The 57671-nt window shown below is 45.9% G+C and carries 42 protein-coding genes and 1 pseudogene (1 of these 43 running past the window's edge); all 43 read left to right on the top strand.

Annotated elements, in window-relative coordinates:
- Positions 1-510, top strand: partial view of a uracil phosphoribosyltransferase gene (gene upp, locus Q9R46_RS17425; protein WP_090922856.1) — the 3' portion only. It extends 120 nt beyond the left edge of the window; 510 of the gene's 630 nt are visible here — the last part of the coding sequence; its start codon lies off the left edge, out of view; its stop codon occupies positions 508-510.
- A 39-nt stretch (positions 511-549) separates the two neighbouring features.
- Positions 550-1707 carry a non-hydrolyzing UDP-N-acetylglucosamine 2-epimerase gene (gene wecB, locus Q9R46_RS17420; RefSeq protein WP_221791292.1) on the top strand — a complete coding sequence of 386 codons (1158 nt, stop codon included), beginning with the start codon at positions 550-552 and terminating at the stop codon, positions 1705-1707.
- Positions 1708-1893: 186 nt separating this feature from the next.
- Entirely contained in the window at positions 1894-2148 is a 255-nt protein-coding gene (locus tag Q9R46_RS17415) for an AtpZ/AtpI family protein (RefSeq protein WP_090922860.1), read from the top strand.
- Positions 2141-2518: an ATP synthase subunit I gene (locus Q9R46_RS17410; RefSeq protein WP_145334442.1), complete on the top strand. Its 378-nt coding sequence runs from the start codon at positions 2141-2143 to the stop codon at positions 2516-2518. The genes Q9R46_RS17415 and Q9R46_RS17410 overlap by 8 nt, the downstream gene beginning before the upstream one ends.
- A 47-nt stretch (positions 2519-2565) precedes the next feature.
- On the top strand, positions 2566-3384 hold the full coding sequence (gene atpB / locus Q9R46_RS17405) for a F0F1 ATP synthase subunit A (protein WP_090922864.1): 819 nt from the start codon (positions 2566-2568) through the stop codon (positions 3382-3384).
- A 74-nt stretch (positions 3385-3458) separates the two neighbouring features.
- Positions 3459-3683 (top strand): F0F1 ATP synthase subunit C, encoded by a 225-nt coding sequence (gene atpE / locus Q9R46_RS17400; RefSeq protein WP_090922866.1) that lies wholly within the window; start codon positions 3459-3461, stop codon positions 3681-3683.
- Between the two features lie 113 nt (positions 3684-3796).
- Positions 3797-4285, top strand: coding sequence for a F0F1 ATP synthase subunit B (atpF, locus tag Q9R46_RS17395; RefSeq protein WP_090922868.1), 489 nt, complete (start codon positions 3797-3799; stop codon positions 4283-4285).
- Complete coding sequence (locus Q9R46_RS17390; protein ID WP_311281082.1) at positions 4282-4830, top strand: F0F1 ATP synthase subunit delta; 549 nt, start codon at positions 4282-4284, stop codon at positions 4828-4830. The genes atpF and Q9R46_RS17390 overlap by 4 nt, the downstream gene beginning before the upstream one ends.
- Before the next feature lie 16 nt (positions 4831-4846).
- On the top strand, positions 4847-6361 hold the full coding sequence (gene atpA, locus Q9R46_RS17385) for a F0F1 ATP synthase subunit alpha (protein ID WP_123065307.1): 1515 nt from the start codon (positions 4847-4849) through the stop codon (positions 6359-6361).
- A gap of 195 nt (positions 6362-6556) precedes the next feature.
- A complete protein-coding gene (gene atpG, locus Q9R46_RS17380; RefSeq protein ID WP_145334448.1) occupies positions 6557-7429 on the top strand; it encodes an ATP synthase F1 subunit gamma in 873 nt (290 codons plus the stop codon).
- Positions 7430-7524: 95 nt separating this feature from the next.
- Positions 7525-8928, top strand: a complete 1404-nt coding sequence (atpD, locus tag Q9R46_RS17375) for a F0F1 ATP synthase subunit beta (protein ID WP_145334450.1) — start codon at positions 7525-7527, stop codon at positions 8926-8928.
- 63 nt (positions 8929-8991) lie between these two features.
- On the top strand, positions 8992-9396 hold the full coding sequence (locus Q9R46_RS17370; RefSeq protein ID WP_311281081.1) for a F0F1 ATP synthase subunit epsilon: 405 nt from the start codon (positions 8992-8994) through the stop codon (positions 9394-9396).
- A gap of 633 nt (positions 9397-10029) precedes the next feature.
- Complete coding sequence (locus tag Q9R46_RS17365; RefSeq protein WP_145334455.1) at positions 10030-10287, top strand: DUF1146 family protein; 258 nt, start codon at positions 10030-10032, stop codon at positions 10285-10287.
- 521 nt (positions 10288-10808) lie between these two features.
- Complete coding sequence (gene murA, locus Q9R46_RS17360) at positions 10809-12155, top strand: UDP-N-acetylglucosamine 1-carboxyvinyltransferase (RefSeq protein ID WP_145334457.1); 1347 nt, start codon at positions 10809-10811, stop codon at positions 12153-12155.
- Positions 12156-12619: 464 nt separating this feature from the next.
- Entirely contained in the window at positions 12620-14005 is a 1386-nt protein-coding gene (gene spoIID / locus Q9R46_RS17355) for a stage II sporulation protein D (protein ID WP_311281080.1), read from the top strand.
- A gap of 393 nt (positions 14006-14398) precedes the next feature.
- Positions 14399-15136: a stage II sporulation protein SpoIIQ gene (spoIIQ, locus tag Q9R46_RS17350; protein ID WP_311281079.1), complete on the top strand. Its 738-nt coding sequence runs from the start codon at positions 14399-14401 to the stop codon at positions 15134-15136.
- Between the two features lie 171 nt (positions 15137-15307).
- Positions 15308-15595, top strand: a complete 288-nt coding sequence (gene spoIIID / locus Q9R46_RS17345) for a sporulation transcriptional regulator SpoIIID (RefSeq protein ID WP_024632710.1) — start codon at positions 15308-15310, stop codon at positions 15593-15595.
- 220 nt (positions 15596-15815) lie between these two features.
- Positions 15816-16814, top strand: a complete 999-nt coding sequence (mreB, locus tag Q9R46_RS17340; protein WP_145334462.1) for a rod shape-determining protein — start codon at positions 15816-15818, stop codon at positions 16812-16814.
- A 102-nt stretch (positions 16815-16916) separates the two neighbouring features.
- Positions 16917-17801 (top strand): flagellar hook-basal body protein, encoded by an 885-nt coding sequence (locus Q9R46_RS17335; RefSeq protein ID WP_311281078.1) that lies wholly within the window; start codon positions 16917-16919, stop codon positions 17799-17801.
- A gap of 79 nt (positions 17802-17880) precedes the next feature.
- Positions 17881-18717 carry a flagellar hook-basal body protein gene (locus Q9R46_RS17330; RefSeq protein ID WP_311281077.1) on the top strand — a complete coding sequence of 279 codons (837 nt, stop codon included), beginning with the start codon at positions 17881-17883 and terminating at the stop codon, positions 18715-18717.
- An 11-nt stretch (positions 18718-18728) separates the two neighbouring features.
- Positions 18729-18956 carry a DNA-directed RNA polymerase subunit beta gene (locus tag Q9R46_RS17325; protein WP_221791282.1) on the top strand — a complete coding sequence of 76 codons (228 nt, stop codon included), beginning with the start codon at positions 18729-18731 and terminating at the stop codon, positions 18954-18956.
- 481 nt (positions 18957-19437) lie between these two features.
- A complete protein-coding gene (gene fabZ / locus Q9R46_RS17320; RefSeq protein WP_311281076.1) occupies positions 19438-19869 on the top strand; it encodes a 3-hydroxyacyl-ACP dehydratase FabZ in 432 nt (143 codons plus the stop codon).
- Between the two features lie 316 nt (positions 19870-20185).
- On the top strand, positions 20186-21907 hold the full coding sequence (locus tag Q9R46_RS17315; protein WP_311281075.1) for a phospho-sugar mutase: 1722 nt from the start codon (positions 20186-20188) through the stop codon (positions 21905-21907).
- A gap of 191 nt (positions 21908-22098) precedes the next feature.
- Positions 22099-24120: a DUF5693 family protein gene (locus Q9R46_RS17310; protein ID WP_145414101.1), complete on the top strand. Its 2022-nt coding sequence runs from the start codon at positions 22099-22101 to the stop codon at positions 24118-24120.
- Positions 24096-25253: a polysaccharide pyruvyl transferase CsaB gene (gene csaB, locus Q9R46_RS17305; RefSeq protein WP_311281074.1), complete on the top strand. Its 1158-nt coding sequence runs from the start codon at positions 24096-24098 to the stop codon at positions 25251-25253. Before Q9R46_RS17310 ends, csaB begins: the two co-directional genes overlap by 25 nt.
- A gap of 7 nt (positions 25254-25260) precedes the next feature.
- Positions 25261-26019 (top strand): WecB/TagA/CpsF family glycosyltransferase, encoded by a 759-nt coding sequence (locus Q9R46_RS17300; RefSeq protein ID WP_311281073.1) that lies wholly within the window; start codon positions 25261-25263, stop codon positions 26017-26019.
- 380 nt (positions 26020-26399) lie between these two features.
- On the top strand, positions 26400-27527 hold the full coding sequence (locus tag Q9R46_RS17295; protein ID WP_090922903.1) for a glycosyltransferase family 4 protein: 1128 nt from the start codon (positions 26400-26402) through the stop codon (positions 27525-27527).
- A 164-nt stretch (positions 27528-27691) separates the two neighbouring features.
- A complete protein-coding gene (locus tag Q9R46_RS17290; RefSeq protein WP_311281072.1) occupies positions 27692-31597 on the top strand; it encodes an S-layer homology domain-containing protein in 3906 nt (1301 codons plus the stop codon).
- 204 nt (positions 31598-31801) lie between these two features.
- Positions 31802-32143: a hypothetical protein gene (locus Q9R46_RS17285; RefSeq protein WP_311281071.1), complete on the top strand. Its 342-nt coding sequence runs from the start codon at positions 31802-31804 to the stop codon at positions 32141-32143.
- 513 nt (positions 32144-32656) lie between these two features.
- Positions 32657-35668, top strand: a complete 3012-nt coding sequence (locus tag Q9R46_RS17280; protein ID WP_311281070.1) for an S-layer homology domain-containing protein — start codon at positions 32657-32659, stop codon at positions 35666-35668.
- Positions 35669-35826: 158 nt separating this feature from the next.
- Positions 35827-38427: a hypothetical protein gene (locus Q9R46_RS17275; protein ID WP_311281069.1), complete on the top strand. Its 2601-nt coding sequence runs from the start codon at positions 35827-35829 to the stop codon at positions 38425-38427.
- 198 nt (positions 38428-38625) lie between these two features.
- A complete protein-coding gene (locus tag Q9R46_RS17270) occupies positions 38626-39189 on the top strand; it encodes a hypothetical protein (RefSeq protein WP_251509508.1) in 564 nt (187 codons plus the stop codon).
- A gap of 147 nt (positions 39190-39336) precedes the next feature.
- Entirely contained in the window at positions 39337-39612 is a 276-nt protein-coding gene (locus Q9R46_RS17265; protein ID WP_145334487.1) for an alpha/beta-type small acid-soluble spore protein, read from the top strand.
- A 251-nt stretch (positions 39613-39863) separates the two neighbouring features.
- Positions 39864-41066 carry a methionine adenosyltransferase gene (gene metK, locus Q9R46_RS17260; RefSeq protein WP_311281068.1) on the top strand — a complete coding sequence of 401 codons (1203 nt, stop codon included), beginning with the start codon at positions 39864-39866 and terminating at the stop codon, positions 41064-41066.
- A 214-nt stretch (positions 41067-41280) separates the two neighbouring features.
- Positions 41281-41976, top strand: a complete 696-nt coding sequence (locus Q9R46_RS17255; protein ID WP_311281067.1) for a putative immunity/bacteriocin fusion bifunctional protein — start codon at positions 41281-41283, stop codon at positions 41974-41976.
- A gap of 519 nt (positions 41977-42495) precedes the next feature.
- Positions 42496-46218 (top strand): SwmB domain-containing protein, encoded by a 3723-nt coding sequence (locus Q9R46_RS17250; protein ID WP_311281066.1) that lies wholly within the window; start codon positions 42496-42498, stop codon positions 46216-46218.
- Positions 46219-46482: 264 nt separating this feature from the next.
- Positions 46483-49206, top strand: coding sequence for a stalk domain-containing protein (locus tag Q9R46_RS17245; protein WP_311281065.1), 2724 nt, complete (start codon positions 46483-46485; stop codon positions 49204-49206).
- 47 nt (positions 49207-49253) lie between these two features.
- Positions 49254-50414, top strand: coding sequence for a sensor histidine kinase (locus Q9R46_RS17240; protein WP_090922925.1), 1161 nt, complete (start codon positions 49254-49256; stop codon positions 50412-50414).
- Positions 50415-50418: 4 nt separating this feature from the next.
- Positions 50419-51141: a response regulator transcription factor gene (locus Q9R46_RS17235; protein ID WP_063567747.1), complete on the top strand. Its 723-nt coding sequence runs from the start codon at positions 50419-50421 to the stop codon at positions 51139-51141.
- 234 nt (positions 51142-51375) lie between these two features.
- Positions 51376-51768 carry a hypothetical protein gene (locus Q9R46_RS17230; protein ID WP_145334497.1) on the top strand — a complete coding sequence of 131 codons (393 nt, stop codon included), beginning with the start codon at positions 51376-51378 and terminating at the stop codon, positions 51766-51768.
- A 1183-nt stretch (positions 51769-52951) separates the two neighbouring features.
- Positions 52952-54442: pseudogene (locus Q9R46_RS28605) on the top strand (helicase-related protein); the annotation flags it as partial.
- Between the two features lie 526 nt (positions 54443-54968).
- A complete protein-coding gene (locus Q9R46_RS17220; RefSeq protein WP_311281063.1) occupies positions 54969-55484 on the top strand; it encodes a ComF family protein in 516 nt (171 codons plus the stop codon).
- Positions 55485-55745: 261 nt separating this feature from the next.
- The coding region (locus Q9R46_RS17215; RefSeq protein ID WP_311281062.1) for a fibronectin type III domain-containing protein at positions 55746-57671 on the top strand (1926 nt) is incomplete at its 3' end.

Genomic DNA, 57671 nt, shown 5'->3' with positions numbered 1-57671 from the left:
GCTTACGAGATTACAAGAGACGTTGAGCTGGAATCCATTGACGTACAAACGCCTGTAGCGGCGACACAAGGAAAAGTAATTTCTGGACGTATGCTTGGACTGGTACCGATTCTGCGCGCAGGACTGGGGATGCTGGATGGCGTGGTGAAGTTGCTGCCAGCGGCAAAAGTAGGACATGTTGGCTTGTTCCGTGATCCGGAAACATTGCAACCGGTAGAATACTACACCAAGTTGCCTACAGATGTAACTGAACGCCAGCTGATTGTGATTGACCCGATGCTTGCAACAGGCGGTTCGGCAATAGCAGCGATTGACGTGCTCAAAAAGCGCGGTTGCACTCAGATCAAAATGATGAACCTGGTTGCAGCACCAGAGGGCGTAAAAGCAGTACAAGATGCACATCCAGATGTAGACATCTATGTAGCTGCGCTTGACGACCGTCTGGATGATCACGGATATATCGTGCCAGGACTTGGCGATGCGGGAGACCGTCTGTACGGAACGAAATAAGCATATTTTCATGCGGATTAGAAAAGGGGCTTTGCTCGAATGTCCAAAAAAATTAAAGTGATGACGATTTTCGGGGTGCGTCCAGAAGCGATCAAGATGGCTCCGCTTATTCTGGAATTGCAAAAACATCCCGAGTCTATTGAGTCGATTGTTTGCGTAACCGCGCAACATCGCCAGATGCTTGATCAGGTTCTTGAAGTTTTCGACATTCATCCCGATTATGATCTGGATGTCATGAAGGATCGTCAGACCCTGAACGAAATTACCATTCGTGTTCTTGGCGGTCTGGAGCCGGTTTTGCGTGAAGCCAAGCCTGATATCGTGCTCGTTCACGGTGATACGTTGACTACATTTGTAGCCAGCTATGCAGCCTTCCTGCAACAGATTCAGGTTGGGCATGTGGAAGCCGGTCTGCGGACGTGGAACAAGCTGTCGCCTTACCCGGAAGAGATGAATCGCCAGCTGACGGGTGTTTTGGCCGATCTGCATTTTGCGCCAACGGATTGGTCTTCTTCCAATCTTGCAAAAGAAAATAAACCGGAGTCTAGTACCTACGTCACAGGCAACACGGTAACAGATGTGTTTCAATATACAGTACGGGAGGATTACAAACACCCGGTACTTGATTGGGCCCAAGGCAAACGCCTGGTGCTGATGACTGCTCATCGCCGCGAATCTCAAGGCGAGCCTCACCGCAACATTTTCCAGGCCGTCAAACGTATTGCCGACGAATTCGAAGATATTGCCATCGTGTACCCGGTGCACCCTAGTCCTGCTGTGAAGGAGCCGGCTCACGCGATTTTGGGGAATCATCCCCGTATTCAGTTAATTGATCCGCTAGACGTAGTGGATTTGCATAACTTTTACCCGCACACTCACTTGATCCTGACTGATTCAGGCGGTTTGCAGGAAGAAGCGCCTTCGTTTGGTGTGCCTGTTCTTGTATTGCGCGATACAACAGAGCGCCCGGAAGGCATCGAAGCGGGCACGCTCGAATTGGTAGGGACAGAAGAGGAACGTGTATATGAACGGACCAAGGCTCTGCTTACAGACGAAGCACTGTATGCAAGCATGAGTCAAGCTGCTAATCCATACGGTGATGGACATGCATCGGAAAGAATTGTCAATGCGATTTTGCACCATTTCGGCGTAAAAAGTGAGCGCCCGGAGTCATTTCACAGAAAGTTCAAAAAATAATTCACATTTTCTGTTGGATTTACAGAGGGGATAGCATACAGTTAAACTGTACGGTTTACGCGGGTTTACGGGCTGTAATAAGCTGTAGACCCGTCGTTTCTCCCTTTAAAACGCTAAAATCAATCAATTGACAAAGGCTCTCATCATTCAGTAAAATTAACTGGGATTGCAAGGGTGGCGTGGAAAATGGCCGATTCGAACAAACCAAATTCATCCCGTAACCATGATGATAAGGTCTGGAAAGCAATGGGGCTCGTGACAGCTTTTGGAATCGAGATTGCCTTGCTCGCTGTTGCCGGATATTACGCTGGCTCGTGGTTGGACAGGACCATTGGAGGCAACGGAATATGGATCGCCGTAAGCGTTCTCTTTTTTCTTGCGGCAGGCGGGGTAAGCATTTACTTTATTGCTAAAAAATTCATGGGGGAAAGTGATGAGTGAACTAGCCAGATATCGCAGATGGATGACCGTTTCCGTCATGTATATTCTCATGATTTGTTTTCTAACGGCTGCATTTGTACCTCGTTTGGAAACGATTGCTTTGGGACTGGCCCTGGGTGTTAGCATAAGTTTGATTAATGCATTTTACCTGGGCTACAAGGTGAGGAAGATGTCCGATGATGCGGCAGAAGGTAATCTGAAGCGTGTGAACCTGGGATTTTTGACAAGAGCGGCGCTCGCAGTGCTTGGTATTTACATATCGATGCGCTTTCCGCAGTACTTCAATACATATGCGGTTGCAGGCGGTCTGGCCATTGCGCAATTTTCCCTATTAATTATAGGGATCATCATGTCCCGCAAAGCAGAGTGATTTTGAGTGTGGCAACTTTCAGGTAGAGAAAGGGGTGAGAAAAAAATATGCATGAGGCTCCAGTGATTATGCTTGGTGGATTTCATCTGGACTTGTCCGTACTATTGATGTTGATTGTAACCAGCGCCATTGTCTTCATTTTTGCCATCATCGCTACGCGGAACCTGTCGGTGGATAATCCGGGAAAGCTGCAAAACTTTATGGAGTGGGCTGTTGAGTTCGTTCGTAATCTGATATCCAGTACGATGGACATGAAGAAAGGCAAACACTTTATTTCTCTCGCACTTACGATGATTTTGTTCATCTTCGTAGGAAATATGCTTGGGCTTCCATTCCAGGCTGTTACCGATGTTAAGGATGTTAATGCAGCTACCGTTTTCGGGAAACCAATCGTTACAGCGGTTGAGGCTTATGAAAAGGCTCACGCGAAGGATCCAGAAGCGCATCCACATATCGAGCTGGCCTGGTTCAAATCACCAACAGCTGACTTGTCCGTAACGATGGGACTAGCTCTCGTAGCCTTCCTCGTAGCACATGGACTTGGACTGTTCAAGAACACTAGAGGTTATCTGAAGCACTATGTGCAGCCGTACGCGTTGTTCCTTCCGATTAATATTATCGAGACCGCGTCCAAGCTGCTCACGCACGGCATGCGTTTGTTCGCGAATATTTTTGCGGGTGAGGTGCTGATTGCAACCATCCTCAAACTGACCAGCTTTAAAGTGCTGGGCGCCATTTTCGCAATACCGCTACTTGCAGTGTGGCAAGGTTTCAGTATCTTTATCGGCGGGATTCAAGCTTTCGTTTTCGTCATTCTAATGATGGTGTACATTTCACAGACCATCGAAACGCACGAAGAACATTAAGTTTTAGACCTGCGGGGATCTCTCCATCAGGCTGAACAATAAAATTGATTTATAATTTTAAGGAGGATATACAAATGGGAGCAATGGCATTAATCGCAGCAGCAATTGTTGCAGGATTGGGCGCTTTCGGCGCAGGTATCGGTAACGGTATGGTAATCAGCAAAACAGTGGAAGGGATTGCGCGTCAACCAGAAGCGAAATCCACACTGCAAACAACAATGTTCATCGGGGTAGGTTTGATCGAGGTATTGCCGATCATCGGTGTGGTACTCGCATTCATGTTCTACGGTGCTGCTTAAGACATAACACAGTACGGCGGGGAAGGCTGTAGCCCTCCGCGCCTTCTTTTTAGCTAGGAACTTATCCTGTAAGGGATAACGGTTTAGGATACCTCCAGGAAGGAGTGAACAGATTGAGTTTCTTATGGGAAAATACGCTTCTTGCGATTATCGCATTTTTGGTTTTATACTGGCTGCTTAGCCGTTATGCTTTCGGTCCGTTGTTCTCCATCATGGAAAAGCGTCGTGAACTCGTAATGAGCCAGATGAATGAGGCTGCTCAGACTCGGGAACAGGCGATTGCTTATGTGGAGGAGCAAAAACAGGCTCTCGAACAAGCGCGCAAAGAAGCTCACGACATTATTGAACAGTCCAGACAAACGGGTGGCAAGCAGGCTGAATCCATTCTGGCTGATGCCAAAGCTGAAGCAACTCGTCTCAAAGACGATGCTGTACGTGAAATTGAGAGCGAGAAGAACAAAGCGGTTGCCGCACTTCGCAGCGAACTGGGTACTGCTTCCGTTCAGATTGCTTCCAGATTGATCAAAAAAGAAGTTGAGAACGGTCCAGCACAAGAGGAACTTGTGAACCAATACCTCAATGAGGTAGGGGGCCGACAATGAGCCGCGATACGATTGTTGCCAAGCGTTATGCAAAAGCATTGTTCGAAGTTGCTCTTCAGCAGCAGCAAGTGCTTGAAGTTGAACAGGAACTGCGTGCCGTTGTCAGTGGATTAACCGGAGATCCAGAGATTATTAAATTTATTGTTTCTCCTAACATCTCTGATGAAGCCAAGCAAAATGTGCTTCATGCAAGCCTTGATGGCAAAGTGTCCGAACCTGTCCTTCGCACGGTTTTGCTTCTGATTGAGCGTGGCCGCGTGGAATTGTTGCAAGACCTCTTGAATGATTATGTGAGAATTGAAGGGGATTCCCTTGGAATCGCCGATGCTCGCGTATACTCGACCTATGCATTGAAGGAAGAAGAGAAAGAAGCGGTAGCCCGTGAGTTCGGTGGCCGTGTGAATAAAAAGATCCGTATCGAGAACATTGTTGATCCTGCACTGCTGGGCGGATTGAAAGTCGCCATTGGCGATACGATCTATGACGGCAGCTTGGCTGGCAAGCTCGAACGTCTTGAGCAGTCTTTTAACAGACGAGTACAGTAGATTGGGGTGAGGACACTTGAGTATCAAACCAGAAGAAATCAGTACATTAATTAAAAGTCAGATTGAACAATATAAGACTGATATCGATGTAGTCGAAGTTGGTACAGTTATTGAGGTTGGTGACGGGATCGCCCGTGTATACGGACTCGAGAATGTCATGTCCAACGAGTTGGTTGAGTTCCCAAGCGGTGTAATGGGCCTCGCCATGAACGTAGAAGAAAGCAATGTGGGTGTCGTTATCTTGGGACCTTACTCGGATATCCGTGAAGGAGACCAAGTAAAACGTACAGGTCAGATCATGCAAGTGCCCGTTGGCGAAGCATTGATCGGACGCGTTGTGAACCCGCTCGGTATTCCGGTGGATGGCAAAGGGCCAATCGCTACAACGGAATTCCGTCCGGTAGAAGGTAAAGCACCAGGCGTTATGGATCGTAAATCGGTTCATGAGCCGATGCAAACAGGGATCAAGGCGATTGATGCGATGGTTCCAATCGGCCGCGGACAACGTGAGTTGATCATCGGTGACCGTCAAACGGGTAAAACATCGATTGCGATCGATGCGATCCTGAACCAAAAAGGTAGCGGCATGAAATGTATCTATGTGGCTATCGGTCAGAAGCAGTCCACTGTTGCTCAGGTCGTAGAAACGTTGCGTCGTAGAGGTGCAATGGAATATACCATCGTAGTAACGGCATCCGCTTCCGATCCATCGCCATTGCTTTATATTGCTCCTTACTCCGGCTGTTCCATGGGTGAGTACTTCATGTACAAAGGCGAGCACGTGCTGGTAGTATATGATGACTTGACTAAACAGGCTGCGGCATACCGTGAGTTGTCCTTGTTGCTTCGTCGTCCACCAGGCCGTGAAGCTTATCCAGGTGACGTATTCTACTTGCACTCCCGTTTGCTCGAGCGTGCTGCGAAGCTGAATGATGAACTTGGTGGTGGTTCTTTAACCGCTCTGCCATTCATTGAAACACAAGCTTCGGACGTATCTGCATACATTCCGACTAACGTAATCTCGATTACGGACGGTCAAATCTTCTTGGAGTCCGATCTCTTTAACGCCGGACAACGTCCAGCGATCAACGTAGGTATCTCGGTATCTCGTGTCGGTGGTTCTGCACAGATCAAAGCGATGAAAAAAGTTGCAGGTTCCCTGCGTCTTGATCTCGCTCAATATCGTGAGTTGCAGGCGTTCTCTCAATTCGGATCTGACTTGGATAAATCCACTCAGGCTCGTCTGAATCGTGGTGCGCGAATGATGGAAATCCTGAAGCAAGGTGTAAATCAGCCACTTCCTGTAGAACAACAGGTTGTCAGCTTGTACACTGCAGTTAAAGGGTACTTGGATGAAATTCCGACAGGTGATGTAACTCGTTTTGAGCGTGAGTTCCTTGCGTTTATGGAGAGCAACCATGAGGAAATCCTTGGGTCCATTCGTGATACAAAAGAATTGACAGCAGACAATGAGAATGCACTTAAAGATGCAATTGAGAAGTTCAGAAAGAGCTTCGCTGTCTCTGTCTAAATAGATTCATGTAGCTGCGGAGTTGTTTAACCGATTCCGCATGTCTGCATGTGTAACTTGTAACGAAGCTTACGAAGTAACTTTGGCTCTGCCAAAGTAGGATTATGCTTACGATGTAGTTTTGACTTTGTCAAAACCGAAGTGGGTGCTTACGAAGTAACTTTGGCTCTGCCAAAGTTTTGAGGTGGTGAAATCATGGCAAAAGGCATGCGCGAAATTAAGCGGCAAATTAAAAGCGTACAAAGCACAAAGCAGATCACCAAAGCAATGGAGATGGTAGCTGCTGCAAAACTGCGTAAAGCGCAGGAAAAAGCAGAGGCTGCCCGTCCTTATTCAGAGAAGTTGAAAGAGGTAGTGGCGAGTATTGCATCAAGCACGCAAGGCATCCAGCATCCAATGCTGGATAGCCGTCCGGTGAAAAAGACAGCTTATCTGATCATTACATCGGACCGTGGTCTTGCAGGTGGATACAATGCGAACATTTTGCGTCAGGTTAATCTGACGCTGAAAGAACGTCACAACTCTCAGGACGACTATGAATTGTTCGTTATCGGACGTAAAGGGCGCGACTATTTCAGACGTCGTGAAATGGCTATGTCTTCCACGATAACGGATTTGTCGGATTCACCTGCATTTGCCGATATCAAATCCATCGCTCATGAAGCGGTTCACGGATTTGAACTGGCTAAATTTGATGAATTGTACATTTGTTATAACCGTTTTGTAAATGCGTTGACCCAGATTCCAACGGTAGAAAAACTTCTTCCTATGGAAACACCTGAGTTATCTGCTGCGGATGGACCGACTGCAAGCTACGAGTATGAACCGTCAGCTGAAGCTGTGCTGGAAGTATTGCTTCCGCGTTATGCGGAGACATTGATTTACGGCGCATTGCTGAATGGTAAAGCGAGTGAGCTGGGTGCGAAAATGACGGCAATGGGCAATGCAACCAAAAATGCATCGAAGCTCATTAATGATCTGTCATTGACATATAACCGTGCCCGTCAAGCGGCGATTACGCAGGAGATTACGGAAATTGTGGCAGGTGCCAACGCAGCACAAGGCTAACCGTTTTTTATTTAATGAAGGCTTGCACTGCAAAAATGAATGAACGGAACTTTATTTTTGTCAAAGTAGCAGGCTTGTAGGAGGGGAACGTTAAGATGAACAAAGGACGCGTTGTGAGCATCATGGGTCCGGTTGTTGACGTCGAGTTTGATCGCGGCGGTCTGCCGGAAATCCTCAATGCCATTACGATCACTACAGTAAGCGAAAGCGGTGTTAGTGTAAATCTTACACTCGAAGCTTCGAAACATCTGGGTGACAACCGGGTACGTTGTATCGCGATGTCCTCCACGGACGGTCTCGTACGTGGCATGGAAGCCGTAGATACTGGAGCTCCAATCTCTGTACCTGTCGGTGAAGCGACACTGGGTCGTGTATTTAACGTACTCGGCGAAGCGATCGATACTGGCGGTACAGTAGCAGCTGAACACAAAAATCCGATTCACCGCTCTGCTCCTGCATTTGATGAACTGACTACCCAAGCGGAAATGCTTGAAACAGGTATTAAAGTTATCGACTTGCTGGCTCCTTACGCAAAAGGCGGTAAAATCGGTCTGTTCGGTGGTGCCGGTGTAGGTAAAACGGTAACCATTCAGGAACTGATCAACAACATTGCGCAAGAGCACGGCGGTATCTCCGTATTTGCCGGTGTTGGTGAGCGTACACGTGAAGGTAACGACTTGTATCACGAGATGAGTGATTCCGGCGTTATCAACAAAACTGCAATGGTCTTCGGACAAATGAATGAGCCACCAGGCGCACGTCTTCGTGTAGCCCTCACGGGTCTGACGATGGCGGAATATTTCCGTGATGAAGAAGGCCGTGACGTGTTGCTCTTTATCGATAACATCTTCCGTTTCACCCAAGCGGGTTCAGAAGTATCTGCCTTGCTTGGACGTATGCCTTCCGCGGTAGGTTATCAGCCTACGCTGGCTACCGAAATGGGTCAACTGCAAGAGCGTATCACATCTACAAAAAAAGGATCGGTTACATCCATCCAGGCGATTTACGTACCTGCGGATGACTATACTGACCCGGCTCCTGCAACAACGTTTGCCCACTTGGATGCAACAACGAATCTGGAGCGTAAAATCTCCGAGATGGGTATCTATCCAGCGGTAGATCCACTCGCATCCAGTTCCCGGATCTTGTCTCCTGAAGTTGTTGGCGAGGAGCACTATAGTGTTGCACAAGGTGTCAAACGTATCTTGGCACGTTATAACGAACTTCAAGATATCATTGCGATCCTGGGTATGGACGAGCTTAGCGAAGAAGACAGAGCGCTCGTATATCGTGCGCGTAAAATTCAACGTTTCTTGTCCCAGCCTTTCCACGTTGCTGAAGCATTTAACGGTATTCCGGGTAAATACGTTCCGGTTAAAGAAACGGTGCGCAGCTTTAAAGAGATTCTCGAAGGCAAGCATGACGATCTGCCGGAAGCAGCATTCCTCTTCGTGGGTACGATTGAAGAGGCAGTGGAGAAAGCTAAAACACTGGTATAATCTGAGTCCAGGATTGTCCTTATGAAGCGAGCTATCCTTCGGATAGTTTCAGGAGGGATGGAATTGAGCACCTTTTTGTTGGAAATTGTAACACCTGAGCGTCTTGTTTATACACAACAAGTGGACAGCATTATCGCTCGTGGTATTGAAGGGGAACTGGGGATTCTCCCAGGTCATATCCCGATGGTCACACCTTTACAGATTGCACCAATCATTATTAAAAACGGAAAAGAGAACAAGCAGGTTGCCATTGGCGGCGGCTTTATCGAAGTACGAAAAGATAAGGTTGTTGTACTCGCGGAGAGTGCCGAATTCCCGGAAAGTATTGATGTGGATCGTGCGCGTGCGGCTAAAGAGCGGGCAGAACGTCGGCTTGCCAGTCAGAGCAATCAGGACCACTTTGATCACCGCCGTGCAGAGATTGCTTTGCAAAAAGCGGTTAACCGGATTAACGTGTACGGCAAATAAAGTGATTTAAGGAACCCGGTGGCCTAGTCTACCGGGTTCTTTTAATCATTTTTGAGGGAATTAAACTAGTGGAGTACAACGATGGTATACCACTACAGTATTCATGGATTGGAATGTTAGAGAGTGTTCTCTTTATATAGTATGAATGGCTTTACATGATTAGATTCACCTTTCAATGATCAGGTGAATAATATGTAGGACTTAAGTAGTATGGGCATATCCCCCTAATAGAACTAATTTTACGAGATTCAGTAGAATTATTTCCGAGGAAATGACAGAATCGATATCGTTATAACGCTCTTTTATGTCGTTTTAGTCACACAATACTGGCGGATACAAATTAAAATGTTTTTTGAAGTGGAAATCAATGTAGTTGACAAGTAATAGTGAAACAGCCTATATTCCTTAGAGTCAGCAGATGCAGGAAGTAGGACGCTAGATGTTCATCATCTTGCAGAGTTGAATAGTTGTTGCTTGGTCATGTAGGCATCAGAGATCTTGTCAATTCGAGGGGGACCTGACCGTAGAACAGAGATGTTTTCTGCTTCACACATTCCTGTGTACTAACAAGTTATGGGGGCTAGGCATATGATATGCCGATCGTTGCAACAATCAAGGTGGAGGTAAGAAGATATGGGTAATGATCTGGCGAATCAGGTGAACCAGACATTGAGCACAAACAGCCTGATCTCAATTTTCGTTTCTCTTATATGTATAGCGATTACATGGTGGTCATTGCAAAATCTGAAATTGGATTTAGTGATCAGACAGCCGAAAGGTCCTCAGGGGAGACTGTTACATTTGCTGCTGGCCATTATTCTAGGGCATGCCGTTGCTGGCTTTGTTATTGATTATTTGTCCTGGACTCAAATGTTAAGAAATTTGTTTTAATGTCGAGATGGTTGGTTAATCATCTGTTAGGTTCTTCAAGCGGCTCATTGTCGAATAACATCGATTAATTGTGTTAACAATTAGAGTATGAGCTGTCGGCCAAAATATAAGAAAGAAATGTGAACGTTTAACTGACCGAATTTGAAATGTTTATGTAAAAAATGCTTGTATCAAACAATTCAACAATGTTATGATGGAAGTTAGGGGATTCACAATTTTTCACTAATTATGTATGTTATAAAGGGGATATCCGGTAGTTACCGGCTAAAAATCATCCCAATTGGTCTGTTCTGATGCTAAGATGGCCTTTTTAATGAGTTTTCGAGCCATGAAGCAGGATGTACAGTACACATGGTATCATCGATATGAATTATACAAACCAATTCTTTTCTGACCAGACATCTGTGCGTACATGCCAGAATTTGTCGAAATTCCACACACAGCAACAGTCCTTTCTGTCACAGTGGGGCTTACGTATTCCGGAATGAGGAAAAGGGAATAAAAGCGCGGAGGGAACCATGATGAGCAAATTTATCGTCCGCGGTGGCAAAAGGTTGACCGGAAGTGTCAAAGTTAGCGGCGCTAAAAATTCTGTTCTTCCGATCATCGCTGCCTCTCTCTTAGGGGAAGAAGGACAAAGCGTTATTATTGACGCACCTCCTCTAGACGATGTGATGACGATTAACAAAGTGTTGGAATCGCTAGGAGCGGGAGTTACATACCGGGACGAAGTGATTACCGTAAATGCGGAGAACCTTACTTCCTGTGAAGCCCCGTATGAATGGGTTAGTAAAATGCGGGCGTCTTTTCTGGTCATGGGGCCTTTGCTGACGCGTTTGGGTCAAACAAGAATCTCACTGCCTGGGGGATGTGCCATCGGTACGCGACCGATTGATCAGCATCTCAAAGGGTTTGAAGCCATGGGAGCCGAGATTAGCTTGGGCCAAGGTTATATCGAAGCACGTAGCCAAGGACGGTTGCGCGGGGCGAAAATTTATCTGGATGTGGCTTCCGTTGGAGCTACTCAAAATATTATGATGGCTGCAACTCTGGCCGAAGGTGTAACGGTTCTGGAGAATGCGGCGAAAGAACCTGAGATTGTGGATCTGGCTAACTTCCTGAACGGGATGGGAGCGAAAGTTCGCGGAGCCGGTACAGGCGTCATCCGTATCGAAGGCGTAGAGAAGCTGTCTGGCGTCAAGCATACCGTAATCCCGGATCGTGTTGAAGCAGGTACGTATATGGCTGCCGCAGCAATCTCTGGTGGTGACGTATATGTTGAAGGTGCCATCTCTGATCACTTGGGTTCCGTTATTGCCAAGCTTGAAGAAATGGGCGTAACTGTACAGCCTGACGAGAATGGTGTGCGTGTCATTGCAGACCGTCCACTCAAAGCAGTGGATGTCAAAACGTTACCATACCCAGGTTTCCCGACAGATATGCAATCCCAAATGATGGCTTTGTTATTGGCATCCGAAGGAACTAGCGTTGTCACGGAAACGGTTTTCGAAAACCGCTTCATGCATGTTGATGAGTTCCAACTGATGAACGCAGAAATCAAAGTTGAAGGAAGATCCTCCATCATTACCGGCAATGCTAAGCTGAAAGGTGCTAAAGTGACAGCTACAGACCTGCGTGCAGGGGCTGCTCTGATCATTGCTGGCTTGGTCGCTGAAGGCACAACTGAGGTAGGTGGTGTACATCACATCGACCGTGGTTATGTACATTTGGCAGAAAAGTTGAATGGCCTCGGGGCAGATATCTACCGAATTTCGGTGGAAGAGCCTAAGCTGGATGCAGTTAAGGCGCCTAGCGAAAAGGTTGAGGAAGAAGTTCCTATGTTTAAAGTACAACCAACTTGGGTGTAAACCGTCGTTTATTTCAATAGCGTTATTTCTGCATAGCTACCCTTCTTTAGAAAATGCAGGAACAAGATCAAATGGATCATATCTGTTTGATTATGAAGCTGAGCCTCCGGGCTTGGCTTTTTTTGTGTTCTTTTTACAAGTTCAAACGACATAGAGGATGGTCTGTTAAGGACCTGATTCTATTAATACCTGATCCTAACTTTGTATAACATAATATCTAGGCTTATATCTATTTGGACCATATGAAAGAGCAGGTGCATTGATTAAGATGCACTGTGTAACCCGCGTAGTAGCAATATTTTCAGCCATCTGCTTCTACAAAGGAAGAGGTGCTTATTAGATAGCAACGTTTCGCGTTTCTCTTAAATCCGGTTCTATCAGATCGAGTGAACTCATATCTTAAACTATGGATTTGAGAAAAAACCAGCCATGACCTGGTCATCGACAACGGAGGGTTATCACGGATGAAGGAAGCTCGTGTACAGGTGAAAGTACCTCTTGCCCCGCGGCCCGGAATGCAGGGATCAGAGGAGAGTTCAACTCAGGATGCAGAGAAAAACAGGATGGCTTCTGAGAAGAAGAGAGGTAACTCGTTACAGATGGCGAAGATGCAAATAGTAATGGGGAGCAAGCAAGAAACGGTACATGCTAAACGTGGGGAATCTGTAGCGAAGGAACCGAGACAGGAAGCCACAGAGCATAATAATGTCCCGCTTATTGAGTTGGATGCGTTTCGTAAGGTGAAACGTCGACGTATGCGTTCATTCGGTCGCAGTCACCGTTGGGGGCGCCACCCAGGGCGTTGGCAGCCCGCAGTAGCGGTATCAGCACTGCTTGTTCTGGCGATATGCATTCCGGTCATTCTGGTGTGGCCGCGGGCAGGCGAACAGGTAAAATCAACGCCTGCTTCTACAGGTATGAACTCTGTTACCGGTCTACAGTCTCCTAATCCTGTACCTGCAGCGCCTGTAAACTATCCTGAGCCGAAGGTGCGTATTTACTTGTCTGCTACCGGGACAACGTTGGAATTACCGCTTGAGACATATGTGACGGGAGTGGTTGCTGCGGAGATGCCAGCAGACTTCAAGTTAGAAGCGTTAAAAGCGCAAGCGATAGCTGCTCGTACATTTATCGTGCGAAGACTTGCTGCAAATGATACAAGTGGCGTGCCTTCAGGCATAGCAGATGTCACGGATACAATTAGTCATCAGGTCTTCATTCCACCAGATCAGGTAAAGGTAGATTGGACAAGGCTAGGTAAAACGAAGGATTGGCAAAAACTTCAGCAGGCCGTTCGTGAAAGCCGCGACGCAGTTATGACGTATCAGGGTCGTGCGATCACAGCATCATTTTTCTCAACCAGCAATGGATATACGGAAAATGCAGAGGATGTGTGGGGCAACGTTGTTCCCTATTTGAAAAGTGTAGCTAGCCCATGGGATAAAGAGCTTGCACCAGGTTTTGAAGAAACAATTACGATGAATCGCAGTGAAATTTTGCGGAAGATGAACCTGGATGCAATTCCCGTCTCAGCAGATAAGAACGGTTCCTGGATCAAAGTGTTATCTACGACCAAAGGGCATCGTATTAAAGAAATGCAGATTGCAGGTGAAACGTTCAGTGGCCCGGAAGTCCGCAAACGCCTCGGACTCAGATCCAGCCAGTTCAGCTGGAGAACAGTAGGCGATGAAGTGCAGATTACAACGTATGGTTATGGTCATGGAGTGGGTATGAGTCAATGGGGAGCAAATGGTATGGCGCAGGAGGGGCACACGGCTACAGAGATTCTGAAACATTATTACACGGGAATCTCTTTCGGACAGGCATCCAAGATGCTAGCCTCAAAATAAGAGAAGAGATGATTGATTGATAACTATGAAGGATGTTTCTCTACTACCCTCCCACTACGGAGCTTTTAAGATTTGGCTATATATGATGAGTAAAGTGAAATTGTACGGAGAGCGCAGGGGACAGAAAAGGCCTGTAGAAACGAAGTTGAAAGCTTTCTGAAAGAAAGCTACATCGGAAGCATAAACTTGCCTTTACTACCGAATTTCACCTTTGAATAAGGAGATCGAAGAAATTCGGGTAGTAACCAGCGGTCGAAAGGTTTTCTGGCCCCGGAGCGGTGCACGCACTAACCACCCATATATAGCACTCTTTGAAAGCTGCGTGAAAATTTTTAGAGTCGCGCGTGTATAAAAGAGTTGCACCCGGTAACACTTGTTACTGAGGTGATCAAGATGAATGAAAACAACAAAAAATCAATCCAAGAAGAAACTCCTAAAACAACTCAAGGAGTACCGGCGGCTCAGCCCTCTTCATGGAGAAAAGCAATGTCCAAACGTTGGGTTTTCCCGGCAGTCTACATCGCAGCAGCAGGCATTATACTAACTCTAGTGTGGGTCTACCAGGGAACAGGCGGCAAAGCGCTGAACCCGGACTCTCCTAAAGAATCAGTAGAAACCGGTGCATTGAGCAATGAGGGGGCCGTTACAGGTGCGGATCAGGAAAGTATGGAAGTTGTTGCAAAGTCGGAAAATTTTGTTTGGCCAGTAGCATCTCCTTCCGAGATCTCGGTTGTGAAACCATTCTATGACAACGAGGCTTCAAGTGAAGAGCATGAAGCAGCGATGGTGCAGTACAATGACACATTTATTCCCAATACGGGTGTCGACCTGGCACGCGGCGATAACAAATCATTTGAAGTCAAGGCAGCACTCAGCGGTAAAGTTACACGTGTTGAGCAAAATCCGCTTACAGGTCAAGTTGTGGAGATTACTCACAGCGATAACCTGAAAACCGTATACCAAAGCCTTGCGGACGTCAAAGTAAAACAGGACGATGAAGTGAAGCAAGGAGATGCGATTGCATCTGCCGGTGTGAGCGAGCTTGGCAAAAACCTGGGGAACCACCTTCACTTTGAAGTTTATGAAGATGGTCAGCCTGTAAACCCGCAAGGATATCTTCCGGAAAAATAAATGATTTTTACCGCACTAACATGATGGGCAGGGGTGAATAACCTCTGCTTTTTTTATGCTTTTCAGAAAATAATGGGACCTTCGAAGCTTGTCACACCTCTAAACCGCGAATATATAGGCATGCTCCTCATATAATGTACCAAACTATCCACACAGTAGGGAGGCGGGAGCGTGCACGATTACATCAAGGAACGGACCATCAAAATTGGTCGCTGCATTGTTGAGACAAGAAATACGGTCCGTACCATTGCCAAAGAATTCGGCGTGTCAAAGAGTACTGTGCATAAGGATCTGACGGAGCGTCTGCCGGAAATCAACCCTGATCTTGCTGACCAGGTCAAACACATTTTGGAATATCATAAGTCGATCCGTCATTTGCGGGGCGGTGAAGCGACCAAAATCAAGTACAAAAAAACGAGTGGAAAAAAACGTGAGGTGCTGGCTTCCGCCAAATCATAAGCAAGTTCTTCGAGAACTAGGCCAAAAAGCTCACAGCATGGATTGAATCCCTCCCCTGAAGTATGATATGTTAAAAGCTGGTACAGGATCGAATTATGACATCTTATCAGCCCGATTTTTACATATATATGTTGCACTTTGTCGAACGAGCGGTGACGTGATAAGAGACACTTTTTCACAGGATACGCTGACCAAATAATATCACTTTGGGGGCTCTTTTATGTTTAGCAAGGATATCGGTATTGATCTTGGCACGGCTAACGTGCTTATTCACGTGAAAGGAAGCGGAGTTGTGCTCAATGAACCTTCCGTCGTGACCATTGAAAGCGATACGAAGCGGGTCCTTGCTGTCGGGGAAGAGGCGCGCCGTATGGTGGGGCGTACGCCGGGTAACATTGTTGCCATTAGACCGCTGCGCGATGGGGTTATTGCGGACTTCGAAATTACGGAAGCCATGCTTAGACATTTCATTAGTCGTGTAGGGGCAAGAAGCTGGTACAGCCACCCGCGAATTTTGATCTGTGCACCAACGAATATCACTTCCGTAGAGCAGAAGGCCATCCGTGAAGCGGCGGAGCGCAGCGGTGCCAAAGAAGTATTTCTGGAAGAAGAGCCGAAAGCGGCAGCTATCGGAGCAGGTATGGATATTTTCCAGCCGAGCGGCAATATGGTCGTGGATATCGGCGGCGGAACGACTGACGTTGCAGTCCTGTCTATGGGCGACGTAGTCACCGCCTCTTCTATTAAAGTTGCGGGGGACAAGTTCGACGAAGCGATTATCAAGTATATTAAAGCCAAATACAAACTCATGATCGGAGAACGTACAGCCGAAGATATCAAAATCGCGATTGGTACCGTTAACCCGGCGGGTCTTCAAGCCGAGATGGATGTTCGCGGCCGCGATATGGTAACCGGTCTGCCGGTTACAGTCACTGTGTCAGGTAGTGAAGTGCAGGAAGCGCTATGGGATTCCGTGCAATCTATTATCGTTGCGGCCAAGTCGGTACTGGAGCGCACACCACCTGAACTGTCTGCGGACATTATTGACCGTGGTGTCGTTTTGACTGGTGGAGGTGCATTGCTGAACGGATTGGACGAACTGTTGTCCAATGAATTGCATGTTCCGGTATGGGTTGCAGAGGATCCGATGCACTGCGTGGTAAAAGGAACTGGCATTATGCTAAATAATTTGGATCAAGTGGTTAAGAAAAAGTTCTAGTCTGCCGATATAAAAAGCAACAGGTTCACCGCTGAGGTGAACAGAACGGACAAACATCTACCTGCTATGCAGGGACAAGCGTTTGAGGAGAGGGGTTCATTCATGTTAAGAGGTCTGTACACCGCTGCTGCGGGAATGATTACAGAGCAACGCCGCCACGACACTGCTACACAGAATATCGTAAATATGAACACAACGGGATACAAACAGGTGAATAGTGTAAACCGCTCTTTCCCGGAAATGCTCATTACTTTAACGGGCGGGGATGCCAATCTTCCAACAAAGCGGCTGGGCAAACTCAACTCGGGCGTATTCGCTGAGGAAAGCTTATCGATGAATGTTCAAGGCGCTCTTATGGAAACGAAGCGAAATAGTGATTTTGCAGTCTCTTCCAATATAAATGTGGATGATCCACAAACATTGGAGCCTATTCCGTTTGATGCTTCCGGCAAATTTGTAGGGGCAGATGGAACGGTAACATACCAGCCACAAGCCTATTTTACGGTTCGTGATGCAGGTGGTAATACGCGTTATACACGTGATGGTCATTTTGAAGTGAGCGCAACCGGACAGCTTCTTACTTCCACCGGTTCCCAGGTAATGGATATGGACGGGCAACCCATTGCATTGACAGGTTCTGTGGAGCAATTTAAAGTGGATGAGATAGGCCGCCTTGTTAATGCGGTTACAGGTGCACCAACCAACGTTAGGCTTGGAATCAGCATTATTGACCAGCCGAATCAGCTAGTTCGTCAAGGAGACGGTAATTATAGTCTGAATGAAGAGGATGGAGCAACTGCACGTATGATGGGTGCTGCGGATGTTGTCCAGATCCATCAAGGTTATCTGGAAGGATCGAATGTGGACGCCTCACAGGCTACCGTTGACATGAATGCTGCATTTCGTGCCTATGAAGCGAATCAGAAGGTCATTCAGTTCTATGATCGTAGTTTGGACAAAGCCGTTAATGAAGTTGGTCGTGTCTAGCGCTAACTGTCACCATATAACCGCGTAGTAATGGGCAATAGGCCCTTTGCAAAGAGAAGCAGGGAGGTAAAGCCACCGCATGAATAATTCCATGATTAGTGCCAAGGTCTCTATGACAGCGATCCAGCAACGGCTGGATGTCATTTCCGATAATATTGCCAACGTGAATACGGCAGGCTATAAAAGTAAACAGGCAAGTTTTGAAGATGTATTGACCCGTACACAGCAACAAGATGATAAGTACAAGCAGGATGGACGTTCAACACCGATGGGGTACAACCTTGGTTTTGGAGCACGTCTGGTCAATCTCACCAGAGATATGTCCCAAGGCAGCATGATGGAGACAGGCAACCCTACAGACCTCGCTATTGAGGGTAATGCGTTGTTTGCTGTTCAGGAAAGGGGTCAGAAAGTGTGGACACGACAAGGGGCATTTCATTTTGTACCGGATATGCGACCGAAGGCAAATCCCAATGATCCTGACCTGATGGTGCTCGTCAATGACGATGGCCATTTTGCTCTGAATCGTCAGGGAGAGCCCGTTACTGCTCCGAAAGACAGCACAGTTGCTTTTGATGAGAAAGGTAATTTGTTGGTGCGTCAGGGCAATGGTAATGCCGTAATTAGGGGACAACTGCAGATGGTGGATATCGAACGTCCTGAAGGACTGGTTCAGTTAGGCGAAAATTTGTTTGGGCTGGGTGCCGGGGTAACCGAGGACGATGTATTCGGGGCTAATGCAGCAACACGTGTACCTCAGGCATCGATCCGCACCGGTTTCCTTGAGCAATCCAATGTGGATTTGACACAGGAGATGGCGTTGCTCATGCAGGGTCAGCGGACGTATCAACTGGCGGCACGGGCGCTCACGTCCAGTGATTCCATGGCGGGTCTTGCCAATAATATGAGAGCATAAAGGTGAATGGGATGACAGAAACACAGCAGCAGAACAGCAAGCCGGAGCAGAAGGAAGTCAAGAAGAAAAAGAAGAGTTGGTGGCGCATCGCAAGATGGTTTCTGATTCCGATTTTGCTTGTTCTTGCCCTCGCTGGCGGAATGGTCGCTGGGTATGTGGTACTGGGCAAACAGGATATCGGTTCCGTATGGCAATGGAGTACCTGGAAGCATGTCTATGATCTGGTATTTGCTCCCTAAGATAACGAGTTCAGCGAAAACTCCTGCGCAGGCAGGAGTTTTCTTTTTGGTGTTGAAAACAGTATAATGATGGATGACGTTGAACGTCAGAAGAGGCCTCCCCTGCGAAAGACATTGCTTGTCATCGCGAAGAGAGACCCCTTATCTCAACCTTCACTACTGCAGTCATGAAGGATATAACTAGTGTTAACCCTAAATCAACATTTCATACAACATTAAAAATGAAACTCATTTATATGAGGATCGACTTAATCATGCTCGTTTAATGGTTTCCGCACTACAGTAAGTGGAGGGAAGAGAATCGTTCAAAAGAAGCAAAGCGCTCGCGTTTGTCACAGAATTATACCCATTATAATGGAATCAAAAAAATTCAGGGACAATGGCGATCATAGAACGATCTCTTTCAGAAACGACGCTATTGCGCCGCCATTATTGCATGATGGGGAGCCCTCGTATAAACACCCCGAGAGGAGATTAAATTGTGTTAGATATCAAACAAATTCAATCGATTATCCCGCATCGCCCGCCGTTCCTGTTGGTGGACCGAATTTTAGAGATGGAGGACGGCAAACGTGCGGTTGGTTTGAAAAATGTAACGATTAATGAACCGTTCTTCATTGGACATTTTCCAGAGTATCCGGTAATGCCAGGCGTATTGATCACAGAAGCATTGGCTCAGGTTGGCGCAGCAGCTATGCTGAATTTAGAAGCGAACAAAGGCAAAATTGGTTTCTTGGCGGGACTCGACAATTTCCGATTCCGCGGACAAGTGGTGCCTGGGGATACGTTAATTCTCGAAGTAGAAATTACACGTCTGAAAGGTTCGATTGGTAAAGGTCAAGCTACTGCTCGCGTGGATGACAAAATTGTCGCTGAAGGCGAAATCATGTTTGCACTGTCAGACCCAACCTGATTACATAGGCATGTATATATCATGCAAATAAGTTGACTAATTCTTTACACTTAGACGGAGAGGACAGAGAAAACCTGAAAAAGCGAAGCGTTCGCCTGAAAGCTTTCTAAAAGAAAGCTACATCGGAAGCATATGCTTATCACCGGATTTTTCCCTTTTAGAAAAGGGAATACAAAAAATCTGGGGATAACAGCGATTGGAAGGTTGCTCTGTCATTGGAGTGCAGGTGTAAATATCTTTAGTGCAACCTATGACTACGCTGAACAGCTACGTGCATAAATAGAATTTTTATATAGACGGAAGGGGCTTATTGGATATGGAACAGTTAAGCGCAGCAGCAGCCGAGACGTTGCAACAATGGTTGGAGGATGCTTCTATTGATGAAGCAACGAAACAGGAGCTTCGTGATCTGAAGGATCAACCCAAAGAGCTGGAGGAGCGTTTCTACAGAAACCTGGAGTTTGGTACAGGTGGATTGCGCGGTGTTATTGGTGCGGGTAGCAACCGGATGAACAAATATACGGTCGGTCGTGCAACACAAGGCTTTGCCCGTTATTTGCTGGAGCAACATGGAGACAAGGAAGGCAAACCTTCTGTTGTCATCGCACATGACTCCCGACATTTCTCACCTGAATTCTCGCTGGATGCGGCACTGGTACTGGCGGCCAATGGTATCGTAGCCAAGTTGTATCCTTCCCTGCGCTCAACACCACAGTTGTCCTTCAGTGTGCGTCATCTGCAAGCGACAGGTGGTATCGTTGTAACAGCAAGTCATAACCCGCCGGAGTACAATGGATACAAAGTGTACAATCACGAAGGCGGGCAACTGGTACCACATGAAGCGGAGCAAGTGATTCAGTACATTCAAGAGGTGCCTTCTCTCGCAGATGTGAAAAAAATGACGCGCGAAGAAGCTGAAGCACAAGGTTTGCTGGTTTGGCTTGGTGAAGAAGACGATCAGGCATTCGTAGACACCGTGGCAAGCCGCAGTCTAAGCCGTGAGCTGATTCAATCCGGCATCGGCCGTGATTTCAAAATCGTATATACACCGCTACACGGTACAGGCAACCTTCCGGTTCGCCGCGTACTGGAGCAGATCGGATTCGAGCAATTATATATCGTTGCGGAGCAAGAGCAGCCGGATGCTGAATTTTCCACAGTGAAGTCCCCTAACCCGGAAGAGCGTGAAGCGTTCACGCTGGCAATGAAGCTGGGCGAATCCGTAGGCGCAGACATTCTGATCGGTACAGATCCGGATGCAGACCGTATGGGTGCTGTCGTAAAAGACAAGGATGGAAAATATTTCGTCTTGTCTGGTAACCAATCGGGTGCCATTATGGTACACTATCTGCTCAGTCGTCTCCAAGAGACAGGCGCTCTTCCAAGTAACGGTGCAGTAATCAAAACGATTGTAACGAGTGAGATGGGTGCAGTTATCGCTCAGCATTACGGTGCAGAAGTGATGAACACCCTGACGGGCTTTAAATATATCGGTGAAAAAATGAACCAGTTCGTAGCAACCGGAAGTCACACCTTCCTCTTCGGATATGAAGAGAGTTATGGCTACCTCTCCGGCAACTATGCCCGTGACAAGGACGCTGTCCTTGCCTCGATGTTAATTGCCGAAGCGGCTGCTTACTATAAGAGTCAAGGCAAAACACTCTACGATGTGTTGCAGGAGCTGTACAACCAATTCGGATTCTTCCTGGAGAAACTGGAGTCTCGTACCCTGAAAGGCAAAGACGGAGTCGCACAGATTCAAGCGAAAATGACCGATTGGCGTTCTAACCCGCCGAAGGAAGTTGCTGGCATTGCTGTACAGGATGTGCTGGATTACTCCTTGGGCCTGGACGGTCTGCCGAAGGAGAACGTACTGAAATTTATTTTGGCGGACGGATCATGGTTCTGCCTGCGCCCTTCTGGTACAGAGCCCAAGATCAAGGTATACTTTGCTGTGCGCGGTGAGAGTTTGCAAGATGCAGAGAGCCGGATTGAACGTCTGGTTTCGGAAGTCATGTCGCGTGTAGACGCGCAATAAAACAAATGGTACTGTAAGAAAAAGATGCAGAAGGCCTCTCCGCACCGTAAGGTTGGTTGGCGGAGGGGTTTTTCTTTGAAATAAAATGGATCGTGTGCTGGCATATTAGAGGGCATGTTAACACATGCTGAACGTAACAATTTTAAGAGCAGAACGGGCATTTGGTTCCAACAACTGAGGAGGTACACGTAGTGCGTCAAAAATGGCTTTATTGGAATAACGCTTCCCGGAAGTGGTTGTGGCTCATCGTTATTATTGGTTTGGTGGCATCCATTCCGGTTATCCGTGATCGGGTGCAAACAGAATCTTCTGCGAACAAAGTAGAACTGGTCTTCAACTATCGAGGGCTACTGGATATTTCCGCGTATCAGGCTCACCCGCAAGATTTTATGGATCAACAAATGACACGTCTGAAAGACGCTGGTGTGACAACGATGGCTGTGTTTGAGAGTACACTGGATGAACTCAAAAAAACGCGCCGCTTGATGGTTTACTCAGGTCAGGATCTTGCGAATATGACCAAAGAAGTGATTCCTTCCAACGCGAACTATACTTATGTATTGTTCACATCTGAAGAGAATGCACAGACCTATACCCCTATTATTGAACAAACGTTCGCTGAGCGTCAGATCCCGGTTCAACCATGGGAGTATGAAGGTCGCAGCGGCTTAATATTGCAGACACCGCCGGAGAATGCCAACATGCAGCCGATGCAGCCTGATCCGGTTGCGGTGAAAATGCTGCGTGATAAAGGTTTTCATATTTTACCCCGTATCTCCGACACGGTACCTTACAACCAACAATCGATGGAACGTTTGCTAACCTTCTTCGAAGAGAATGGCGTAACACGTATCCTGTTTGATGGGGATGCAGTGAAAGGGTACAATGATAATGCAGAGATGAAAAGTCTGGATCAGTTTGCTCAGCTCCTGAACAAACATCATATTGGTCTGGCGGCGATTGAAAATCTGAAGAAGCCGCAGGCAGGATTCCAGACGCTGGCTTACAAAATTGATTACAACGTCACTCGTCTTTACTCACTAAGCGATTCCGATGCGAATCTGAAAGAAGATACCATTGCCGACCGTTTTGTATTGGCAACCAAGGACCGTAATATTCGAATGATTTATATGAACGCTTCACCGAGCCGGAACACGGCCAAAGCTGAGATTACAGACCCGATCGAAAATCTGATCAAAAGTTTGGGTGAGCCAGGACATGCGGTTGAACGTATGGCCAAACACGGCTTTGAGCTTGGACAAGCTGAAGCATTCACTGTGAAAGATTCGTCTATTCAACGGTATGCGAAGCTGATTGCTCTCATCGGAGCAATCGCTTTGATCACGCTAATGGTTTCATATTTTGCACCTGTATTCACCATTGCAGTGTTCCTTCTTGGACTAGTAGGAAGCGCGGGTCTGTTCCTGTTGAAACCTACATTGCTGGAGCAAGGAATCGCCTTGCTGGCGGCCATTTCCGCACCAACCATTGCGATGGTATTGGCTGTTCGTACAGTGAATGCAACACAACTGCGTCAACCGGATGCCCCTGCGGGTCGTCGTTTGGCACAGACCCTTGTTTTATATGTAAGAACATCGATCATCTCGTTCGTAGCTGTACCTTTTGTGATCGCATTATTGAATAGCATTACGTACAGCCTGGTTATTAACCAGTTCCGTGGGGTCAGCTTGTTGCACTTCGCTCCGATTGGTCTGGTTGCGATCTATATTATATTCTATCGCGGTTCCGGTTCAATCTCTGTGAAACAAGTGAAAGACATGCTTCGTATGCCAATCAATATTTTGATGGTTGTACTGGCGCTTGTTGCCGCTGCTGTTGGATATTATTATTTGAGCCGTACAGGTAACGCTGGTTCTGTTACACCATTTGAGATGTTCCTGCGTACCACGCTGGAAGATACGTTTGGCGTACGGCCTAGATTCAAAGAATTTGTACTGGGACACCCGCTGTTTATCGTTGGCGTGTTCGCCGCTCTAAAATACCGTAAAGTGATTTTTGCGCTAATCATCGCCACGATGGGTCAATTGTCTATGGTAGATACGTTTGCGCATATTCATACACCAGCCGTACTGTCACTGATTCGTGGGGTGATGGGACTCGGACTTGGCTTGATCTTTGGTATCATTGCTGTGGGTGTGTGGCAAGTCGCGGAAGGATGTTGGAAAAAATGGTCACCACTTCTAAAAAGTTAGTCATCTCAGGGTACTATGGATTCCGCAACAGCGGAGATGAAGCTGTGCTGAAATCCATTCTGACTGCCCTCCAGGAAGAGAGCCAGCGGTCCAATGTTACCATTGAACCGATTGTGCTCTCCATTGATCCGGAGTGGACAACCTCGATGTATGGCGTCCGTGCTGTGCATCGCATGAAACTGAAGGAAGTTCGTGAGGCACTTAAGGAAAGTGATGGACTCATCAGTGGTGGCGGAAGTCTGCTACAGGATGCAACGGGGCTGAAGTCCATTCCTTATTATTTGGGTGTGATCAAGCTGGCTCAGTGGTTGAAAAAACCTACATTTATTTATGCGCAGGGTATTGGCCCTGTTCACCGTAAAATCTTTAACCCGATGATCAAATCGGTATTTAAATCCTGTACCTATGTATCGGTTCGAGACGAGCAATCCGCAGATTATCTGCGTCGTCTTGGACTAAAGTGGAATCAGATTCATGTCGTGCCTGACCCAGTGATGGGGTTACCTTTGCCGGATACAGCATCACCGGTTCGGGAGGAAGCAGACACTTCCATTGCGGAGGGACAATCAGATCACGCCAAACTGCCGGTGATCGGTGTGTCTGTTCGGTTCTGGGAATCGGATCGCAAGGAACTGACCGCCATTGCGGCCGGATTGAAGAAGTTGGTTGCGAAGAAGGCTGTGCATCTGCGCTTTATGCCGTTTCATCTGCCCGATGACGTGCAGGCATCCCGGTTTATCATGGAAATGCTCGGTGATGTGACAGGCAAAGGTAGCGAAATTAGCATTACGGAGGATCTGACTGATCCTCAACAAATGCTGGAGGAAGTCAGTCGCTGTGATCTGATGATCGGTATGCGTCTGCATAGTTTGATCTACGCGGCTTCACAGTATGTGCCGCCTGTTGGTATCTCGTATGATCCCAAAATCGATCAGTTCCTGCTTCGATTGGAAAGTGAGCCTGCAGGCAATACCAGTTCACTGGATGGGGATAAATTTGCAGAAACGGTTGCTGGATTGCTGGAACAGCGTTCACAATGGTTGAAGCAGCATGAAGATCGTATTAATGCATTGAAGCAGGAGGCTGTAGAGCCTGCCAAGCAAATTATTACCTATTTAGGCCGCAAAGGATGAGATAACAATGAGTCAGACCGGATCTATTCCTACCGTTTCCATCTATGGTATCCCCTTTTCCAAACTAACGATGAAAGAAACGGTACAGGTGCTTGAAGAAGCCGTATTGTCGAAACAGCCGCATCAAGTGATTACGGCTAATCCAATTATGGTCATGGCTGCGCTGGAGAATCCCGCAATCATGAAAGTGATGAAGGATGCGGAGATGATAGTTCCGGACGGAACCGGCGTGGTATGGGCTGCGGGCTACTGCGGTGATCCTGTAGCAGAACGAGTGCCGGGCTTTGAACTTTTACATGAATTGTTGCGGGTTGGAGAAAACTATCGGTGGGGCGTGTATTTGCTTGGTTCGACTCCTGAGGTGATTCAAGAAACGGCAGTTCGGTTACAACAGCAGTATCCGGCTATTCGTATTGTGGGTTATCGCGACGGTTTCTTCGGTTCGGCTGAGGATGAGCAGGTTGTGACTTCTATTCGGAAAGCCGCACCTGATCTGTTATTCGTCGCTCGCGGAGCGGATACCCAAGAACCTTGGATTCACAAACATAAGCATTCGCTGCAAGTTCCTGTCATGATGGGGGTTGGCGGTAGCTTTGATGTGATCTCGGGCAAAAGCAAAAGGGCGCCTAAACTGTTCCAAAAGTTAAGACTGGAATGGTTCTATCGTTTGCTTCGTGAACCTAGCCGCGCTGGACGGATGCTTGCGCTCCCGAAATTCGCAGTGAAAGTGATGCGGGACAAAGAAAACGTGACAAAAGCCCGTTAAAAACAGGTAATTACGAGATAAATGCTTGTTTTTGCTAGAAATTGAGGATAGCTTTTCAGAAATGATCAGCGTATAATTCATTCCGGCACATACGTGTGTCACTCCATGAAAAAAAGGTTCTATTGCACTAGACACTCCGATGTCAGAATAATCTTTTGATCGCCCTTATCCCCAAATTTCTAATTATCCTTGTTCAAGGATGAAATTCGGTGATAAATGCGAACGCTTCGCTTCTCTAGATTATTTCTGCCCTCTCCGTTAAAAGTGCAATAATTCATTTTCATCAAAAGTGAAAAACAATGTTTCTTTATATATAGAAAAAGAGATCAGGGGATTTATAATTTTTCTGCAGGTATTATAATTGGGGGTCGAATGTTCAAATGGTAGCGATCTTTATCATTGGATTTCTGGTGTCAATGGGACTTGCTTTAGCTCTTACACCGCTTGTTAAAAAGTTCGCAGTCCGCATCGGTGCAATGGATACACCGAATGCACGTAAAGTGCATACACGTATTATGCCGCGTCTTGGTGGATTGGGTATTTTTCTGGCATTTATTATTACGGTTGCAGCACTGCTTCCGTTCGTCTCTGCTTGGTTTACGACGCGGGATATGAGTTTTGTCAGTGCATTTCTGGTCGGGGGCTCCATCATTGTGCTGATTGGTGCGCTGGATGACCGTTTTGAACTGTCTGCCAAAGTGAAACTGCTCGGACAGATCGTCGCTGCGTCGGTCGTTGTATTCGGATTTAACATCCGCGTAGACTTCGTGAACATTCCGTTTCAGGATGCGTATTCTTCACTCGAAACGTGGGTGTCCATTCCGCTGACGATTCTATGGATTGTTGGTGTAACCAACGCGATTAACTTGATTGACGGACTGGATGGTCTGGCTGCCGGTGTATCGGGTATTGCCATTGGAACCATCGCGGTGATGTCTTTCCTGATGGGTAATACGATGATTGCCCTGATGTGTCTGGTATTGCTCGGTAGCATTATCGGATTCCTGTTCTTTAACTTCCACCCAGCGAAAATATTCATGGGAGATACCGGTTCGCTATTTCTTGGCTTCTCCCTGGCGATGCTTTCGATGCTCGGATTTAAACAGATTGCAGTCGTGTCCTTCATTACACCGCTGATTATTATCGGTGTACCGCTCTCGGATACATTGTTCGCGATTATTCGCCGTGCGGTGCAACGGAAACCGATCTTCTCACCGGATAAAGGTCACCTGCATCACTGCTTGCGTGAACTTGGATTCAGCCATCGTCAGACCGTGCTGATTATCTATGGCATTGCTGCGTTCTTCGGTGTGCTGGCCATTATCCAGTCTTCGGCCGCGATGTTTGAAGCCAACTGGGTAACCTTTGTCGTGATCTGTATCATGATGTTCTTCCTGCAAGTAGGGGCAGAGGTCATTGGACTTGTAAGTAAAACGAGAAAACCGGTGATTAATTTCCTGATGCGTATGCGTGTGAAGCTTAATCCACAGACCCGTTCGAAATCCTGAAAAATTATTTCGTTTCCTGCTATCGTTCAATATTATATGTAAACCCTTGCCTTATCCCATTGGGATAAGGCTTTTTGTTTTTTTTGAGATTTTTACTAAATAATTGGAACCTTTTTGCCGATAAATATGGGTAACTGACTTAAAAAGAGGAGAGATGATACGTAATGCAACAAAAGAAACGGCCGTTGATTTGGATCATGTTGGTCACCATGGTGCTTTCGTTGTTCCCACAAGGTCTATTCGGTGGGTCCGTTGCTTCGGCTGCCAACGCACTGACTACCTACTTTACACCAGATAATACCGCGATTAGCAAGACAGCGGATCTGAACATTGAAGACTCAGACAATACAAGATTCTTGACTCGGGATCGAGCTTATCAGACGACTCAAGGGACAATTTCAATAACAGGCGCATACGCCTTTGTATCCAAAGATACGATGCGTGTCAAAGTAGAGCAATTGAACTCCGTAAGTGCAGGAGGTACCAAAACGAAATGGGAGCCGGATGCTACCCGTTCCAATACAACAGCTGTAACAGCAAGTACAAGCGGCAATAACAACTTTACGGCAAATAACATCACCTTGTTCCCGGGTTTTAACCGAATTACCTTCACAGGAACTCAAGGATCGGTAGAACGTTCAGATACATTTTATGTACTGTATGATCAGGTTCCTTTTATCCAGGACTTCAAAATTTTCACGGATCCAAGCAGTGGTTCCAACACATCCTATGGCCTTAATGAAGGTGCACAGACGGTTGTAAATACACAGTTTGTATCTGTCCAAGGTAAAGTGCAGAATGCAATTAAAGTAACCGTTTCTTTGAACGGTGGAGAAGAACTCGATTCGTCTTTGCTACAAAACGGAACATTTTTCACGCCGCAATTAAAACTGACTGCAGGTTTGAATAATTTGAAATTCAGAATTGCCAACGGCTCGGATTCTATCCTTACCGAACGTGCAGTTTATTACTACGACAAGGATCAGCCATTCTCTACGCTCAACGTTTCATTAACGAGCGGTGGAACTACAGATACGAAATCGCTACTGAACAATATCCCGACATTCTCGAATGCAGCTACCGAAGCCAAGCTTGAAGTTCAGATGGTGCTTCCTTATATCGCAAGCAATAGCTCATTTAAGGATTCAGGATCGTTCACAGTCAATGGAACAACGATGACGTTCAGCAACGCAACGGAAACCATTATTCCCGGTCCGGATGGGTCAACGCCTGAATACCGAATCGTTACATTCACAACCGATAATGCGTATCCGTTACAAACATCAACCACAACACCAGCTGAAATTTTGAAGAATCAAACGGTTAACGCCGTTGTAGGGCATGGAACATTTAGCTCTGGATATCAAGGGAAGTTTACTTATGCTCCAGGTGTTAAAGCTATTACCAATATGTACTATCTTCCAGATTATAGTGGTGGTGCAGTAACCAATAAAGTACCACTGGACAATGCACAGATTGCTACAGCAGATTTTTATATTATGGTGGAGTCTAGCCAACCTATTGCAGGCGAAATCGTAAAAGGTGAATACCTCCCAACTGGAACAACCAAGTTAACGATTGAGGGAGCACCAACGGGAACGAATGCGCCTACCGGTCTTTCAAACAATCAAGCGGTCTACTTGGTAAAAAATGTGGCCAATGGCACGCAGAAAATTCGTTTTTATTATGGAAATCCTGATCCACATTACGATGTTACCGTATCGTATGCTGCCAAAAGCTATATTTACGTAGCCAACTTGTATGATGGACAGAACTATACATTCAATTCAAAAACGACCCAGTCCTTAACGGTCAATGGTGAGTTCGTTGGATTCAGTACACTTGTATCCCCTCCATTCACAAGTCAATTATTTGTGAATGGTGTAGCCAGAACTCCTGCTGGTTTCCCGGGCACTAACGGTAAGTTTTCCTTCCCGTTGACTATTGGGGGGACGGGAGAACTTGTATATGGAGAGAATACCATCACCATTACAGGCACGGATAAAGACGGTGCAGGTAAGACTAAGGTCATTGAGAAAAAAATCAGAATTTACATTTCAGACAGCAATGTGTCCAATATTGATAAATTCATGCCGGTCCCTGTTCCAACGGATGGTCGTGTGGAATTCAGCAAGGCAGATGTTAGTGTATACACCCCTGAAGAGATGGTCAATATCTTCAAAGTAACGCCGGACTTCATTATTCGTGATGGAAAGTATGTAACGAGTAAGGATAGATATGACCTGGTGTTTAAGGGTGGCGGTGCCACTATTGCAAATCTGTACTCTGGTTCCAAGCTGATCTACAGCTATCCGATTCCAGCAACGGATACAGGAGATCCAAACAAGGCAACTCAAGATGGTCATATTGCTGACTTTGCGGGGAATCAGGATGAATTCATGATTCGGATCCGGAACTATATCTTTGATGCACCAGGTAGCCATGTGTACACATTAGAGCTGATCAACAGCACGGGAGCCAGAACGACACAACGATTAGAGATTGTAAGAGAACCATCTTCTTATCGTATCCTTTCTCCTGTAGCAACCGTGGGAGAACAGATTGTCGTAAACAAGAACTATATTCATTTCGATATTGAAGCAGAGGGTGCAACACAAGTATTAATTGGTAAGGAGGAAGCTGTTAAACGTCCGGATATGGATAACCGTTTTGTTCTGGATTATGTAGGACTGTCGCCGGATAAAAACAATGCAATCAAAATCCAGATTACGCGGGATGGCGGCAAGATTAATGATACCGTTAACGTATTCTATACAAGCACCGTTGGTGTAGATGCACAATATATGGCACCAAAAGTAGCTAACAAATATTCTGCGTTTAATAAGAAGCTTGAATTGTCGTTCCCGAAAGGAACCATTCTGCAATCGGCTTCTAAAACAAGCAGTGGCGTAATCAAGTACTACCCTGACAACAAAATTTTGTTTGGTATTGCTGATCCGAAGGATGGCGTACTTGAACGGAAAAATGATTATGGATTTAATATTGGGCAGGCAGATCCACGCAGTACAGGAGGTTTGTCACCAATCACAGTTCCGACGATTTTGACAGAGATGTTTAACTCTAACCTGACGACAAGTAATTTCGTTCCGGTATCTGACACGTATTGGATTAATGGCGGAATTGGTGAACTTGGAGATAAAGGGACGAGCGGTTATAAAGCAGGAACAAATGGGGTAACACCATACTCTCTGGAAGGAAGTTTTACTCAATTCCCGACAGAACGGATTCTGGTACCTTCTAACCGAGGTACACTGACTCTTGCTTACGATCCATCCATTGTAGATGAAGTAGGTTCAACCATTAGCGTATTCCGTTACTCCGACAAGAGCAATATCGGACAATGGGAGCCCATTGGTGGAGCTGTGGATACCAAGAAACATACCGTTACTGTTTCTTTCGACGAGTTTGGTTATTACAAGGTTATGAAACAAAGTAAGAGCTATCCGGATATTACGAATCACCCATGGGCAAGAAATATCCTGAATGCTCTGTATTCCAAAGGAATCATGAATAATTTGCGATTCAATGCATTTGGTGCAGATGATCAGACGACACGTGGGGAGTTTGCTACCCTGCTGGTCAAAGGTTTGGATATTCCATTGAATTATTCGAATACACAGACCTTCTCAGACGTCTCACCAACAACCAGAAGCGATACGTGGGACTACGCTTCTATTGAGACAGCGGCTAAAGCAGGTATCATTACAGGACTGAGTGATGGATTCTTTGGTGTGGAAGATCCAATTACACGTGAACAAGCAGCAGTAATGATTGCAAGAGCGATGAGCATGAAGCTTGCTGCGAATGATAGTAAGCTCGCAGGACAGTTGTCTAAATCCTTTCAGGATTCATCTTCCATTGAGTACTATGCGCGTCCTTCCGTGCAGGCAGTATCCAAGGCGAAGATCATGGAAGGTAGCCCTGTACAGGGGAATGCTAAATTATTCCTTTTCAATCCGAAAGGTAACCTGACTCGTGCCGAAGCAGGCAAAATTGCTGTGGAATTGTTCAAGAAAGGTACCAAACTTTTCCCTAAAACGCTAAGCTAATTTATCAGATATGGAAATGTTTTAGGAAGAACCTGTCCCTTTAACAAGAAGGGCAGGTTCTTTTTATGGGTAAATATGAGATTGTATAAAACGCATTTATAATAGAAGGAAACGGTTTTTTACCAATAACTATTTTTGTAATTTGCTAGAGATTAAGATACAATAGCGTTAAATACACAATGATCTAGAGGGTGAAGTTAGCTTATGAAACCGATTTATTCTAAGGCTCAGCTGAGTTATATGAAGGCAAAGACACAGTTCGAGAAGCAGGCAGTCTTTCTGGAGAAAAAGCTGGAGGATACACGTAAGACACAGGAGATCTCTCAGGAAGTGATGGAAGGGCTTGTTCAGACGACCGGCTTCCATGATGCGTATAATAATCTGGTTCTAGCGGAAAACGAACTGATTGAATGGTCTCATACAACAATGAAACATGAGAAGACGTATCGAGAGAACCGTATCGCGATTGATGACATGTATTTGAAACTGAACAGCGATCCCAAAATGCGTGCACAGATTATTGATTTAGCAATGAAAATTCGATAATCTACAAAATTGACACATAAAAGAGGGCCTATGGGCTCTCTTTTTTTATTTTGAATATTGTGGAATTTGTCGCTTCATTGTCAGAATTTTCGGGTATAAATAAACGTCCAAGACATTTCTGACACCGACATACCCGCAGGTAGTGAATCAGAAAAATGGCGCCACGACTGGTTTTGAGCACGCTAGAAACCCGCACTGCATCATTACATAAATAAATTCAAAACTTTTTTTGAAGAATGCGCAACTTTTTGAAATCTACTGCGTTTAAGATGTAGAGTCAAAAACATTGGGGAACTTACCAAGAATGACCTCGTGAAGAATCTTGTCTATTTATTAGAAAAAATTGCTTTACGGCACGAGAGACCCATTGTATAATACGTAAGGTAGGATTAGGAAACTACTCTATTTACGTGTGATTCTATTATTATTCTAGGTAACAAGTTTCTGTGATATGCTCACAGACATCATTTATATTAACTTGCTCAGAACTCTGGAAAGGGGGTGCAACAATATATGAGGAACACGAGCGACCCTATTAAAGAAAATTTAAATGTTATGAACACCCAAGGAGGAGAAAAAAAGGTTATGAAGAAAATTTTATCCGTAGCATTGTCTACAGCAATGGCATTCTCAATGTTTGCTTCTGTAGCATTCGGTGATACAGCAGTTTCCCCGCAACAACAATTTGATGCATTGAAAGCAAAAGGTATCTTCGAAGGCTTCCCTAACGGTACAGCTGGATTGGATCAAGAGATGACTCGCGGTCAATTCGCAAAAGTTATCACTAAATTGCTCGGTTTGAAAGAAGTTACTGGTCAATTGTCATACACTGACAAAAACTATAACGCTAAAAACTGGGCTGTACCTTACATCGAAGCAGTAACTGCTGCGGGTATCATGCAAGGTAAAGACACAACTAAAAAAATCTTTGACTTCAACGGTAAAGTGACAATCGCTGAAATGGCGACGATCCTTACTCGTGCGCTTGACCTGGAAGTTCCTGCTGAAACAAACAACAGCGCTCCAGAATGGGCTAAAAAAGACGTTCAAGCAGCAATCAACGCTGGTCTGGTAGATGCTAACGCTAACTTCACAGCTAACGCTTCCCGCCAATTGCTGGTAGGTGCAGCTTATGCAGTGGATCAAGCTCAAAGCTTGAAAGTTTCTTCTTACGAAGTAAGTGAAGCTGGTAAAGTTGTTACTTTCAAAATCAGCGATGGTGAATCCGTTAAAGTAACTTTGGATAAAGCTCTTGAAGCTAACAAAGAAACTGAAGTGAAATTCACTTACAAAGAAAAGCAATTCACTGAAAAAGTTACTTATGTAGTAACAGAAGCAACTAAAGTGCAATCCGCATCTGCTGACAACTTGAAAGAAGTTACTGTTAAATTTGACGGTAAAGTTGATAAAGCAACTGCAGAATTGAAAGATAACTACAGATTGAATGCTAATCTGACTGTTAAATCCGCAGTATTGAGCGCTTCCGCAAATGAAGTAGTTCTGACTTTGGATCAAGATCAATCTTTCAAAAACCAACAAAAATACACTGTAACTGTTACTGGCGTTAAAGCTGGTACTAGAACAATTGAAGCAAGCAATGTTGAGTTTACTCCAGTAGACAACAAGCTTCCTGAAGTTGTAAGTGTAACTGGTTTGGGAACTAAAGCAATCAAAATCATCTTCAGCGAGCCTGTAAAACAATCCTACACTAACAACTTCCAAGTTGATGGTCAAGGTTTCTACAGCTCTCCAAATGTTGAAGGTCGTGAAGTGATTCTGAAATCCAGCTCTGCACTGAGTGTTGGTGAACACACTCTGACAGTAACTGGCGTTGAAGATTTCGCAGGTTTCAAATCTTTGAAATCCGATCACAAATTCTCTGTTGTTGAAGATACTACTGCTCCAACAATCGCAGAAGCTACTGCAACTTTGGAAAAACTGACTGTTACATTCAGTGAAGATATCGATGATTCTACACTGGATAAAGCTAACGTTTACCACAAACGTGGCGATTCCAAAATTACTCCTAGCAGAGTAGTGAGATTGTCTGCTAACAAATATGAGTTCTACTTCGATACTGATAAAGCTCTTCCTTCTTACGAAACTACAATTTTCGTAGAGAAAGTAAAAGACTTCTCTGGTAACGAAATTACTCAAACATCCAAGCTGGTTAAAGCTGAAATTGATACAGAGCGTCCGCAAGTTCTGGATGCACGTGTAACAACTGGAACTAAAAATCAATTAGCTTTGACATTCAGCAAACCACTTGCTAGTCAAGATTTCCTGAAATTGATCACTGTTAAAGATAAAGACGGTAAAGTTCGTCAAATCTCCAATGTAGTTTTCAAAGATTCTACGACTAAAAACATTTTGTTGGTTAATTTCTTCTCGGATCTTCCAGAAGGTACTAACACTTTGAATATTGCTGGTGTTAAAGACGCAACGGTTCTGGGTAACGTAATGCTGGATTACACAACTACATTTAATGTAGGTGATACTACAGCTCCTAAAGTTGCTTCCGTTTCCTTCAATGTTTCTGACAACAATCGTCGCGCAGTTATCGTATTTGACGAAAAAATGGATCCAGAATCCTTGTTGAATCGTGCAAATTACTCTTTGACTTTTGATAACAAAGAAATTGGTTTGCCTAGCGATGCTTATCTGTCAGTAACACAAGACGGTAAAGCAGTTGTAATTGAATTGCCTGTAACTATCGGAGGTCAAGATGTAACTTCTACTCTGCTTACAAAAGTTAGAGTACAAGGAGTTAAAGACGTAGCAGGTAACTACTTGGCTGGATTTAACACAGTATTGGATCTTGCAACATACCGTTATATCAGTCTTGAAAACTATAACGATGCAGGAAATACTGCTTCCCTTACAGCTAAGCGTGAAATCAAAGTTAAAGTGAATCAATCTGTTTCTCGTGTTGTTAACAAAAATTCAGTTAAAGTAGATGGATACGGTGTAACTGATGTTGTTGCTAATGATACAGATACAGTAACAATCAAATTGGATCGTGATGTTTACTCTCCAGCAGGTTTGTCTGTATCATTTGATGGTACTAAATTCATCGGTGCTGCTCAGAATGAAATTACATTCAACAGCCAAACACCAATTGTGATTTCTTCTGGAATCAAAGATGAAGTTAAACCTGAAGTTGCGGCTAACCAAAATATTTATGCTACATCAGTTACTAATTCCACTTACAGTGTTACTGTAAATGTAACAGAGAACTTGGATAGTACATCCGCTCTTGTTGGATTGTATGCTCAAGATCTTATTGTAACTCGCTTGTCGGATAACAAAGAAGTACCTGCAAATACTGGTCAATCTGATTTCAAATACAATGTAGTTCAAGTAGTTGATGCAACTGCAACTACGCCTGCTCACTTCATCGTTGAGATTGTTGACACTAAAGGTAGTGCAAATGGTTACTCTATCGAAATCAAGGATAATGCTAAATATATCCAAGATACTCAAGGTAACGTAATCGCAGCTAAAGGTGCAGTTAGAACTCAATAATCTATCGCACAATATGAAGAGTGGTCTAGAGAATTTTCTCTAGGCCACTTTTTTATTATTTTAGGTAGTTATTGATATTTCACAACAACATCGTAACTTTCTTTCCTCTTCAAACGTTTATACTATAAAGCAAGAAGCAACATATGGGAGGTTTGGAAGTGGATCAAAAGAAAATGGTTGTGAGCTTGCTCGCAAGTGCGATGTTGATCAGTTCAACGGTTGGTACAGTGATGGCTGCCAATACAACAACGAAATCAACTGCCAACAGTAGCAATAGTAAAGCAACGAAGAAAACGACTACACCGAAAAAACAGGTTGTACATACCTTGGGGAACCTGGCCCCTGTTAAAGTGACTGCACGAAGCACTGTAAGATTAACAGATGTGAACATTCTGGCTCAGGATGATGGTAACATCGTAACATATACGCTATCGTATCAGAATAATGACAGTAAACCTCTGATGATGATTGATTACTGGAGCAAGGTGAAGACAAATGGAGGCACAGTGTTCTCCCCTAAACTGATTGCAAAGGATCAGGAGAAGAAATCAATCTCGCCTGGTTCGACGGTAGATCTGACTTATGTGATGAAAGCGGGTCGTGAAGTAAAGATCAGTGACCTGAACTTCCTCATCGTGAAATGGGATTTCAGTCAAGCCAATTATGAGCGAACACTGGGCAAGTTTAATGTGCCCGCCTCTTATAGCATTATTACACCTATAGGCAAACCGAAGACGGTTCGTCTAAGTGACTCTGCCGTAAAAGTTAAAGTCGCTGGTATCAAAGTCTATCCAGGTGAAGATAAGAATCAGTATGTGAAAATTGGTGTGAATTTAAACAATATTAGTTATAAATTATTGGAGAATCCAAATATCAAGTGGATTTTGCGTACACCAGGTGGAGCTAATTACCCGTTAACGCCAGATAAAGACAGTGCTACGGTGAGTATTCAAGCACAGGCGAACAAGTCTCTTGGTCTGATGGCTTCTCTTCCTACATCGGTAAAACTGCAAAAGTCTGAGTTGCTGCTTGTCGAAGAGCAGGGTGAAGAGAAAAGTGTGCTTCCTGTGGCCGCTCTGCAACTGCCTGAGGCAAGTAAAAGCAATGTTGAAGTAACGGCAAATCAGGCGAATATTATTTCGATTGATGGACAGCCTCTCTCGACGTTGCTGAGCTCATCCAGAGTGCGTGTAGAAGATGAGGAATATACGTTGAACATGCAGATGGTACTCAAAAACGAAGGGAAAAAGGCCATCAAGGTACCAACGTATTCCTTCGAAGTACGTACAGCCGATGGAACGATTAATCCGATTGAGACGAAAGCGTTGGATAATTTGAAATTAAACCCAGGCGATATCAAAACGATTAAGCTGAGTGGAATATTCCAAGGGGATGGAGACACGAGCAAGATGAAGTTGTATGTGATGAGCCCTAAGGATAAGACCGAGGGCACGGATACGACAACGGCAACTCCTGCGAACGGATTGGTCTTCTCTTATCCGGTTGGGGTCTATACTTTGCCTGAATCACCATCTGGCGGAGATGCTCTGACTACAGAAACCGTCATCAAAAACAATAAAGGTACATTTGGCGTATCAATCGGTTCGTTACAACGTCTGCCGTGGTTGGATAGCGATATTATTGCCGCAAAGGTAACGATTCGCAATGCATCAACCAAAACGGTACAACTTCCTGAACTGGAAGCGATGTTTACAATAGATTCGGCTCAAATCGATGGAGATAAAAAGTTAATTTACACGCAATCCGGCAAACTGTTAGGCGCAGGTATGACAACTGAAGCTTATCTGTTAACTAAAATCCCATCGGATCTACGGATGTCTCGTCTGGAACTCAGTTTGAACGAGAAAGTGAGCGAAGAAGAAACCAATGAATGGATTACACTGAATACTTCTGGACTCATTCAACCTGTATCTTTTGTTGCCCAGGGCAAAACATACACATCCGGTTCGGGGGATAAAGAGACGGAAATGGGTGCTCGCAGAACAATTCGTTATCCAGGGGCATCGTCGGATATTGTGTATACCGAATTTGAGATGACCAATAAATCGCTGCGTCAGAACGGTCTAGGTAAACTGGTTGGTTATTATAAAACAGCAGATGGTCAGTTCTATAGAGCCACAGCGAAACAATCGGAGCGTCTGCCAGGACCTGGTCAGAAATCCATTGTGACATTCTGGGCCAAATTACCGAAGTCCATTACGTTTTCTGACTTGAAGCTGGTTGTAGGTGAAGGAGTCGCCGATGGTAAATTTGTAACGGGTGAAGGAGAAGCCTCGGCTTATGTTAATGCTATGTCATTCGAAGTGCCGCCAGTCTCCATTAATGTACTAGGGTCCCTCAGCAACATTGATCTCTACCCGTATAATTTGACAGCGAATAGTGTGCGTGCTTATCTCGCAGGCAGTACGTCTGTACAGATTGAAATGAATTATACACTTACTCGTAACGAAGAGACAGAGATGGCTGAGAATGAACATAAACTGATTCTCACACTTACGGATCAAGCTGGTAAATCCTATGAGAAAGAATTGACATTGGGAACGGACATTAAGGTTGGCAAAAATCAAACCCTGACATGGAGTATTGAAGATAGCTTCTTCGAGAAACTGCGCGGAGGTTCATATCGTCTGAGTCTGGATGATCAATTCCAAGGACAGCGTTTACGTCTGGCGGAGCAGACCTACGGATATGACCTCACGAAGCTGCCGAAGGAAGAACCTACAAATACGTCAGAATAACTTGTAAAGAGTTCAATTTGAAAAGATAAAAACTGGTATTATAGTTACTAAAGAAAATGATTTGGTTACGGTCGATTTGATATTCATAAACAGAAAACCTCGCTTCCCTATGCAGGGGAGCGAGGTTTTACTTGTCCCATCTTACCTTTTTCTCTATAGTTAAAGTTAATAGATTACCAGAGGAGGAACAAATTACAGATGAAACCTTATATGAAAGTCTCTTTGGCTGCACTGGCGATTGGTGTTGGCGTGTGGATCGGGGCGGTATATAACGATACAGCCATTGGTGCGGGCACGAGTCAACCGGGAACCGCAGATGATCCGGTGGTAACGAAGAGTTATGTGGATCAGCAGATTGCAAAAGCGCTGGGTGGCGGAGCTACTACAAGTCCAGGCGCGTCCACTGGCAACAATGGATCAACGGGAACAGGCAACACAGGCGGATCAAGCACTGATCCGGGGTTGCCGCCGCTGGTATCGGGTGCAACCGATGCCGTGGAAATTGTAACCGTTAAGCCAGGTCAACAGCTACTAGGCAAATCTGGCGCGGAGTTCATTGTACGTAGCGGTAAAGCTGTGATCGTCAGTGAGGGTACGAATGGTGTAGCCGATCTGACGGACGGGGTAGACCTGACGAATGGACAGGCTGCGCCGACCAATCACCTGCTTTCTTTTCCAAGGGACGGACGTGGCATTACGGTTCTGGATGGTAACAAATATAGCTTAACCGTCATGGTACGCGGTGGATATACGTTGAAATAGGTTGTGCAATCCGATGTGTTATTATTCCTATTCATTGCTTCTTATTGCTCAGATTAACCAGTTCTAACAATCATTAATACGGCTAGCCGGGCAAGTTCCTGCTCACTCTATACCTGTAGACAACCCACAAACGGAGGTGCAGGAACAATGGCTAGAAGTAATAAGAAGGTCGTACCGGAAAGTCGTCAAATGCTCGATCAGATGAAGTATGAAATTGCTGCCGAGTTTGGTTTGAATGTTGGATATGGTGGGCGTGGAAGTTTGGTTGGTGCAGATACGGAGTTTGGCGGAGAGCTTGGAGCGATCAGTGATCATTCATACGGGCAGTATAAAGGCTGGGGACATCTCACATCCAGGGAGAATGGATCGGTCGGTGGAGAGATTACGAAACGCTTGATTCGCCAGGCAGAACAGCACCTCTAGAACTTATAAGTAACGCGCTATAATTGACACCACTTGACAAATACGATAAGATGAAAGTTGAGGTATGCAACCTTTCCACTAGGGAAAGGTTGATTTTTTGTTGAGGCAATTACCTGAAAAATCCTTGTCTTCGTTATTGCGGATCAGTGTCCTTATTATACTGTAAGCTTCATCGAGGGTATAGTGAACGAATCGCCGTTATGTTTTGTTCGGGCAATCGCCATACTATAGTTATGGGAGGTTGAAACTTCATGTCTATTAAAGGCCGACATCTATTTACATCAGAGTCTGTAACCGAAGGACATCCGGATAAAATCTGCGATCAGATCTCGGACGCCGTATTGGACGCGTTTCTTGCGAACGATCCAAACGCTCGAGTAGCGTGCGAAGTTTCGGTAGCAACAGGTCTTGTGCTTGTTATTGGTGAGATCAGCTCTGCGTCTGAATATGTGGACATTCCGGCAATTGTACGGAATACAGTAAAAGAAATTGGGTACACTCGTGCCAAGTACGGTTTTGATTATAATACATGTGCGGTACTGACATCACTCAATGAACAGTCCGCTGATATTGCACAAGGTGTTAATGCCGCACTGGAGCATCGTGATCCAGAGCAAATGGCACGTGAAACAGAGAACATTGGTGCAGGTGACCAAGGTTTGATGTTTGGTTTTGCAACGAACGAAACACCAGAACTTATGCCTTTGCCAATTGCATTGTCACACCGTATTGCACGCCGCCTGGCGGAAGTACGCAAGAACGGTACGCTGGATTACCTTCGTCCAGATGGTAAGACACAAGTGACAATTGAATACGACGGTGACAAGCCGGTACGTGTGGATACAATCGTCGTGTCCACGCAGCATGCGGAAGAGACAACACTGGAACAAATCCAGAAAGACATCAAAGAGCAGGTCATCCTGCCTGTTGTTCCAGCAGAGTTGCTGGATGCGCAGACGAAATACTTCATTAACCCTACAGGCCGTTTCGTTATTGGCGGACCTCAAGGGGATGCAGGACTGACTGGACGTAAAATCATTGTGGATACATATGGTGGTTATGCACGTCATGGCGGTGGTGCGTTCTCAGGTAAAGATCCGACAAAAGTAGACCGTTCTGCAGCTTATGCCGCTCGTTATGTGGCGAAGAACCTGGTTGCTGCGGGTCTGGCCGACAAAGTGGAGATTCAACTCGCTTACGCGATTGGTGTAGCTAATCCGGTATCCATTAACGTGGACACATACGGAACAGGCAAAGTCAGCGAAGAGAAGCTGGTGGAGCTGGTACGCAACAACTTCGACCTTCGTCCAGCTGGTATCATCCGTATGCTGGATCTGCGTCGTCCGATCTACAGACAAACGGCTGCTTACGGTCACTTTGGCCGTACAGATCTCGATGTACCTTGGGAACAAGTGGACAAAGCAGAACTGTTGAAAACACAAGCGGGTTTGTAATACGCTCAGGCAAACATAAAGCTCCTGGTTCCGTTTAGGAACCAGGAGCTTTTTTGTGCTTAACGGATATTGAGATATAAAGAAAAGGTTTACAAACTCATTTTTTTAAAATAACATAAATAATGTATATTATGGAATTTGAGGGTATTTAGTTATTACTTACATATGTAAACATCATGATTTGTAATCCAAATTACGAAGGAGGTTGTTTTCATTGTTTAAGAAATTGATTAATCTATCTGTTATTTTTAGTTTGGTTTTGTTATTTGTTGGAGGAGAATTCACTGTTAAAGCAGAGTCGGGCGACTGTCAATGTTCTAAAAGTGGCAATTTAAGTATTCAAGAGATTAGAGAGAAGTTGAAAGCTGAAGGGGTTGAGATCATAGATTCCCTTTCTAGCAGAGATAGACTTTATGTGGACTCTTTATTGGATCAGAAGCTTAAACAGTATAATAATGAATTAGAGAAATTTAATTATGATGAATATTCGTTACTCCTTAATGCTGAAATGTATAAAGGATTCAAAAACGTCCAGATAAATAGTGTAACATATGAACAAATTGCTGTTAAATACGTAGTTTTGGAAAATAAGTCTACTGGAGAACTTATAACACAGTCAGCGTGGGTAGATCTCAAAAGTAAAGATATGATTGATTTAAGTGTAGTTCATATCGATGAAGATCAAAATTTCAGTCTAATCTTTGATTACAAGAATTATTTGGTTGGTAATGGCATGGATTACTCCGCGAATGACTTTAATTTTAATGGAAAAAGCTTTGCTTGTAGTCTAACGGGGGTTTTCGCATGTATCTCGTATTGTGGCATTTGGCATGTTGTAAATCCTGCAGTAGGGGTAGGATGTGATATTCTATGTGGAGGGGCATTTGCCTTTGCATGTGCTGGAGTATAAAGGAGATATGTGATTAAAATGAAACAATTCTTTTCTATACGATCCATCTCTTTATGGATGTTGCCACTTATACTTATTATTTTGTATACGTTTTTTCGTTATGGTACTTTGAAATTCAGTCTGATTTCTTGGTTTTCACCATTCGAGGGAGCATATCTGGTATATATCGGTTGGTTTCTGATTGGTTTAATTATTGATATCCTGTTATTTTTAAGACGTAAATAAGTTAAGGAACTGCATAACCTTAATAAATGTCCTCATCTCTTGTTAATGTTTGACTTGTAAAGTCTCGGTTAACAACGTAATGAGGGCTTTTCTATGATGAAATTCCTGATAATCTTATTAAATAATAGACTCTTCTAGCCCAGTAATCTTAAAACAAGTAAGCCCGATAAGTTATAAATAAAATGTAATATATACCCAAATAACTAAAAGATATTCCTTCTGTGGCCGACATACATATAGAGGTCTGTATATCAGACATAAGGACTAAGGATTGAGGGGAAAGGATGGGTGTATGTGAAGAATTGGGCCCGTAAGGGATGGATTACACTATTAATTGTTACGTTAATGACACAGGGTTTGCTAGTCGGCTGGACAGGTGGAAATACCGCTTATGCCGCAGGAGATCTGTCCACGAAAGGGATCAGCGCGACATTTCCGCTGTTAAACGCAACACAGGCGGATGGAACGCAGCAGCTGAAGATTGAATTTACCAAACCGGTGAGAAAAGTGGAGAATACGCAAGATCGGATTTTGGTCCGCCGATTATCGGATAATTCGGTAGTGGCTGATATCGCTGTCGACAGCTCGTTTGTAAGTATTACACCAGATGATATGAGTGACCCAACGCTGGGAAAAGAGATTACTATTATCGCAAATTTGCCATCGTTCCCGACTTTACCAGGCGGTAACTTGTATGTTTCCATTGGCAATCGATCTTTTGTGTATGCGGATGGTCAGACTTTTTTTGAAGGACTGGATAAGGAGTGGACGTTCCATGTAGCTGCTGTAAATCAGGCCAAACTGCTGAATCGAACACCGCAAACGGCATCTACGGGCGTATCGCCTTCAGCAAATCTCACATTGACCTTTGATCAAGCGATGTCTAGAGGTACAGGGAAGCTGCAGATTTATCAAGGGAATGAATTGTTTGAAGAGGTGGACGCGAATTCTTCGCAAATTAGTTTCAATACTTCACAAACCATTGTGACGATTGACCCTGTTCGAAACTGGGCAAATAATAGCACCATATACATAGCTATACCTGAAGGTTTTTTCCGTGATGCGCTTGGCAATGACACGGCTGCGATCCAGCGAATCGACTGGGGATTCAGTGTGATCTCTGATCCATCGGCTATCACAGTGGCTTCTTTGTCTCCAGCAAATGGAGCAACAGGTATAGCTCTTACGACGGAACTAAACGTAACCTTCACCAAAGAATTGGATACCAATTATTCCGCTCAAGCCATCCTGAGAAGTTCAAACGGGGGTACGGTGAACGCAACAACGATGATTAACAGCTCCAACAACCGTCAATTGCGTATCATTCCACAATCCAGCCTGACGAGTAACACGACGTATACGGTAGACATCCCAGGTAACGTGTTCCGCGATCGTTCCGGTAATCTGTTCACAGGTTTAAACGGCACAACCTCGTGGACGTTCAGAACCTTGTCTGCTGACACGACACCACCAGTGCTTAAAGCAGCAAAAATGTATAGCAATACGATTATTCGTTTGACGTATGATGAATGGTTATCTACGTTTGACCTGTTGCCTTCCAGCTTTGCAGTGACGGTCAATGGAGAAAATCGCAGTGTAAGTACGGCCTATGTTTCAGGGGATAGCGTGTATGTTGTGCTGGATACAGGTGTCGCTGTAGGACAAGTTGTTAAAGTAGCCTATACCGTCCCGGCGACAACTACACGTAGAATTCAGGACTTGTCCCTGAATCCAGCAGCTTCTTTCTCGGCAAGAGATGTAGAGAATGGACTGGACTCGATCATGTCCAAGCCTCGTGAAGGTGTGGCATATACAAACAGCATCGTTCTCTACTACCCGGAGACGGTATATATCAACTCCAGCGATGCGTATAAACAGTTCAGTGTTACTGCCGACGACAAAAATATTGGCGTAAAAAGCGTCTCAACCAACACTAGCTCACAAGTTACGTTGAACCTTAGTTCTTCAATTAGCAATGGTGAGGTGGTGCGAGTATCGTATCAGCCAGGTGAACAACCTGTAAAAGACAGCCGCGGGCAGCCGCTTGCAGGTTTCAGCGGTTTCTATGTGCGGAACAGTAATGATTCAAAGCCCCCTGTATTCCAGAAGGCTGAAGTTAATGCTAATAAGCTGTGGATGTATTACAATGAGCCGCTAAGCCGGTTAAACAAACCGATGAACAATCAATACTCGGTACTGGCAGACGGAAAAGCGATCTTTGTTAACAATGTGGACATTGATGATGATCTGGTAACACTAACGCTGACAACACCCGTGACAAGTACGCAAGTGGTGACGTTATCTTATGTACCGGGAACCTCTCGCTTGACGGATATGGCTAACAATCAAGCCGCTTTGCTGGATCTTGTACCTGTGACACAGACCTTCGGGAACGGTACAATTCTGTCCGGTATTCTGCAGGGAGATACGGTCCAGATTAACTTCCGAAACGCATTAAAATCAGAAGCTGTACTGACTCCCTCACAATTCAAAGTACAGTCCGGCAATGAAATCGTTCCGGTTAGCTCCGCCTCGGTTAACGGATCTGTTGTGACGGTTAAACTCTCTAAAGCTGCTCAGGCCGGACAGGTTGCTACAGTGACGTACACCCCAGGCGGTGTTCAGCTTAGAGATGCTTTGAATACAGAAGTGGCTGCGTTCGGACCATTAACGTTGCAAGAGAAGACAGCGAGTACAACGCCAACGGATAACACATCGTTAGGACTCCCAGTCTGGCTTACGGAACGTAACGCAAATAACTCCGGTTTTGCTCAGAGCATGTTAATTCTGGGTACAGATGCAGCAACAGCCAAAACGGCAGCATCTCGTTATAACCGTACAACACAGCAGTACACATTGGATGAAAATAAACTTGAACAGGCGTTCAATTATGCCTCGAACAGCTTTAAGTTGAATCAACCGATCATATTTGAGGTCCCAACAACAAGTGAAGCAGCCTATGTGGGCATTCCATTCCATAAGCTCTCCCAACTGGCAGGGAAATATCGTACGGGTACGATCGGCGTCAAATATAAAGACAATGTATGGATGGTTCCTCTTGCAGACCTCAATTTTGTATCGATGGGACAAAGTGCAGGAATTACGACTGCTCCAGGAACCGCAACCATGTACGTACAGATGGAATCTGTGCCAAGACTTTCAGCAGGTGCTATGGACTTTATGTTATCCAGATCCAATGCCCAGAGTTTGGGAGAAGCAACAGAAACCTTTGTTACACTCTTTAATGGCAACACGGGGAAAAGTGTAGAGCAGAATATTAAAAGTCAATATATAACCAAGTTGCCTGGAAACACATCTACACTGTTAACGACCTTGACAGCGATTGACCCCAACTCACAATCGTTATCGTATATACCGACGGCTTACCGGACCTCTTCGACAGGGATCGTAGCACGTGGCTTGTTGGATGGAAACCGCGTGATTGCACCGATCACCCATCTGGTCAGCTTCCCTAAGGCATCAGACTGGTCCAGGGAAGCATTAACGGAACTCGCTTCCAAATGGATTATCACTTCAGATAATCTGGACAAGTATAATACCAGAACCAATATCACTCGTTCCGAGTTTGCTGAACTTGTTGCAAGAGGATTGGGGCTCAAGCCGGATGCTTCTGCAGCACCATTTACGGATCTTGGCAGAAAACCTGAGACCAATGGATATATCGGCGCTGCAGTGAAGGCAAAGATTATTCAAGGGGTGGGCAAGGGGAAGTTCCAGCCAAACAGCCCGGTCACGCGTGAACAGATGGCAATTATGTTGGTCAATGCAATGAATTTTGTAGGCCAGCCTCCGGCACTTCAGGAAAAGGCAGAGGATACGCTCAAGGTATTTAAGGATAAAGCCAAGATCAAAGCCAAGGATTCGGTAGCCAAAGCCGTGCAAACAGGAATCATCCAAGGGTATCTCGATGAGACCTTCAAGCCTACGGGTAAGGCAACGAGAGAACAAGCAGCAGTGATGTTAAAACGGATGTTGGATCGGATTGGTTATCTGTAGATATATTGAACTGGATACAAACCCATTAAATATGAAGGTTTAAATAGTAATATGCAGGATGATTCCCAGGTATGGAGGTTTACTCTATACCTGGGTCTTTTTTTACCAGAAAAGCCCTTAATATTCATGAGTAACGTAACTTTTTCTCCAAAAAACAGTCTATTAATAGAAGGGTATGCTAGGGATCACGCTGTGAGACTGTCACTAGGCAGGATCTGTGTGATATCTAAGATTGATATACAAGATGGGAGAGACGTTTCGAACATGCCGGGGAAACATGGGAAACAGCTGGAAGGCGTTAAGTACAATAAGGCAAAGAAATGGGCAATTATAACACTGGCAGGTGTCATCTGGATTGCGCCTGTGATGAGTGCAGGTGGACAGATGTGGTCAGGGACTTCGTGGCAATCCGTAGCCGCGGCGGCATCGACGGATACGAGCAAGCTGGGCGAAGAGATTTTGACTTCGGGTGCGAAGCTCATGAAATACAGATATACGACAACACGTTCAGGTTCGAAGGTAAATGTGCTTGCCGATGTGATCCAGGTAGACTTGCAAAATCCATACGTGAAACTGGATGTAATGACAGGCAAGGGAAATAAATTAAACAGTAAACAAAGCACTGGCGGTATGGCGAAGGAAAACGGCGCGGTCGCTGCAGTGAACGGGGATTATTTTAACGTATCCGGAGAAATGTCACCGATCGGTGGTCAAGTCTCTGACGGTGTATTGGTGTCTACACCATCCGAACTGAAAGGGATGTACGCCCTCACCGTTACCAAAGATGGCAAGCCGATGATTGACGAATATTCTTTCGATGGCACAGTAAGAGCGCAGGATGGTTCAACATTCGCTCTGCGTGGGATAAATAAGGAGGACTATACGGTTGAAACGGGAGCGGGTACATACAGCCATGCGAACTCCATGTATATTTATACACCTGCATGGACGTCAACCAAACGTCCAAATGATCCTTCCACCACGCCGACGGAGGTGCTCGTACAGAATAATGTCATCACGCAAATTTCGGATAAAAAGGCATTAAATATGACTGTACCGTCAGACGGTTATATTTTGCGTGCACACGGTACGGCGGCTACATGGGTTATGAGCCACTTGTCTGTTGGGCAGACACTGGGAGCAGATTACAAGCTGGTTGCCAAAACGACAGGACAGACGGTTGACCCGAGTAATCTGGAAATGATGATTGGCGGTCACACGATTCTGGTCAATGGAGGCAAAGCGGCTTCCTTCTCACGGGATATAGCTTCTTCGGGAATCGGAGGTGTACGTGCCAGAACAGCGGTGGGGTATTCTCAGGATGGGCGATATGTGTATATTATTGCAGCCGAGAAAAACGCGAATAGTAGCGGCTTGTCTTTGACCGAATTACAGTCATTTATGACCAGTATCGGGGTATGGAAAGGCATGAATCTGGATGGCGGCGGATCGACGACAATGGTTACACGTCCACTTGGCGAACAATCCGCAAGTCTCACATTTAATACCGAGTACGGCACCGAGCAACGTCAAGTGGTGAATACACTTGGAGTGTTCTCAACGGCACCTGAAGGCAAGTTGAAAGGTTTTGCGGTGAGCGGCAACCAGACGTTGCTCGCAGGTCAGGAGGGCAAGTATGCTGCGAAAGGGTATGATACGTACTATAACCCGATTGCGACAGGTAATATTCCATTGACCTGGAAATCCAGCAATAACGGCATTGTCAGCGTCAGCAACGGAACGATTAAAGGTGTGAAGCCGGGTACAGCAACGTTAACGGCTACAAGTAGCGGAGCGTCCTCCTCCATCAAAGTGACGGTGCTGGGTGGAAACGAACTGGCTTCCTTGACTGCCGGATCTGGTCTGGGCTCACTTCAAGCGGGAACTACAGTCTCGATTCCAGTGACAGCTACAACAAAGAGCGGACAAAGCGTGACGGTACCAGCCGATTCCCTGACATGGGAATTCATCGGATTTAAAGGAAAAGTGGCAGGTGACCAGCTGACGGTATCCTCTGTGAATGATGGAGCACAGGTTGGTTATGCAATCGGCCGATATGATGGTTACAGCACGGTGGTAGTACTCTCTGCAGTAGCGAGCGAGACGATCTGGGAAAATTTCGAGAACGCGAACTATCCGATTAACTTCACAACAAATGTAGCAGGGGTGACGGGGGCGGCCTCAGTGGTGGCAGGAACCGCTGAGAAGGCAGGCTCAAAGGTACTGCAACTCAGTTACGATATGACGGGTGGAACCGGTAAAATGTATGCTTATGCTCAACTGAACGGTTCAACGGGCAGAGACGTATCAGCAGCCGCAACGTCCATGTCGATGGATGTGATGGGTGACAAGAGCCTGAACTGGCTACGTGCAGAATTTACGGATGCTAAAGGCAAAACGGTATATGCCGATCTGGCCAAAGCCATCGACTGGAATGGATGGAAGAAAGTTAATGTTGACCTGAATGGACTGAACATCGCTTATCCGGCGAAACTGAAACGTGTGTATGTCGTGAATGTGGAAGATGGACAGGATGAGCGTGCGATGACGGGAACGGTTGCGTTCGACAACATTGCATTCACCATGCCTTCCAAATCCAGCGAAGTCGGATTGCCTACGGGTACAGCTTCACTAGTACTTGGACAGAAGTCTATGACAGTAAACGGGACGACAAAAACCATTGATGCAACACCGGTTCTTAAGAATGGAACTACGTATGTACCGATCAAACATGTACTGGATGCCTTTGGCGGACAGGCGAACTGGGATAGCAAAAATCAGCGGATTACAGTAATCCGCGGCAGCAAACTGATCGATCTGGTGGTAGGTCAGAAAGAATTTGTTCTCAATGGCAAAAGACAGAGCGCAACGGTTGCACCTTACGTAAGTGGAGGTAGGACTTTAGTCCCTCTCAGACTCGTATCCGAGCAACTTGGGCTGACTGTAAAATGGGAACAGAACACGAAGACCGTTACCATCTCATCGTGATATGGTATGATATATACCGGAAACGATAGAAATGGAGTCGAACAAACGTGGATTTACAAGCCGATGCCATAGACCGCGTCATAAAAAACGCCATACAAGTCATGGAAAACAGCAAATATCAAATGTTTGAAATCATGGACTCCACTCGCGATGAGCTGAAGACGCTTAATGAGGAGCTCAAGTCAGTGCTGAAGGAAACGGCGGAAACGATCGAGAAAGTAGATCAATTGGAGCTGAATTACCGCCGTTCCCGGATCCGACTTACAGAGGTGAGCCGTGACTTTGTCCGTTATTCGGAGCATGATATCAAGCAGGCGTATGAAAAAGCGACACAGCTACAGCTGGATCTGATGATTTATCGTGAGAAGGAAATGTATCTAAAGGCCCGTCGGGATGATCTGCAGAAGCGTGCCAAAAATGTGGAGGCTTCTGTAGAGCGTGCCGAGACGATTGGTTCGCAGATGGGCGTTGTGCTAGAATACTTGTCAGGAGAGCTGGGTCAGGTGACCCGGATCATCGAGTCTGCCAAGAATCGACAAATGATTGGTTTGAAAATAATTTTGGCCCAGGAGGAAGAGCGGAAACGTATTGCCCGCGAGATTCATGACGGGCCTGCGCAGATGCTTGCCAATCTAGTGCTTAGGACGGAAATTGTAGAAAGAATGCTCATGAAGCAGGATTTTAAGATGGTTCAGGCCGAAATAGTAGATTTGAAAGGCCAGGTTCGTTCAAGTCTTGAAGAAATGAGAAAAGTTATATTCAATCTGCGTCCTATGGCACTGGATGATCTGGGATTGATTCCAACGCTTCGAAAGTATGTGCAGGATTTTGAAGTAAAAACAAAAATTCGGTCGCTTTTTGAAACAAGAGGTAAGGAACATCGTCTCTCATCTGCAATGGAGGCTGCAATCTATCGTCTCGTGCAGGAAGGTCTGTCTAATGCTGCCAAGCATGCTTATCCCACATATGTTGTCGTAGAAATTACATACCAGGCTCAGCTCGTCAAAATTGTCGTTCAGGACAATGGGCTTGGGTTCAAACCGGAGCTTCTTGCGAAGAAAAGCAAGGATCACAACCACTTCGGTCTGATCGGGATGAGAGAACGGGTTGAACTGTTAGAAGGAAGAATAGAGATTGAATCCGCAGAGAACCAGGGAACCAAAATAGTCATTCATATCCCGACAAACGTGGATAAGGGAAAGGAGTAGCAGGATGGAAAACCGTGATACTGGAAAAACATCAATTAAAGTTCTCTTGGCTGATGATCATCAGCTGTTCCGAGAGGGCTTGAAACGCATTTTAAATATGGAGGACGACATTGAGGTCATCGGGGAATGTGGCGATGGCATTCAAGTGCTCGAATTCTGTAATCAGGATAAACCCGACATCGTTCTGATGGACATTAACATGCCTGTAGAGAACGGCGTCGAAGCTACTGAGAAACTGCGCGAGCTGTTCCCGGATGTAAAAGTTATTATTTTGTCCATTCATGATGATGAAAGTTATGTATTCGAAACACTCCGTAAAGGAGCCAACGGATATTTGCTGAAGGATATGGAAGCAGAGTCGCTGATCAACGCGATTCGTTCTGTTCATGAAGGTCATGCATTTATTCATCCTAAAGTAACGGGCAAACTGATTATGCAACTTCGTCGTATGACGTATCTTAACGAAACAGGTGCGATGAGCGAAGGCGCTTCGAAGGAAGCAGGCGTTAAATTTGTTGCTGGAGACAATAACCCGCTGACACGTCGTGAAGCTGAGGTATTACGATTGATGGCCGAGGGTAAGAGCAACAAGATGATTGGTGAATTTTTGTTCATCAGTGAGAAAACAGTTAAAAACCATGTCAGCAGCATTCTGCAGAAGATGGAAGTGGACGACCGTACACAGGCCGTTATTAACTCCATTAAATATGGCTGGGTTACGCTCTAATTCTTATAATTGTTTGACAGGTATCTACTCGCGCCATATCCACTATGGATTGGTTTGCGGGTTGATGTACTTTATCACTGTACATGAACACAGTGTAAGGGTGCTCTGAACATTGGTTCAGGCGAGCGCCGACGGGGTGTTTGGCTGTAACCCTTCGGAATACGCTGCATATACTGCGGTATACAGGGATGTTCGCCATGGGTGAACATGACCTTCCGAGGAGGTGCAGTTGCCATGGTTGCTCATCTGACTATGATTCTGCTCATATACTTCCTGGCGGCAATGGCCGTTCATCTTATGCACCAGCGCCATACTTCCCGCCCGGAGTCCGAAGGCTTCGAGCAGATTTTGCTCATTCCTTCCAATCAGGTAGGACGGATTGAAGGCATCATTCGATCACTTTGTCTGGAATTATTATATCGTGGCAAGAGCTTTACATTAACGGTGGTCGCCGAGCAACAAGAAGCAGAGACGATAACCATTATTGAGAAGATGATGCAAAGGCAAGGCATGGAGCTTTCTTATCTGCCTGCTGTGCCAGCAGAACTTGAACATACCGGGCAGAGGAATGGTAACTATCGCCTCATTGATCTGCGTAGGTCCAATGATGAAGCCGGGTGCAGGTAATCCTCACATTTTACACGTTTGCAGACGTTGATATGCCGATTCGATATGAGAAAGATTACAGCTTGATGCTGTAATCTTTTTTTGTAATTGTAGCCAAGTCTGCCTTTAAATTGAATATGGGTTTTATTGCAATCTATGGTTAAAGACTGGATTTATCACTTCGGATGTCGCTGAAGAAGCATTTTGAAGTCAGAAGTCTTAACTTAAAAGTATAGACTAATAAAACTGGAAAAAGTTGCGCATAATCAAAGGAAAAATTCCAAATTTTTAAGGGATCGGGAGTGAAGCCAATGTTACATTGACGATTAGAAAATAAAACCATATACTTGATTTATATGAATATTCAGGATGAATGGAGCCGGACTCTTGAAGAAGTACTTATTTTGCAGTAGCTGAGGAAACGGGATACGGTGAGACTAAAATTCGAAACGCTTTAGAAAATGATGAAATGATCAAATTTATACATTAATGAGTAGAAAATTTGTGTTATAAGGAATGGACATGAAGCACATGCTCCGACGAAGACGTCGGTCAGCATGTGCTTTTTTATTTTTCGGATACGAACAGGGGGAGGGAAGACGCGATGCAGGTTGGGGTTTACGTGTACCGGGCGGAGGAAAAGTGGGATATGGTCATGTCTCTCGACATTCAGGTTGATGTCATGTGGTGGCTTGAGGGCATGAGTGGACGGCATGTGCAACAATGGTTGGTATTAAGCATGCTTCTTCCGTTAAGTCAGGCTTCGTGGCTGGTAGATCAATTCGTACCCGAGCGTAGCATGGATATGTGGCGTATGGAGGCGTGGCAAAGCTACTTGAATACAAAGCTGGACTTGTATGAGCATCTCTCGGGTGAAATAGAGGCAAGGAGAGCGTTGGCCGAACAGGCGGAAGCGGGAAGATGGAAGAGTGGAAGTAGATTGGACATAGGGGGAAATAATAAAAGGGGAATAGGAATAGGAGAGGGTACAGAACTAGAAACAGGGATGCGAAGAGGAATGGTGGCGGGAGCGTGTTCGGGACTAGAAGAAGGGAGAGGTAAAGGGACAAGTACAGGAACTGGAACTGGAATAGGGACGCGGAGAGGAACTGTGGCTACGCTTGAAGCTAGGGTGGGCGGGATGCCGAAGCCATATCCCGCCGAGTATTGGGCTCAGCTGGAGCAGTGCGCAGCTCTGCTGGCGGAGCGGATGAGCGGCCGCCAATTACTGGCGGCCGAGGCCGAGGCGCTGCTGGCGGCGGAGCCCGCCATGCCGCCAGGGGGCTGGCGCGCGGCTGCACAGCTCGCGCGCTTGCAGGGGCGGCTGCAGATGACAGCCGCCCTCGAAGGGCCCGCCACGCGCCGCCGGCTCGCGTGGCTCGGCCGCGCGCGAAGCGCGCCCCGCTGCCACCGCTGTGGCAGCGAAGCCCGGCAGCGCGTGCCCTGCGCTGCCTGCGGCCTGGCGGCGTGCGCCTACTGCGAGGCATGCCTCGCGCTAGGGCGCAGCCGTGCTTGTGCGCTGCTGCTACGCAGTGCAGCGCAAGGGGCCGTGCCCGCACGCGGCGAAGCATCGCGTGGCACGGCCCTGGCCCCCACCGGCGGCGGACTCGCCCGGTGGGGGCTAAGCGCAGCGCAGAGCGCGGCAGCAGCCGCGGCGCTCGCGTTTTTGGCCCGGCCGCCCGCAGGGGATGGGCCGGGGCGGTTCTTGCTCTGGGCCGTGACCGGGGCCGGCAAGACCGAGATGATTTTCCCCTTAATCCAGCGCACACTGGATCATGGGGGCCGAGCGCTGGTCGCTACGCCGCGCAGGGATGTGGTGCTGGAGCTGGCTCCGCGCCTTGCCAAAGCTTTCCCGGACACCTCGCTCGCAACGCTCTATGGCGGAAGTTCGGAGCGCTGGAAAGACGCCCAGCTCACCCTGGCGACTACACACCAGCTCATGCGTTTCTACCAAGGTTTTGATCTGGTGATCATCGACGAACTTGACGCGTTTCCATATCATAACGATCCCATGCTGGCCCATGCAGCAGCATCTTGTTGCAAACCGGAGGGGCATTTTATTTATTTGTCCGCTACGCCGCCAACCCGTTTGCAACGTGAGGTCGCTTTGGGCAAGCTTGCTCATGCCAAAGTACCTGTCCGCTTCCATCGACATCCGCTACCTGTACCGCGGCTGATCAACATGCCTACTGTGGCACAATGCATCAAACGCAAACAACTTCCAACTACCATCGTGAAGAGCATTCGTACCTCCTTACAACGTGATGCTCAGGTGTTTGTTTTTGTAACGCGTATCGCCCAGATTGAGGCCTTTGTGCAGATGATGCGCCGGAATTTTCCCGCGATCTCAATTGAAGGCACTTCATCGCAGGATGCGGAGCGGGCCGCCAAAGTCATTGCATTTCGGGAACGCTCCATCCGTCTGCTTGTGACAACCACCATCTTGGAGCGAGGCGTGACGATCCCGCGTAGCGATGTGTTTATTCTGGATGCAGACAACGGACTTTTCGACGAGGCTTCGCTTGTACAGATGGCAGGCCGGGCAGGGCGCTCCTTGGATGATCCGGCAGGCCGTGTCGTATTTGCTGCATCCCGCCGTACCCGATCCCAAGTGAAAGCTGTATCCCAGATCCGCAAAATGAACGCTATTGCCCGCCGCAAAGGTTACCTGCAACCGGCAGTTCCAAGATCATAGTCATCATTACATCAACATCATCAGCTGAGCTTGAAAAGGATCACTGTAGACTAATCGTTTATGCGAACAATGATTTACGCCAGTATCTACCTTCAACCAAAACCATTACACTGCTTCACAAGAGCACTAGTGCTCGTCGCACATGCTAACCGAACGTGTATTACATACTTTATGCTTGATACGTCGTATCTTTATTTCGTTAAGAAAGGAGAAGCGCCTTATGTTCAGTTATATTTCTCATCTCTTTGAGCGTGTTCAGCGTTTAAGCGGACAACTCCATAAGTTACTTGGCCCGCCGGGTTCACCATGTTTGACCTGTGGAACCCGTGCGGTGTTGTCCTCACGTTATCCTGGGATATGCCCGCGTTGTGTACAGCAGATTCCATGGATTCGTTCGATCCGTTGCCAGCGCTGTGGGCGTGGTGTAGGATGCCCTGACTGTGTGCGCCCACATATGCAGCATCGCTCTTTCTTCTGCAATCGTAGCGCCGTCCAGTATAACGATCTCATGAAAGATTGGATAAGCATGTACAAATTTCGAGGCTATGAGCGCTACGCCCCGCTATTAACAGCTATGTTAACTCAAGCTTTTCAAGCGATGAGTGAAGAACTGACTCTGATATGTGAAAAAGATACCAAGAAGCCGCTATGGCGACCGGATGCGGTCACGTATGTGCCCGTGAGTGACGAGCGCCTGGCCGAACGCGGCTTTAATCAGGCGGAGCGGCTGGCAACAGGGCTTGCCATCACCGCTGGTTTGCCCTGTGTTGATCTGTTGCAACGCCAGATCAACACAGGGAAACAAAGCTTCAAGTCTCGCGCGGAGCGGTTCGAGACGATGAAACATGCCTTTTCTATCAAGCTTGATGAATTTGATTTCAGTCTGCTCAGGAATTACGGCAAGCCATTTAAATTACTTTTAATTGATGACATCTACACGACCGGAAGTACATTAGATGCTTGTGGGCATGTCATTTTGCATGCCGCAAGTAAAGCGAGCGTAACGTTGGAAATTTATACACTCACTTTAGCCAGATCGTAGCCTCTTCTGATAAGGAGAAGTACGTACTATAAGAACGTTTATTCTAATATTAATAACTTTATACTTGTAAAACTGTCCTTTTGTATATTTGAGATTTATTAGTCCAGTTGTTTGATGATATTTCGATTGAAAGCGTTACAAGAAAAAATTTGCATGTAAAAAAGAGGAATTGGTTTCAACTCGTAGAATAGATAGTTCTGCCGTTCACCACAGGTGATTGTAGGAGTGGGGCAAACATATCTTTTGAAGGGGAGAACAACAGTGGTCGCAGGGAAAAGAAAAAAAATTGTTTATTTATGGACTGTCCGCTTACTAGTTTTGATGCTGGTATTCGGACATTTTGGTGTGTACGGGGGGAACCGGGCACATGCCGCAACGAGTAACAGGGTAGTTTCCAGCAGTTACGACTACCACTATGTCCTTACAGAGCAAGATGGGAATCTTCGTGTCAATCAAAAAGCAATTGATCTTCGATGGGCAAGAGAATATAAATTGAACGCGTCCGGATATTCATTTTCTCGAAGACAGGCCGTTACGGCAACAGTTCCAAAAATGACGAACGTAGCATTCGGTACATACACATCTACTTATGCTGGAAAAGTAGAAAAGGCGATCATGATCGATTTTTCAGAAATCTGGCACTACTACACGGTGATGGAATATAGACAATCCGGTACAAGCGTGGGGCAGTGGGATATATCTCATGTGGATGTCTTTGGTTATGAAACGCCGCGATATGTGCAAAACTTCGAAGCGACTCAGCTTAGTCTGGTTGTTAATGCGGATACAGGTGCTGTTGTCGATTTTGTCTCCAACCTTAACCCGTATTACACCCGAAAAGCAGAATCTTTTAGTTTTGTGAAGGAATCGGCTATCAATCCTCCAATCACATCCACCCCGGAAATTCCGGTGAACTTAAGCGCCTCGGCCAGCGATATTTCGGCCAATCTTGGATGGGTTGCTGCTAAACAGGCTGTCCAATATGAGATTGAAGAGAATGGGACTGTTAAAGGGCCGTTTTATGGTATTGGTTATGCCGGCACTCAATTATCCCCGAACACTTCATATACCTACAGAGTACGCGGGGTGAATAAACTTGGAACAGGTGAATGGAGTGAACCTTATACGCTGACCACACTGCTGAAGAAACCCGTTCTGACAGTAACAGCTGAGGAAGGCAAGAATATAATTCAATGGGATGCGATCGAGTACGCTGACCGTTACCAATTACAGATCGACAACGGAACACCGCTTGAGCTTGGTAATGTTACTTCTTATGAGCATGGAGGGCTTGAAGCGAACTCTACGCATACGTATACGCTCAAAGCTTATTCGGCTACGAATGAGAGCGATTGGAGCGCAACTGTAAAACAGTTGACCGTACCTGATCGTGCAGATGGATTCAAGATAACGGATGCTACGTTAAACAAACTGTCATTATCTTGGAATGCAGTAAAAGGAGCTACAGGTTATGACTTGGAGATTGACGGTACAATCGTTGCTGTCACTGGCACCACATACAATAAAACAGGTTTGACACCGAATACCGAATATACATTTAGAATCAGACCTAAAAATGCAGGCGGACCTGGAAGCTGGAGTGAGGCTATCACAGGAACGACACAGATGAGCACACCGGTTATTCAAACGAATGCAACACAAGAGGAAATTATTCTCGTATGGCCAGCAATTGAGGGAGCTACTTCCTATGAAGTTGAGGCAGATGGAGTGGTTGTCGGAGGGATAACAGAACCCATCTACACGCATACAGCGCTTAAAGCGGGAACAGTACACAAATACCGTGTGCGTGCTATAAATAGCAACAATACTAGTGCTTGGACTGCAGTAAAATCACAAACTACACTGCCTGACTCGGTCAGTGGTCTAGCCATTAACACCGTAACGAATGCAGCCATAGCGTTAAAATGGACAGCTGTAACGGGAGCAACCGGCTATGATTTGGAAATCGACGGCACCGTTGTGGCTGTAACGGGCACAGCATATACAAAGAGTGGCCTTGCGTCGAACACGGATCACACCTTCCGCATCCGCTCAAAGAATGCCGCAGGTGTAGGCGCGTGGAGTGACGTGGTCAGTGCAACAACACAGTTGAACACGCCGGTTTTGAAAGCCGCATCGGAAGAAACAGCAATCAACCTGACGTGGACAACCATTGCCGATGCAACG

It is taken from the genome of Paenibacillus sp. RRE4, from assembly GCF_031844205.1.
GTDB classification, from domain to species: Bacteria; Bacillota; Bacilli; order Paenibacillales; family Paenibacillaceae; genus Paenibacillus; species Paenibacillus xylanexedens_B.
Note: the sequence above shows the minus strand (reverse complement) of the source record. Positions and strands in the feature narration are given on the sequence as shown.

What these genes read in the sequence shown, in the direction of transcription:
- wecB (WP_221791292.1), top strand. Translation starts at nt 550, where the DNA reads ATGTCCAAAAAAATTAAAGTGATGACGATTTTCGGGGTGCGTCCAGAA.
- Q9R46_RS17415 (WP_090922860.1), top strand. Translation starts at nt 1,894, where the DNA reads ATGGCCGATTCGAACAAACCAAATTCATCCCGTAACCATGATGATAAG.
- Q9R46_RS17410 (WP_145334442.1), top strand. Translation starts at nt 2,141, where the DNA reads ATGAGTGAACTAGCCAGATATCGCAGATGGATGACCGTTTCCGTCATG.
- atpB (WP_090922864.1), top strand. Translation starts at nt 2,566, where the DNA reads ATGCATGAGGCTCCAGTGATTATGCTTGGTGGATTTCATCTGGACTTG.
- atpE (WP_090922866.1), top strand. Translation starts at nt 3,459, where the DNA reads ATGGGAGCAATGGCATTAATCGCAGCAGCAATTGTTGCAGGATTGGGC.
- Q9R46_RS17390 (WP_311281082.1), top strand. Translation starts at nt 4,282, where the DNA reads ATGAGCCGCGATACGATTGTTGCCAAGCGTTATGCAAAAGCATTGTTC.
- atpG (WP_145334448.1), top strand. Translation starts at nt 6,557, where the DNA reads ATGGCAAAAGGCATGCGCGAAATTAAGCGGCAAATTAAAAGCGTACAA.
- atpD (WP_145334450.1), top strand. Translation starts at nt 7,525, where the DNA reads ATGAACAAAGGACGCGTTGTGAGCATCATGGGTCCGGTTGTTGACGTC.
- Q9R46_RS17365 (WP_145334455.1), top strand. Translation starts at nt 10,030, where the DNA reads ATGGGTAATGATCTGGCGAATCAGGTGAACCAGACATTGAGCACAAAC.
- murA (WP_145334457.1), top strand. Translation starts at nt 10,809, where the DNA reads ATGAGCAAATTTATCGTCCGCGGTGGCAAAAGGTTGACCGGAAGTGTC.
- spoIID (WP_311281080.1), top strand. Translation starts at nt 12,620, where the DNA reads ATGAAGGAAGCTCGTGTACAGGTGAAAGTACCTCTTGCCCCGCGGCCC.
- spoIIQ (WP_311281079.1), top strand. Translation starts at nt 14,399, where the DNA reads ATGAATGAAAACAACAAAAAATCAATCCAAGAAGAAACTCCTAAAACA.
- mreB (WP_145334462.1), top strand. Translation starts at nt 15,816, where the DNA reads ATGTTTAGCAAGGATATCGGTATTGATCTTGGCACGGCTAACGTGCTT.
- Q9R46_RS17335 (WP_311281078.1), top strand. Translation starts at nt 16,917, where the DNA reads ATGTTAAGAGGTCTGTACACCGCTGCTGCGGGAATGATTACAGAGCAA.
- Q9R46_RS17330 (WP_311281077.1), top strand. Translation starts at nt 17,881, where the DNA reads ATGAATAATTCCATGATTAGTGCCAAGGTCTCTATGACAGCGATCCAG.
- Q9R46_RS17325 (WP_221791282.1), top strand. Translation starts at nt 18,729, where the DNA reads ATGACAGAAACACAGCAGCAGAACAGCAAGCCGGAGCAGAAGGAAGTC.
- Q9R46_RS17315 (WP_311281075.1), top strand. Translation starts at nt 20,186, where the DNA reads ATGGAACAGTTAAGCGCAGCAGCAGCCGAGACGTTGCAACAATGGTTG.
- csaB (WP_311281074.1), top strand. Translation starts at nt 24,096, where the DNA reads ATGGTCACCACTTCTAAAAAGTTAGTCATCTCAGGGTACTATGGATTC.
- Q9R46_RS17300 (WP_311281073.1), top strand. Translation starts at nt 25,261, where the DNA reads ATGAGTCAGACCGGATCTATTCCTACCGTTTCCATCTATGGTATCCCC.
- Q9R46_RS17295 (WP_090922903.1), top strand. Translation starts at nt 26,400, where the DNA reads ATGGTAGCGATCTTTATCATTGGATTTCTGGTGTCAATGGGACTTGCT.
- Q9R46_RS17290 (WP_311281072.1), top strand. Translation starts at nt 27,692, where the DNA reads ATGCAACAAAAGAAACGGCCGTTGATTTGGATCATGTTGGTCACCATG.
- Q9R46_RS17285 (WP_311281071.1), top strand. Translation starts at nt 31,802, where the DNA reads ATGAAACCGATTTATTCTAAGGCTCAGCTGAGTTATATGAAGGCAAAG.
- Q9R46_RS17280 (WP_311281070.1), top strand. Translation starts at nt 32,657, where the DNA reads ATGAGGAACACGAGCGACCCTATTAAAGAAAATTTAAATGTTATGAAC.
- Q9R46_RS17270 (WP_251509508.1), top strand. Translation starts at nt 38,626, where the DNA reads ATGAAACCTTATATGAAAGTCTCTTTGGCTGCACTGGCGATTGGTGTT.
- Q9R46_RS17265 (WP_145334487.1), top strand. Translation starts at nt 39,337, where the DNA reads ATGGCTAGAAGTAATAAGAAGGTCGTACCGGAAAGTCGTCAAATGCTC.
- metK (WP_311281068.1), top strand. Translation starts at nt 39,864, where the DNA reads ATGTCTATTAAAGGCCGACATCTATTTACATCAGAGTCTGTAACCGAA.
- Q9R46_RS17245 (WP_311281065.1), top strand. Translation starts at nt 46,483, where the DNA reads ATGCCGGGGAAACATGGGAAACAGCTGGAAGGCGTTAAGTACAATAAG.
- Q9R46_RS17235 (WP_063567747.1), top strand. Translation starts at nt 50,419, where the DNA reads ATGGAAAACCGTGATACTGGAAAAACATCAATTAAAGTTCTCTTGGCT.
- Q9R46_RS17230 (WP_145334497.1), top strand. Translation starts at nt 51,376, where the DNA reads ATGGTTGCTCATCTGACTATGATTCTGCTCATATACTTCCTGGCGGCA.
- Q9R46_RS17220 (WP_311281063.1), top strand. Translation starts at nt 54,969, where the DNA reads ATGTACAAATTTCGAGGCTATGAGCGCTACGCCCCGCTATTAACAGCT.